This is a genomic window from Alteromonas sp. AO-Serp (genome assembly GCF_017849675.1).
Classification (GTDB): domain Bacteria; phylum Pseudomonadota; class Gammaproteobacteria; order Enterobacterales; family Alteromonadaceae; genus Alteromonas; species Alteromonas macleodii.
Window position 1 is genome coordinate 1 of the sequence record NZ_JAFLMX010000025.1, and the last position, 45,452, is coordinate 45,452.

General features: G+C 44.2%; 28 protein-coding genes. 6 read left to right on the top strand and 22 right to left on the bottom strand.

The features are described from left to right. Window positions 1-237: 237 nt before the first annotated feature. The 3 genes from QVA83_RS01965 to QVA83_RS01975 all read right to left on the bottom strand — a co-directional run bounded on the left by QVA83_RS01965 (window position 238) and on the right by QVA83_RS01975 (window position 3,567). Entirely contained in the window at window positions 238-1,086 is an 849-nt protein-coding gene (locus QVA83_RS01965) for a putative RNA methyltransferase (protein WP_156078355.1), read from the bottom strand. 136 nt (window positions 1,087-1,222) lie between these two features. Continuing rightward, entirely contained in the window at window positions 1,223-2,353 is a 1,131-nt protein-coding gene (locus QVA83_RS01970; RefSeq protein WP_156078354.1) for an enoyl-CoA hydratase/isomerase family protein, read from the bottom strand. Window positions 2,354-2,412: 59 nt separating this feature from the next. After that, entirely contained in the window at window positions 2,413-3,567 is a 1,155-nt protein-coding gene (locus QVA83_RS01975; RefSeq protein WP_014949476.1) for an acyl-CoA dehydrogenase family protein, read from the bottom strand. 259 nt (window positions 3,568-3,826) lie between these two features. Here QVA83_RS01975 and QVA83_RS01980 point away from each other — a divergent pair, with 259 nt between their 5' ends. Next, window positions 3,827-5,410, top strand: a complete 1,584-nt coding sequence (locus QVA83_RS01980; RefSeq protein ID WP_075176671.1) for a response regulator — start codon at window positions 3,827-3,829, stop codon at window positions 5,408-5,410. A 145-nt stretch (window positions 5,411-5,555) separates the two neighbouring features. Here the strand turns inward: QVA83_RS01980 and QVA83_RS01985 are convergent, their stop codons facing one another. Further along, window positions 5,556-6,431 carry an NAD(P)-dependent oxidoreductase gene (locus QVA83_RS01985; protein ID WP_039227754.1) on the bottom strand — a complete coding sequence of 292 codons (876 nt, stop codon included), beginning with the start codon at window positions 6,429-6,431 and terminating at the stop codon, window positions 5,556-5,558. A gap of 88 nt (window positions 6,432-6,519) precedes the next feature. Between QVA83_RS01985 and QVA83_RS01990 the strand changes: the two genes are divergently transcribed. Both QVA83_RS01990 and QVA83_RS01995 read left to right on the top strand, forming a co-directional pair. Then, entirely contained in the window at window positions 6,520-7,005 is a 486-nt protein-coding gene (locus tag QVA83_RS01990; RefSeq protein ID WP_014949473.1) for a glutathione peroxidase, read from the top strand. Window positions 7,006-7,179: 174 nt separating this feature from the next. Then, a complete protein-coding gene (locus QVA83_RS01995; RefSeq protein WP_014949472.1) occupies window positions 7,180-8,220 on the top strand; it encodes a 2-hydroxyacid dehydrogenase in 1,041 nt (346 codons plus the stop codon). Between the two features lie 94 nt (window positions 8,221-8,314). Here the strand turns inward: QVA83_RS01995 and QVA83_RS02000 are convergent, their stop codons facing one another. Together QVA83_RS02000 and QVA83_RS02005 are read right to left on the bottom strand one after the other, a co-directional pair. Next, complete coding sequence (locus tag QVA83_RS02000) at window positions 8,315-9,061, bottom strand: methyltransferase (RefSeq protein WP_156078353.1); 747 nt, start codon at window positions 9,059-9,061, stop codon at window positions 8,315-8,317. Between the two features lie 15 nt (window positions 9,062-9,076). Next, entirely contained in the window at window positions 9,077-9,838 is a 762-nt protein-coding gene (locus tag QVA83_RS02005) for a Nif3-like dinuclear metal center hexameric protein (RefSeq protein ID WP_014949470.1), read from the bottom strand. 230 nt (window positions 9,839-10,068) lie between these two features. On the opposite strand from QVA83_RS02005, the gene QVA83_RS02010 reads away from it, so the two are divergent. After that, the gene (locus tag QVA83_RS02010; RefSeq protein ID WP_014949469.1) at window positions 10,069-10,416 is read left to right on the top strand and encodes a hypothetical protein; all 348 of its coding nucleotides are present in this window, start codon (window positions 10,069-10,071) and stop codon (window positions 10,414-10,416) included. Window positions 10,417-10,591: 175 nt separating this feature from the next. Here the strand turns inward: QVA83_RS02010 and QVA83_RS02015 are convergent, their stop codons facing one another. The 4 genes from QVA83_RS02015 to QVA83_RS02030 all read right to left on the bottom strand — a co-directional run bounded on the left by QVA83_RS02015 (window position 10,592) and on the right by QVA83_RS02030 (window position 17,843). Beyond that, window positions 10,592-11,215: a TetR/AcrR family transcriptional regulator gene (locus tag QVA83_RS02015; protein ID WP_014949468.1), complete on the bottom strand. Its 624-nt coding sequence runs from the start codon at window positions 11,213-11,215 to the stop codon at window positions 10,592-10,594. Window positions 11,216-11,316: 101 nt separating this feature from the next. After that, entirely contained in the window at window positions 11,317-12,363 is a 1,047-nt protein-coding gene (sohB, locus tag QVA83_RS02020) for a protease SohB (RefSeq protein ID WP_156078352.1), read from the bottom strand. 119 nt (window positions 12,364-12,482) lie between these two features. Then, complete coding sequence (locus QVA83_RS02025) at window positions 12,483-15,005, bottom strand: acylase (RefSeq protein WP_156078351.1); 2,523 nt, start codon at window positions 15,003-15,005, stop codon at window positions 12,483-12,485. Between the two features lie 240 nt (window positions 15,006-15,245). Then, window positions 15,246-17,843 carry a VolA/Pla-1 family phospholipase gene (locus tag QVA83_RS02030; RefSeq protein ID WP_014949465.1) on the bottom strand — a complete coding sequence of 866 codons (2,598 nt, stop codon included), beginning with the start codon at window positions 17,841-17,843 and terminating at the stop codon, window positions 15,246-15,248. Between the two features lie 320 nt (window positions 17,844-18,163). Between QVA83_RS02030 and QVA83_RS02035 the strand changes: the two genes are divergently transcribed. Continuing rightward, the gene (locus QVA83_RS02035; RefSeq protein WP_014949464.1) at window positions 18,164-18,907 is read left to right on the top strand and encodes a YciK family oxidoreductase; all 744 of its coding nucleotides are present in this window, start codon (window positions 18,164-18,166) and stop codon (window positions 18,905-18,907) included. A gap of 95 nt (window positions 18,908-19,002) precedes the next feature. Here the strand turns inward: QVA83_RS02035 and glnS are convergent, their stop codons facing one another. Then, entirely contained in the window at window positions 19,003-20,670 is a 1,668-nt protein-coding gene (glnS, locus tag QVA83_RS02040; RefSeq protein WP_156078350.1) for a glutamine--tRNA ligase, read from the bottom strand. A gap of 296 nt (window positions 20,671-20,966) precedes the next feature. Here glnS and QVA83_RS02045 point away from each other — a divergent pair, with 296 nt between their 5' ends. Then, window positions 20,967-21,989: a LacI family DNA-binding transcriptional regulator gene (locus QVA83_RS02045; protein ID WP_014949462.1), complete on the top strand. Its 1,023-nt coding sequence runs from the start codon at window positions 20,967-20,969 to the stop codon at window positions 21,987-21,989. A gap of 102 nt (window positions 21,990-22,091) precedes the next feature. On the opposite strand, the gene QVA83_RS02050 is transcribed toward QVA83_RS02045, so the two are convergent. From QVA83_RS02050 to QVA83_RS02100, 11 genes are all read right to left on the bottom strand, one after another. Next, window positions 22,092-23,789, bottom strand: a complete 1,698-nt coding sequence (locus QVA83_RS02050; RefSeq protein WP_156078349.1) for an alpha-amylase family glycosyl hydrolase — start codon at window positions 23,787-23,789, stop codon at window positions 22,092-22,094. Between the two features lies 1 nt (window position 23,790). Continuing rightward, window positions 23,791-25,272 carry an MFS transporter gene (locus QVA83_RS02055; RefSeq protein WP_014976545.1) on the bottom strand — a complete coding sequence of 494 codons (1,482 nt, stop codon included), beginning with the start codon at window positions 25,270-25,272 and terminating at the stop codon, window positions 23,791-23,793. Window positions 25,273-25,310: 38 nt separating this feature from the next. After that, window positions 25,311-27,251: a glycoside hydrolase family 13 protein gene (locus tag QVA83_RS02060; protein WP_156078348.1), complete on the bottom strand. Its 1,941-nt coding sequence runs from the start codon at window positions 27,249-27,251 to the stop codon at window positions 25,311-25,313. A gap of 156 nt (window positions 27,252-27,407) precedes the next feature. After that, window positions 27,408-29,360, bottom strand: coding sequence for an alpha-amylase family protein (locus QVA83_RS02065; RefSeq protein WP_156078347.1), 1,953 nt, complete (start codon window positions 29,358-29,360; stop codon window positions 27,408-27,410). Window positions 29,361-29,482: 122 nt separating this feature from the next. Then, on the bottom strand, window positions 29,483-30,379 hold the full coding sequence (locus QVA83_RS02070; protein ID WP_014949457.1) for a PEP-CTERM/exosortase system-associated acyltransferase: 897 nt from the start codon (window positions 30,377-30,379) through the stop codon (window positions 29,483-29,485). A gap of 96 nt (window positions 30,380-30,475) precedes the next feature. Then, the gene (locus tag QVA83_RS02075; RefSeq protein WP_207198495.1) at window positions 30,476-30,964 is read right to left on the bottom strand and encodes an RNA methyltransferase; all 489 of its coding nucleotides are present in this window, start codon (window positions 30,962-30,964) and stop codon (window positions 30,476-30,478) included. A gap of 784 nt (window positions 30,965-31,748) precedes the next feature. Next, on the bottom strand, window positions 31,749-32,609 hold the full coding sequence (locus tag QVA83_RS02080; RefSeq protein ID WP_101564579.1) for a patatin-like phospholipase family protein: 861 nt from the start codon (window positions 32,607-32,609) through the stop codon (window positions 31,749-31,751). Window positions 32,610-32,775: 166 nt separating this feature from the next. Continuing rightward, the gene (locus QVA83_RS02085; RefSeq protein ID WP_287498080.1) at window positions 32,776-37,107 is read right to left on the bottom strand and encodes an alpha-1,6-glucosidase domain-containing protein; all 4,332 of its coding nucleotides are present in this window, start codon (window positions 37,105-37,107) and stop codon (window positions 32,776-32,778) included. 83 nt (window positions 37,108-37,190) lie between these two features. Continuing rightward, window positions 37,191-40,241, bottom strand: a complete 3,051-nt coding sequence (locus QVA83_RS02090; protein WP_156078345.1) for a TonB-dependent receptor — start codon at window positions 40,239-40,241, stop codon at window positions 37,191-37,193. A 290-nt stretch (window positions 40,242-40,531) separates the two neighbouring features. Further along, window positions 40,532-42,052 (bottom strand): tryptophan halogenase family protein, encoded by a 1,521-nt coding sequence (locus QVA83_RS02095; protein ID WP_156078344.1) that lies wholly within the window; start codon window positions 42,050-42,052, stop codon window positions 40,532-40,534. Window positions 42,053-42,182: 130 nt separating this feature from the next. Next, a complete protein-coding gene (locus QVA83_RS02100; protein WP_014949451.1) occupies window positions 42,183-45,044 on the bottom strand; it encodes a TonB-dependent receptor in 2,862 nt (953 codons plus the stop codon). Between the last annotated feature and the right edge of the window lie 408 nt (window positions 45,045-45,452).

The following is a 45,452-nucleotide window of genomic DNA, read 5'->3' on the forward strand; positions in this document are numbered from 1 at the left end:
GGTGCTGGCAAGTTTCCTAGCGAAGCGTGGGAATGCAGGAATGGCTGTTCCCTTTCAAATTCCCAGAATGAAGTTAGGAAGCTTGCCAGACCTTCCCGAAGGGCGAGTTTAAAATGTCCGTACTCTTTGTTGTGTCACCTTAATGTAGAACCACTATACCTGCGGTAACACGACGCGATTACGAACATTTTAACTCTCGCTGAGTGGGTAATGATCTATGCGGACTGGTATTAGATATTACTGTGGTGTTTTTTGCCATAGCTGAATATGGAAGTCTGCAGTTACGCTTTTCAACGTTTCAACAATCTCATCGATTTTGCCGTTTGGCAGTTTCCAGTAAAACGGCGTCATTCTGATAAGTGCCAGCGCATGTTCTTCGCTTTCGAAATGGATAGGAAAGGAAAAACATTCATTGTAAACCCGTGTAAGCCCATCTCGTTCTTGGTTGTCGATTTCATGCTGTCTTGGATTGTCGTACACCTGCTGTTTAAGCTCAAACAGGTGTTCAGGCGCAGGATCGACCGTCACTAAAAGGCCATTATTTTTAAGAGCCCTCACATATTCTTCATTACTCCCAGGTGCGAAAACCTGAATCATCACGTCTTGCGAGTTACCGCTTAGGGGTAAATCGAAACTGCTAGCAACAACGAACTGTGCTTGTTTGTACGCTTTAGCTGCCAGCTCTACTGCAATTTTGGCGATATCGCTACCTGCTCCTTCAACCTTTAAACCACTCGCTGAAAGTCCTTGTACCATCGCATCCAAGTAACTCCCCTCACCACAACCCGCGTCATAAACCTTTATGGCATTCTTTGATACTTCTTCATTGGCTGCCGTTTCATTTAGTACCTTTTCCACCAGCGTCACTAATTTATCTTTCAACGGCTTATAGGCATTTAATTGGTGGAATTCCCTTCTGGCTCTCACCATTGCTTTGTCGTCACCCGGAAGTTTCGACTTTTTAAATTGAACGGGCAAAAGGTTAACGTAACCAGATTTCGCTTTATCGAAGGTATGGTTGTTTTCGCAGCGAATAGGCGTTGTATGTAATGAGATAGGGAGTTTACAAAGTGGGCAGTGCCACATGACAGGTTCTTTTTACTGAGAATTTGCCGTAAAGGATATCAAACCCGACACCTTTACGGCAATAAGCGTAACAACATCACACGCCGAGTTAACACTAATACCGGGCGCTTTCGTACTTATTTGGAGAACTTTTACACTACAGCTTTGCCAATGGATGTTGCTCTTCAGCCCATGGAGAAGTGAAGAAATGTGCTATTGCGCTTTGCGGCACTTCATCTACTGTTTTGTATTTCCACTGTGGTGACATGTCTTTATCAATCAAAAGCGCTCTTACACCCTCTTGGAACTCACCACTTTCTCCACATCGACAGGACATATCAGCTTCCATTCTAAAACAGTCAGCCAACGTCATATTCGCACCTTTCTTACATTGCTCGAACACCAAATGCATAGTGATAGGAGAACCTTTGGCTAGAGTGCTTTGCGCTCTTTGTAACCACTTATTCTCACTCATGTCTGCGTTAAGAATGGCATGAACTACGTCGGTAACATTGTCAGCCGAACACAAGTCATTAATAAGTGCCATATTCGGCTCAACGTTGCCATTGGGAAGTTCTTCAGGCGTTTTCATTGTGTCGATAATGTGCGAAACACTAGAAGCCAAACTTTCGCTGTCGGTCTTTTCCCACGTGTATTCTACAAGGGTATTAAGCAAAGTGTCTTTTTCGGTACTCGCCAGCAAACTGTCTGCAAGCCCTACAAAGCAAGCATCGGAGCCATTCATTTGGCCGCCTGTTAGACCTAGGAAGAGACCTGCTTTACCTGGTAAGCGAGGTAGAAAATAGCTTCCGCCTACGTCCGGGTACAAACCTATCGTAATTTCCGGCATAGCAAGACGAGAGGTTTCGGTTACTATTCGATGGCTTGCACCGCATAGAAGCCCCATGCCACCGCCCATAACAATACCACTGCCCCATACAACAATAGGCTTACTGTAATTGTGAATAGTATAATCTAGCGTGTACTCAGTTTCGAAAAATGTTTCTAAGAAAGCTGGAATTTGCCCATTAGCTTCCACCATCGATTTGTACATAGACACTATGTCACCACCGGCGCAAAATGCCTTCTCGCCAGCAGCATCGATCACAACAGCTACGATATCGTTGCGAGACTGCCATCGCTGAAGCGCGTCAAGCATGATGCCAGCCATTTCCAAATCCAATGCATTTAATGCCTTTGGCTTGTTAAGCGTTAAACGGCCTATTGTGTAGTCGTTGCTAGACGTCTTGATTTCATCAACAATGACTACCGATTCCACATCTGTCATTTTCACTCCTTCCCATAGTCCATTAAATCGTGCCCGAATTAGTTCGATAGCGAAGTGTACTACAGTACACTTCTCTCATCTGACAGCAAACGTCTACCAATGATAACGCGCATAATTTCATTGGTGCCTTCCAATATTTGATGTACGCGAACATCTCTGAAGTGACGCTCCAACGGATATTCTTTGATATAACCGTACCCGCCGTGTAGCTGAAGGGCATCGTTACATACATTGAAGCCAACATCTGTCGCGAACCTTTTCGCCATAGCGCAATAGGTGGTTTTGTCTGGGTCGTTATTATCCAGCTTACAAGCCGCCATACGTACCATTTGTCTCGCTGCAACAAGTTCAGTAGCCATATCAGCTAATTTAAACTGTAATGCCTGGAAACCTGCAATAGGTTTACCAAACTGCTCACGTTCATTCATGTAGTCACGCGCAACGTTTAGCGCCTGCTGTGCAGTTCCTACCGAGCAAGTTGCAATATTAATTCGGCCGCCATCAAGCCCTTGCATGGCCATTTTAAAGCCTTGTCCTTCCTCGCCAAGTAACCAACTAGCATCTAATTTCACGTTATCGAACGTGATCATACGAGTGGGCTGTGCATTCCACCCCATTTTTTCTTCGGCTTTACCGTACTCAATCCCGTCGGTATTAGCCGGAACCGCGAATGCAGATACGCCCTTAGGACCATCTTCCCCTGTACGCGCCATTACAACAAGAACATCCGTACTGCCAGCACCAGAGATAAACACCTTAGACCCGTTAAGGACATACCCACCGTCAGCTTTCGTCGCCTTTGTTTTTAGCGACGCTGCATCAGAACCAGCGCCAGGCTCGGTTAGGCAATATGATGCAAGTTTGTCACCGGTTACCAGTTGGTCACACCACATATCTTTAACTTCACTGGTGCCCCAAGTGGCAATCATCCACGTTGCCATGTTATGTATGGTTAACATAGCTGTAGTCGTGGTACATCCCATTGAAAGCTGCTCGAAGATTATGGAGGAATCGAGCCTAGATAAACCCAGCCCACCTGCGCTTTCAGGCGCATACAATCCACAGAAGCCTAATTCACCCGCTTTCTTTATTGTTTCTACTGGGAAGTGATGTTCTCTATCCCACATAGCGGCGTTAGGTGCTAGCTCTTGCTGAGCGAATTGACGGGCGGTGTCTTCAAAGGCTAACTGGTCATCGGTTAATTCAAAATTCATTAGGCATACCCTCAATTGATTTGCTTTTGGACTACAATAACCAATACTTACCCCTTACGTAAACGTAAAGGTAAATTATTATTTAAAAACATTGAGGGTTAACGTAAATATTTTGTGACGAGCAATGCTATTTCTCTATAGATTCCAGCACGAAGCAAAAAAAAGTTATCCTTTTTAATAATGCACTTTTATCTCGCCGCTGATAAGCTAGGTTGATGTAAGTAAACCTTGTTTGGTCGCCGTGGAATTCAGAATAGCTATAGTAGAAGACAATGCTACTGCTCGGACTGCGCTTCGAGGACATTTAATGTCAATTGCTAACTTATCGGTAAGTAGCTTTGCGTCTGGTGTAGAACTGAAAGCGGCACTTAAAAAGCAAAACTTTGAACTCCTGTTAATGGACTATCACCTAGGTCAAGGCAAAACAGGCGTCGAATGGATCCAGAGTTTAAGAGAGGCAGGCTTCATAAGACCTAGCACAGGCATTATTTTCTTAACGTCTGATCGCTCACCGCAAATTATTGGCCGTATAATGGATTTACAGCCTGACGTTTTGCTTATTAAGCCATACACCATTGCTTCACTAACCCGCCAAATTAACCATTACTTAAGTTATCGAGACTTTGTTAAAAACGTATTGCACGCGCTGGATAACAAACAACTTGACCGAGCAATTAGTGTCGTTAGAGCTAAGATCACCGAAGGCATTCCTCCTCGGCTTGTTGCTGAAATTAGAAAGCTTTATGCACGTCTTCTTTTCGAGAATGGTGATTTACAACGAGCGTTGAGTATTTATGACGACGTGTTAACCCGCTCTGACAAAGTCCTTTGGGCACAATGGGGAAAAGTAAAGTGCCAGTACGCTTCGGGTCAATGGCCACATTGCAAAAGCCATTTGAGCCAAATGGTTAACTCTAGCTTGGCTCGCGACAAGGCATTTGAATGGCTTGCATCCATATCATTTGAACAAGACTCCTACGATCAAGTAGAAAAATACTTAAATGAAATTAAGTTTAGTGAATTAAGCCTACCGGCTGCAAAGTTAAAAACCATTGCGTATCAAAAGCAGGACAAGGTTGTAGAAGCCATCGATCTCTTACAGAAGAAACGGGCTATGCATCGCAGTGCAAAAGATAGGTTCAATGACTTTACGTTTGAGCTCGCTGAGTTCTATTTGTTTCTTGCAGAAGAGTCGCCTGAAACCAATAGAAAAGAAAGCTTGTCTCAGGCTAGAAAATTAGTAGGCATTGCCGGAAGAAGTCAGGGCGACCCGCAGACTTTACAAAAAAGAGACTACCTTCTGGCTTTCTCGGCTGTGCTGGACGGCGACTTAGAAAAAGCGGCACATTTGCTTGAAAGCGACTACGTCGACAACTACCTTCGCACTGAGCCGTCTATCCTCGTTATTGCTGCAAAAGTACATCACGGTCTTGGAGACGAACGCAAAGCTGGTGAGTTACTCTTGATGGCTAAGCGCAAAAACGCGGAGTTACAAGCTATTTCAGAACAGGTTATGAATGACGAACTGATTTTTTCGGGTGGAGAAAGGTTAGGTTTAAATCACGAACAGGCCATTTCTATAAACGAGGCCGGCACACAACTCTTTATCGAAGGCTTATTCAACAAGGCAATGAGGCATTTTTATGATGCTTTCCAACTCTCCCCCGATACCGCAGCGTTTGGCTTAAACCTTCTTCAGTGCATGATTGAGTCAGACACAGGTGTTTACCGAAAATTTAACGTCAGACAGCTACTCGACAAGATAATGTCACTCCCCTTGAATGACGTTAACAAGGCCCGTTTGGAACAGCTTACGCTATCTGCTCAAGAACAGGCGCTGTAATGTTTAATTAGCAAATGACTAAAGCAACATCCATAACCTGCGTTATGGATAACAACGCACCGCTTCCAGAACGCCACTGTTTTTCGCTGTTTAGTACATCTTATTGTAAACCAGCGGGCCTTTTATTCTTGTTAGTCTGTTAGCGTTATTTTAGTCGGGTAAGCAAACTCGATGTATCCCAACGGCCGCCACCAAGCTTTTGAACATCTGCATAATATTGATCAACAAGTGCCGTAAGCGCCAAAGTCGAACCGTTCTTACGCGCTTCATCCAATGCAATGCTTAAGTCTTTACGCATCCAATCAACAGCAAAACCAAAATCAAAGCTGTTATTTAGCATAGTGCTGGCTCTGTTTTCCATCTGCCACGACTGAGCTGCGCCTTTGCTAATAACATCGACAACCGCATTACAATCAAGCCCAGCACGCTGGCCAAAATGTAGTGCTTCAGCCAAGCCTTGTACGATGCCGGCAATACAAATCTGATTCATCATTTTTGCTAGTTGACCGCTGCCACTCTTACCAAGTAGCTGACTATGCCGTGCATAATGTGCCATTACCGGCTCAACCGTGCTGTATACGTCTTCATCGCCGCCCACCATAATGGTCAGCTGCCCGTTCTCAGCCCCAGCCTGGCCACCAGAAACCGGTGCATCCAAGAAGCCAACTTGCTTATCTTGGCAGCTTTTATATAGTTCTCTGGCAATATCTGCTGATGCAGTCGTATGATCGACCAATACACTACCCGTCTTCATCACTGCTAACGCCTGTGTGCCCACATCTCTTACATCATTGTCGTTACCCACACACATAAATACGATGTCTGCGCCTTCACACGCCTGCGCAACGGTATTGCTAGCACTGACTTTAGCGTCGCCAGTGTTATAGGTTGTTAGCCAATCCTGCGCCTTTTGAGAGGTACGATTATAAACAGTGACCGAATAGCCAGCTTTGCTCAAGTGCCCAGCCATAGGATAGCCCATTACACCCAAGCCCAAAAAACTCACTTTCAAATTACTCATACAAAATATACTCTAGATACTTAACAAAGATGGTTGGATTACCTAAGAGTAACAGACTTAACAACAACAAAAATATAGGAAAATAATTTTGGCGCTCTATGAACACGCTATTACGTTGAACAACGGTGAACAAACTACCCTTGAACAATACAAGGGTAAGGTATTACTTATTGTTAATACGGCAAGCAAATGTGGCTTTACTCCTCAATACGAAGGACTAGAGTCGCTCTATAAAAAGTACAACGATAAGGGCTTTGAAATTTTAGGGTTTCCCTGCGATCAGTTCGGACATCAAGAGCCAGGTAGCGACGAAGATATTGCGCAATTTTGTAGCCTTAATTTTGGCGTTTCATTCCCATTATTTAAGAAAACAAATGTAAATGGTCCAGATGCCAATCCGCTCTTTGATGAATTGAAAAACGAAGCCCCCGGTCTTCTTGGCACAAAACGTATAAAATGGAACTTCACTAAGTTCTTAGTTAATGCTCAAGGCAAGGTGCTAAAACGTTATGCGCCTACTGTAAAACCAGAAGCCATTGAAAAAGACATCGCTAAGCTTTTATCAGCGAATTAGTACGCTTTGCAGTTTAGATAGCCGCCGACATGGCGGCAGTGAACGAGCGTTTTGAAATATACCTAATGCGTTAGTGCTCAATACATCCCGCTAGATTTATTGACCTACATCTATGTAGTTTGAATGTGAATGTGGTAATTTTTTGCCGTCAAAGTGACTTAACTGGGTACTAAAATGAATACCTCTGCACGTAAAAAAGCGCACGATAACCTCAGCGACCAACAACACAAAAACATCGCTTTTTTTAGTACTCGCTCTTATGAACACGCTCTGTTTTCTGAATTGCTGGAAACATTAAACGGTGCTAGTGACAAAACCATCAATGCCACATTTTTTGAACACCCACTGAACGCTTCAACCGCTGCGAGTTGCAGTGGATTCAGCGATGTTGTTGTGTTTGTAAATGACGACATTAATAGGAAAACCATTGAAGCTCTAAAACTCTGTGGCGTTAAACATATCGCGCTTCGCTGCGCTGGCTTCAACAATGTTGATGTGGATGCAGCAGCAAAGGCAGGTATCACTGTAAGCCGCGTACCCGCTTATAGCCCTGAAACCGTAGCTGAACATACAATTGCGCTAATCCTTACGTTGAACCGAAAAACACATAAAGCATACAACCGAGTACGCGAAGGCAACTTCAATCTTGGAGGATTGATGGGCTTTACGCTTCACGGTAAAACCGTAGGGGTAATTGGCACAGGAAAGATTGGACAAGCGGTTATACGCATACTATTGGGATTTGGATGCCATGTGCTTTGCTTCGATCCGCATCCAAACAATGATGTAACCACAATGGGAGCCCATTATGTAACGCTCAATGAACTACTTGAAAAAAGCGTTATTGTTACCCTGCACTGCCCGCTCAACGAACAGAGTCATCATATAATCAATGCGAAGAGTATTGATAAAATGCCTCAAGGCGTCATGCTAATTAATACGTCAAGAGGCGGGCTTGTCGATGACAATGCCATCATTAAAGGGCTTAAGTCGAAAAAAATTGGATATTTAGGGCTAGATGTCTACGAAAGAGAATCCGAACTGTTTTTTAACGATCATTCGCAAGACATAATTCAGGATGATATTTTTCAGCGCTTAACTACGTTTCCGAACGTTTTAATAACGGGCCACCAAGGGTTCTTCACGCTCGAAGCCTTAGAGGAAATCGCAAAAATCACGGTCAATAATATTATGACGGGTGAGAACGCGCTCTAAGGCGCCACTACAACTATCTACGTATTAGCGCGCTCATAACCCTATGTAGTCCGTCACGTAAATATCCCAACAAACTCTTTTTTACTGGCTTTTTCTATTTCTCTTTTTCTAGAATCAGCTGAAAATATTTTCCTAACCAAAGGTAAGGCGCTTGCCTATGATACTGCCGCTCTAGCGCAAGTAAGTCATCAAATTTGCTGCTTTGATGGGTTATATCTCGCATGTAATCATGGAAACAACGAATGCCTGCTTTTTCGATAATTTTGAAACCCAATGATTCACAATGTTCAACCACGCGGGTTGCACTTAACGGCTGTTTTGGATTCAGTCTAACTTGCTTTTTAACTTTCATCCCTTTCGCGATGTAATCAAAGTTTCCGTAGATAGCATTGGCAAACAAATTCGCATCTTGGTTGAAAAAGCTTAGGCTTAAACGGGACCCTGGCTTCATGTTCTTATACATAAAATCGATAGCATCAAAGGGCGCATCCAGCCACTCTAAAACCGCATGGCAAATCACTAAATCAAAACTGTCTAAATCCTCAATCTGCTGCAAATATTGATGCCTAATTGTAATACTTGGTGCATCTGCAAGCAGTGCCTCAGCTTGTTTAAGTACATCCTTCGACGCGTCAGTTAACACAACAGAATGCCCTTTAGAAGCAATATGCGCTGTCATTACACCTGTCCCCCCACCTATTTCAATAGCGCGAACAGGCGTGGTTAAATAAGGCTCGAGAACATCACATAATAAGGTGTGCCTGAGCTTTCCCTTAGTAGTGCCATATATATTGCTTGAGAATTTTTCTGCAATACCATCGAAGATACGATCGTTATTCATATACTACAGTCATCGCTAAGCAGGATTGTCAATATCAATAAACTCGACAGGCACGTCGAATTGCTGCCCAATGTGCTCTCCTAAGGATTTCACACCGTAGCGTTCAGTAGCATGATGACCAGCAGCAAAAAAAGTTATCCCCATTTCCCTTGCCGTGTGTACAGTTTGTTCAGACACTTCTCCGGTAATAAATGCATCGACGCCCAGTTCAACCGCTTGTTCGATGAACCCTTGTCCACCTCCCGTGCACCAAGCAAGCTTCGATATAGGTTTTGATACAGGCCCCTCAATCAGCACGTCTCTCCCCAGCAACTTCTGTAATTTAACCTGTAACGCTGACCCTTCAATTTCTTCTTCAAAATTTCCGTGCACAACAACGCCAACAGGCTTCACACCGCTCACCGCACTTATATTTTGAATGCCTAATAGCGATGCAAGTTGTCGGTTGTTGCCAAATTCAGGGTGTACATCCAGTGGAAGGTGATAAGCAAACAAATTGATATCATTTGACAGTAGCGCTTGAAGGCGGCGCTTTTTCATGCCCGCAATCACTTGTGACTCACCTTTCCAAAAATAACCATGGTGAACAATTAGCGCATCTGCCTTAGCTTCTATGGCGGCATCAACGAGTGCTTGTGACGCAGTTACACCGGTAACTATCTTCTCAATTTTACTTGCGCCCTCTACCTGTAATCCATTGGGGCAATAATCACTGATCTCGCTAACCCTTAACATTCCATCAAGATAATTTTGTAGTTCTAGGCGGGTAATAGACACAAGTCCTCCGGTTGAAAGTTAGACAAATTGTTCAAAAAACGTTATAAAAAGACGCGAACGTTTAGCATTATACCTGTAATTAGACAATTATGAGTGGTGAGTAGATCCAATTTTAGTTTTGCGACACTTGCTGGCTTGGTCGTTACGCTGGGCGAGTTTTTCTCAGCGTTATAGCAATTACATACGTCGCATAGCGTTCGTCATCTTAACAAAATAAAGAGCAAAAAAGCATGGCAAACTTAGACAAAGACGAAGTGGTAGCAGCATTTACCGAGGCTTATAAAAAGGCGAACGGCAAAGCACCATCTATTGAAAGCAAAAGTGGTTGGTACAGTGTAGATGGCGGTAAGAACGTCCGTTTAGCACAGCTTCAAGAGATGACAGCGTCGTTAGCTTCTGGCTCTTCTGACGCCACGAGTGAAAGCGAAGAGAAAAAAGCGCCAAAGAACGAGGCAAAAGCCGCAGCGAAACCAGCGAAGAAAAAGGCACCTTCATCCAAAAAGTCAGGATTTTCGGTAAAGGATTTCTGGGCAGAAAAGCTCAATGCAGAGGCGCCTGGCGCAACCCTTCCTCGATAATTTTGCATAACCTGATTTAATATCTAGTTTAGCTACTGGTGTAAAAACGCAATAAATGTCGCATACCGTAAGTGTCGTTGAGGCACTTATGTTATGTGACCCCTTCACTATTTATTATGAAATGATAATAGCTTACCACTCTTTCTCAACTGAGTATTTAACGAGCGCGCTTGGATTATTTGCCTGCTAGCCCTTGAGCTACGAATGGAACTAGGTGCTGGATAACTTCTTTAATATCGACATGCTTGTGAAAGTCAGACTCAGCTATTTCTGTTAGCGCTTGGCTCGACGCCATTGAAAATACAAAACTTCCCATCGCAAAATGCAAGCGCCAGAATAGTTCTTCCTCAGGTAGATCAGGAAGACAGCGCCTTATAGCGTCGACAAGTGCACGGATACAATCACCGTAATCATTCATTAAGAACTTACGCAAATGCCCCTGAGTTTCGTTGTAGCCACGTCCTAGCAACTTAACAAACGTGGAAGTACCCTGCTCTGAAATGGTGTTGAGGTTAAGCATAGGAGGGATCAACGAATACAAGAGTTGCTCAACGCCCTTCGCACCTTCCATAGGTGTCAAAGACGCCAAGCAAGACTCTACCTGCGGCATTAGGTGATCAAAGTACCTTTTAAACACGGCTTGAATTAAATTCTTCTTACTGCCGAAGTGATAGTTCACCGACGCCAAATTCACTTCTGCTCTGGCAGTAATCTCGCGCATGGATGTTTGAGTAAACCCGCTTTGAGAAAATAAGTACTCTGCCGCATCTAATATATCGGTTTTAGTATGCCGTGCCATATTCTTTTTATTATCTTTTTGTAGGTTAAAAATTTAACGTACGTCTGTGTTAACAATCGTTTTATCGGTCCTGAATTATCAACACAGACAAATTGTCGCTATTAAAACCAGTGACGCGCTTTGCTCATTGATTTCATAAACACGCGCTCAACAACATTTGCTGCAGACATCCCCAGTTTCTCTGCTACATTTTTCTTCACAGCATACTTAACACTAAATATTTCGCGTGCGGGATAATGAGAAAGAATATAGTCATCTGAGGTTGTGATGTCGTCAATTAAGCCAAGCGACTTAGCTTTAATACCTGGCCAATACTCGCCTGTGGCGACTTTATCGATGTCCATATCTGGACGCTGGCTTTGAACGAAGTCTTTGAACAGTACATGAATCTCTTCAATTTCTTCTTTAAATTTCGCGCGGCCTTCATCGTTGTTCTCACCAAATACGGTTAGAGTACGCTTGAATTCACCAGCTGTGTGTTGTTCAAACTCAATATCATTTTTCTTCAATAGTTTATTGAAGTTAGGCAACTGAGCTAAAACGCCTATGCTGCCAATGTAAGCAAATTGAGACGCCAGTAATTTGTCTGCAACACAAGCCATCATGTAACCACCGCTTGCCGCCACTTTATCTACCGCAATCGTTAGTTTAAGACCCTTTTCCTTGATACGCTGAAGTTGAGACGCTGCAAGTCCATAGCCGTGTACAACACCCCCACCACTTTCAAGTCGAACCAAGACTTCGTCTTCTTTATTTGCTACACATAAGATAGCGGTAATTTCTTCTCGTAAGTGTTCCACTTCATTGGCGTCCATCGAACCTTTAAAGTCGATGACATAAAGACGGGACTTCTCAGACTCTTCGCCCTGTTCTGTGATTTTGGCTTTGTTTTTTGATTTATTTTTAGCTTTCGCTTCTTTTTTCTGTTCCTTGGCTAATTTCTTTAACGCATTTTTATCTAACAGAACCTGTTTCGCGTAATTTGTAATGTCTTTCAACTGCTCAGAAATAGACACGATTTCAAGTTGCCCTTTCCCATGCTTTTGCTTACTCGCTAAGCCAACAATGGTAGATACAACCACAATAAAAGCGATAACTAGCGTTACTGCCTTGGCAACAAACAAACCGTACTCGTACAAAAACTCCAAACTTTACTCCTAGTAAAATAAACGGGTAAGCGTCGTTGTTTACCCACAACGTAAATAGCGGCCTTGCTTTGTGAAAAGCAACGCCGCTTTGCTAATTACGTTATAATACCAGTCTCATCTTATTCTGACGATAGGGTAACTTGCTCTATCTTGTTAGCCTCTATCTCCTCGTCAGTAAAGAAGATATCTCTTAGCGTAGGCTGCGTAGAATAAAGCTGAGTTTGGTCTAAGAAATGTTCACTGCCATACTTGCGAGATTGTGAGTAGGTCAGAATACCCCGTCCCTTGGGGCCTTCATCAGTGAAGTTAATAACCATAGCCCAACTGGTGCCATAGTTAATATGGTAGCCTTCAGCTTCTGCACTCATTATGGTGTTACTATTCACAGGCTCGTAGTTATGACGTGGAAGCAACGTACCGTTCCTGTTGCTTATAACGTCAAACACGTTAAAGCCACCTTCAATATTGTGTGCACCAGCCCATGGTAGTTTGATACCAGACGCCGTGCCATCTGGCAGGCTTCGCTCAACAAACTGAACGTCCCCTAGCGGCGCGTCAAATGCGACACCAGCTTGCTCAATCACTTGAGTTGCTCTTGCCAATTGTTCAAGAGTAACGTCATTTTGCATCAAGCCAGAAGGCGTAGTGACTGGTGATTCTAGTGAAAACGGCGTCTCCCACTGTGGCGCTTGGTTAAACTGGAATGCAAACTCTCTAAACACGTGTGCACCAGTACTTGTAAGGTTCATGGTGCCATCCCAATCCTCCAACGCAGCACAGGCTTGTGAAACATCAACGCTAGTTCCGTCTACATCTACAGGTGTTGAACCTTGCGCGGCGCATAGCGAAAGCAATGAAGGCAAAATATTCTCTGCTAAATAACTTCTGTTATTAAACAGTAAGCCTTCCACTTCGTCTGGCCTAAAGGTTCCGTCACTTCCCGCTTCGTTTTCAATAAACTGTTGACCCATTCTTGAGCGTAGTGTTTGTTGATATTCCACGCTACCAAATAGCGGATTGCTTACAACAATTGGTGAGTTTAAATTCGTTAACCAATAGCTGTCGTTCGAGTTTTGAACTGAATCCGTGCCCTCGTACTTAGGCGCTTCTTCGTATGGAACGGGTCCTTCGAAATCAAACTGCGAAATGTTACCCGGTAATACGGTAAAGCCAGCAGCTGCTTTAGTTTGAATAAGTAACGGGTTAGTCGTTAGTTGCTCAATTGCGGTTTCGGTTAGATTCGGCACGGTTGAATCGTCAATGTAGAAGACTTGACCATCATCAGAGGCAGCCATTGTATTATTGAAAATAACACCGTCGTAATCTTTAAACGCCTGCTTAAACTCGTCCATGGATGTCGCCATATTCATGGCAAGCCAATGGTCTACAATATCGAAATTAGGCAGATTTGCGTCTTTTATGGCAAAGGCATTATTACCATTCCAATCAAAGTTACCAGGCACTTCAATCATTGGACCGTAGTTGGTGTAATACGCGGTCTTATTAAGCTTAATGGTTTGCCCTCCACCCACTGCGACATCAATTTGAAGTGGCTTTTCATAGATGGTGCGTCTGTTGCCATCAACCATATGGGTAAGGCCAGATTCATCATTTTCGTCGAGGGTCAGCTGATACACAACAAAATGTTCAGCCGTCGAGAAGGTGTGTGTCCATGCAACGTTTTCGTTAAATCCGATATTTACTGCACCAGGCAATCCCATCAACGAGCCACCTGTTACATTCAAGTGTCCGGGTACTTGAGCATGAAAATTCCAAAAGCGTAGATTTCCTGTGTGAGGAAAATGCGGATTGCCTAAAACCATACCTTTGCCATTGGTCGTTTTATCGCTGCCTAACCCCCAACCATTAGAGCCCATTTCTTGAGGATTTTTTTCAGGCAGACCTACCGTTGGTGAAATCTTAAACGTAGAAGCAACGTCACTTGAGGACGCAGCTGGAGTAGGTAGATAACTCTCACCTTCAGGCGCTGCAATAAACATAGGTCCTAAGAAATTAGCGGCCCCAGGTAATAGCGCCACGCCTAATGAGTACGTTAATAGATCCACACTATCAATTTCAGTGACCCATGGTTGGCCAGCACAGCTTTGATCTTGTTCTTCTACAGGAGTTTCAGCTAAGTACCGGTTGTATCCAGCAGTGTAGCCTTGAAACATTGCACGTGAATTAGCAGACAACCGAGGTAAGTTCTCTTCTGCTAACTCTCTAATACCTAGAGTAAGAAAACCGAAATCGTTAATAAGATGCTCTGAATCACCGCTACCAGGTACAGTATCTGGACCAAAATACTTAGCTCTCTCAGAGTTATACTTAACAATCTGGTCGGCCAATACACAAAGGTTATCGCGTGCAAACGCATAACCCACACCGTAAGCCATACTTTCTAGGTTATCGGCTTTCACATGCGGAACGCCATAGGTGGTCCAGGTAACATCCGCGGACAGTGTACCGTCAGGAGAAAATGCTGGAATTGGTGCTGGTGTTGGTTCGGGTGTCGTAGGCGTTGTGGGCGCTGGTTGTTCTACGTTAGAAAAGTCGTTATCGTTATCGCCGCACGCACCGAGAAGTGCAGTGAGTGATAACGCAATAAGCGTCCGTTTAGCGTTAAAGGTGTTGTCAATCATCTCAAATGTTCCCTAATGATAAATGAAAAAGGTCAACCACTCTTACCGCACGCGTCTTCAAAGCGGTGTTAATTACAGCATAAGTAAAACTGATCCGACCTGAATTCACACTACATTAACAAATAAAAACATTCAAACAACATTGTAATTTTTCTACAAAAAAGCCGGCAATAACGCCGGCTTTCTTTCTGTAAAATGTAAGCAGTTGTAACGCTGCCCATTGGAGCAAACTACCCTTGGCTAGTTCGCTACAACACTTTCATCAGAAATTGGCAGTACAAGTGCGTCAGACGCAATATAACCCGCCACTTCTTTTTGCATTTCCGTTGTTACCGCTGCGCTCGCCGCAGGGCTTAAGCTAGAAGCATGAGCACCACTATTGAACTGTACAATTCCGCTAATTGGATCTGTACCAGGACCTTGCGTGGTTGTCACTTGCTCTAAACCAATGGTCGCTGCCAGAGGAAGCTGACCTGACAATGGTAACGCTGTTGAAATTGGAATAACTTGATCCGGAAGGTTCGCGTCGCTGCCATCACCCACTACGGTCATCATATGAACTGGCGTATTGCTACCCAGTGTTTGAGCGTAGTTAGTAGGGTCACCTGCATCCATTACCGTTTGCGCAGCAAAAGCAAACTCTGCAAATACTGCATTTACTTGGGCAGCCTGCTCAGCAGTAAGATTTTCTTCAAAAATCGCTACCGCTGCGCGAAGTTGTTCTTCGCTCACATCAGTGGTTTCATACAGTTGATTTAGCAAGGCAACAAACTCTTCAGAAGCCTGAGACAGCAACAAACCTTTGATAAGTGGACCAAACGCGGCTGACTCAATTAGGAACTGAGCAACACCGCCCCCTGGAGACTCAAGAGAAGCTTGCTTGACAGCAAACATGCCATCAAGTGCTGCTAAATCGCCGCCCATCGACGTGTTTGCCACTGAAGCAAAATTACCACCAGTGATAGCGCCTAGAGACACACCCATAATCGATACACGTGACATATCAAACTTAACATTTTGCGCTGCTGTGGTATCGACAACTGCGTTTAGTCCTAAACGTAGACCAAGTAAATCTGACACGCTTTGGCGTAGATTGTCGCGAGCCGTAGGCAAGCTGGCAAGGTTCATATAGTGAGTTGCGCTAACCGTAGTCGCGTTCAGTTCATCTGTACCGTCGCCATTAAGGTCAAAACCGCGGCTACCGTGTAATGGTTGGTCGATTGCTACTGACGCAATACCTGCTAGAGACAGAGTACCAGTGATGGCAAGCATATCTTCTTTTTGGCTGGTAATGCCGTGCGCTAGAATAACCACTGGCCAACCGGCTTCAGGCATGCTGATAGGAAAACCTAAAGCACCTGCAATTGCTGGGTCAGGAATAGTAACTTGAACGTCTAACGTTTCTGTACCCATGTTTCCGCCAGTAGGCTGTGGATATGGGTTGAATTTAGTAATGTTTCTTGCGCTATCTAACATTTCGCCGTTAATACGAACGTCAGCAAGGCCTAGTGAAGAACACATTGCTGCATTAGGACCTGGCTCTGCGTCTGCAAGTAATTCTTGAGGAGCACCAGCTAAAACAATTCCGCTGTCACAAGCTGCCTTCCAGAAATCATTTACTGGAGCAAGTGGGTTCTCTGCACTTGGAACACCCAAGAAATAAGGCAACGCAATATTACCTTCATAACGTTGAGCTGCACAGAAAGGACCGGCTTGCGCTAAAATGCCCGTAGAAACACCAACAGCAAATTCGTTCAGCGCACCCCATTGAGCAGAAAGTTGACCAGACGCCGTACCCGCAAGTCCTGCACAAGTTTCTAACAAGCTGAAATCAGTAGCGTCAATCGCTGCTTGAATGTTATCTGGTAGACCTTGTTTACCCTGCTCTACTGCGCCAGCTACAACAGTAGCGTTTACAAGACCAAGTGCTTCCATGGCATTAGGCGCTGCAGATACATCGCTTACCGTGATTGCAGGTAGTGCAGTTGGAGCGGACGGGTCACCGCCAGCGGCCAGTTGTGCAAAACGGCTAATCATGACCTTCTTGATGGTATCAAGCGAGTTGGCAATAGACTGTGTGGTGAAAGCTGACACGTAAGTAATGTCTTCACGGTCGAAACCCGCACCAAGCACTGGATTAACTAACGAATTAACTAAGCCTTGTAATTGAAGCTGTGCTGCACTTGATAGAGGATTAGTGTCGATGTCTTGTCTTACTGAGTCCCACGTAGTTGAGCCCTGAACCGATTTGCCAGAAGAGTCTTTCAAATCAGTGGTCATTACTAACATGTAGCCCTGAGCTGCTTTTAGCGGCTTAAGAGGAACAAAAGTGATTGTGTTGCTATCAGCAAGGCTGAGTACGTAATCAACACCAAAGGTAAGTTGATCGCCAAGCTTACAACCCGCAGAAGGTGTTGTAACCTGCGCACAGTCAGGATCACTTTGGTCAAGACCTAACGTTGCTTCAAAAAGCAACACGCCAGAAGATAATGTACTTGCATCAAGCGATGCGCCAGCAGGTGTTTCTACATTAATTACAAACGGGTGTTGAGTTGACCAACCGTCTAACACGTTAAGTGCATTTTGCGGGTCAGCAAAATCTGTAGGGTCATCGACCGGAATATTCAGTGTGTAATCAAAGAAACCATCATCGCCTGGAAGCATCAGAAGGTCGTTTGGAATGTTCAAGTTCCCATTAGCTGGGTCAAAAACGATTCGTGAAAATGGTGTTTGGACTTCTGTTTCGGCCTGAATGTCGGAAAGGGTTTCATCGGAGCCACCACAGCCTGCTAGACCCAGCGCAAGGGCCACACTGGAACTTAATACGAGTTTTCTCATCTCTACTCCCTACAAGCATTGTTGTTATTCTGTGTCTAAAACTTAACTCTATTAAAAGTAGCTTGGTCTACCCTGTCTTTACAGGCGTAGATGATAGTTTTAAACATGTTAGACCAGTTGTATCTTCCTCAATCTTATTGACTTTGTTGCAACTTTGCAAAGTTTTGTTAACTACTTTTGTTAACTTTTTTTACGTTTGAAGAAATTTTCATTCATTGTTTTACTTGTGAGTCAGGCTGAGTATGATCTGGGGTTTGATTCTCAATTGGGTCTACAGGCCCCAATCATTGCGATATAAATGAACCTTTTGAAGGAAAATGATGAACGATTACAACGCACCAGCGGATTTATTGCGCGATAAAGTTATTCTTATCACCGGGGCTGGCGATGGAATTGGTGCACAAGCCGCAAAAACGTATGCTGCACATGGCGCTATTTGTATTTTATTAGGCCGCACCGTGTCTAAACTTGAAGCTGTGTACGACGATATTGTCGCAGCAGGTGGTCAAGAACCCGCCATTGTTCCTCTAGATATCAAAGGCGCAACGCCCTCTCATTATCAGCAAATGACGCAAACCATTATTGACCAGTTTGGCCGATTAGATGGTGTTCTTCACAATGCGAGTATTTTAGGCCACCTTAGTGCATTTAAAGATATTGATGCGCAAGAATGGCAAGACGTGATGCAAATTAACCTAAATGGCATGGTTTTCATGACACAAGCGCTTATTCCCGCTCTAGAGAAGGCAGAAAGTGCATCGGTAATTTTCACCACCTCTAGCGTAGGCAGAAAAGGTCGCGCATTTTGGGGAACGTACGCCGTATCAAAATTCGCAACAGAAGGCGTTATGCAAACCCTTGCTGATGAATATCGAAATAAGTCACTGCGCTTTAACTGTATTAATCCAGGTGGTACCCGCACACAAATGCGCGCTCAAGCGTTTCCAGCAGAAAACCCTGATACACTAAAAACACCTGAAGATATTATGCCTACGTATCTTTATCTTATGGGCGAAGACAGTAAGGAAACAACCGGACAGTCACTTGATTGCCAACCAAAGTAATTAACGAAAGCAATGTTCCGTTAAACGAAAAAACCGCTTAAGCAGCACTTAAGCGGTTTTTTGTTTACAGCGCATAAATGGCTAAAGGCCAGTGCCTACTCGCCCATTTTGGCCCATGTATCTCTTAGACCTACAGTGCGGTTAAAGACCGGCTTGTCGTCTGTGCTGTCTTTATCTACACAGAAGTAGCCAGTGCGTTCAAACTGCCATGCTCCTACTTCAGGAACATTGTCTGCCAATCCGGCTTCTACCCAACCGTGTTTTACTTCCAACGAGTCAGGGTTAATCGCATCGGTAAAGTTTTCTTCCGCTGCTGGGTTAGGCACGTTAAACAAGCGGTCGTAAAGCCTAAACTCTGCTGCCTGTGCTGTTGCTGCATCCACCCAATGAATAACACCTTTAACTTTGCGGCCATCAGCCGGATCTTTACCTAGAGTATCTGCGTCATAAGTACAAAAAACGGTTGTTACATTACCATTTTCATCTTTTTCAACGCGATTAGCTTTAACCACGTAGGCGTTACGAAGACGAACTTCTTTATCAAGCACTAAGCGCTTAAACTTCTTGTTCGCTGACTCTCGGAAGTCTTCTGCTTCTATATACACTTCGCGACTGAAGCCGATGTTACGCGTACCCATACTTTCATCGTTAGGATGATTTGGCGCAACCAGCGTTTCTGTCTGGCCTTCCTCATAATTTTCGATAACGAGCTTTATTGGCTCTAGTACGGCCATTGCGCGAGGAGCATTTGCATTTAGGTCGTCGCGTATGCACGCTTCTAGCATGGACATTTCAACCATGTTGTCCATCTTAGTCACACCGATGCGTTTACAAAACTCAACGATTGAACCCGGTGTGTAGCCGCGACGGCGTAAACCTGCAATGGTAGGCATGCGTGGGTCGTCCCAGCCATGTACATGGTTTTCGTCGACTAACTGAATCAGACGACGCTTGCTTAATACCGTATATTCTAGATTAAGACGTGAGAATTCATACTGTCTTGGCGTGCAGTCGATAGAAATGTTTTCGATAACCCAATCATAAAGACGACGGTTATCCTGGAACTCTAGTGTACATAGGGAGTGCGTTATTCCCTCAATGGCGTCTGAGATACAATGTGTAAAATCGTACATTGGATACACGCACCACTTATCACCAGTTTGATGATGGTGAGCATGCTTAACGCGATAAATTACCGGGTCACGCATGCACATAAATGGCGATGCCATATCAATTTTCGCACGCAGACTACACTCACCTTCTTTATATTCGCCTGCCGTCATTTTGGCAAACTCACTGAGGTTAGTTTCAACGTCTGTATCGCGATAAGGGCTATTTTGACCAGGCTCTTTAAGTGTGCCACGCATTTCGCGCATAACGTCTTGCGCTGAAAAATCTACATAGGCTAAGCCTTTTTCAATAAGTTCAACGGCGTATGCGTGTAGTTGGTCAAAGTAATTCGATGAATAGCGCGCTTCTCCGTCCCACGTAAATCCAAGCCATTGCACATCTTCCTTAATTGAATTAACGAAGGTAATGTCTTCTTTTGCAGGGTTGGTATCGTCAAAGCGTAAATTGCACGTACCTGTGTAGTCTTGAGCAATACCAAAATTCAAGCAGATAGACTTGGCGTGGCCAATGTGTAAGAAGCCATTCGGCTCTGGTGGAAACCGTGTTTTAATTGCGTCATGTAGACCACTAGACAGGTCTTTATCAATAATCTGACGGATAAAATTGGTCGGACGGTGTTCAGTCTCGGCCATTCGCTTGTTCCCCTTATGCACGTAATATTTCAAAATCTCGCTGAGTATAACACTCTCGCAATTACTTCAACCATGTTTTATTCAAAGAAGCCTGACAAGTGATTGAATTAAGAGCGATCTGCAAATACCTTCTAAAACTAAATGCCGTTATGACTTCCAAAATATAAATAAGCACTAACGAAATCGTAACTTTGCGTGGCATTTGAGCGACTGCGTCTCAAAATGCGCGCGTCATTATAAAAATATGGTAATCTAAATTCGCGACAACAAGGTCGTAGCAGCAAATCATGGTGTTTATGAAAGAAAAAGCAACCTCTTTTGACATTGCCCACTTGGCAGGTGTTTCGCAGTCGACGGTTTCGCGAGCGTTAAATAATAGCCCGCTAGTTAATCAAGAAACTAGAGATCGCGTTCAGCGTATTGCCCGGGAACTCAATTACAAAGTGGATAAAAACGCAAGTAACTTGAGAAAGCAAAAGAGCAGCACAATTGCCCTACTCTTGTTTGAAGATCCTACGTCCGATGATTCGATGATTAATCCGTTCTTCCTAGCGATGCTCGGCAGTATTACCCGCGCGTGTGCGCAAGCAAACTATGATCTGCTTGTGTCCTTCCAAAATTTAGATGATGACTGGCACGCAGAATATGAAGACTCAAATAAGGCTGACGGCATTATTCTATTAGGATATGGCGACTATACTGATTACCAAAACAAAGTCGCGCAACTTGAATCACAGGGCACGCACTTTGTTCGTTGGGGTGCGCCAGATGAAGCCCACCCAGGGGTTAGTATCGGTTGTGATAACTATCAAGGTGGCCAAAGCATAACGTCACATTTAATTGGCTTGGGTAAAACTTCCTTTGCGTTTATTGGCGACAACGGCGATCACGCCCCTGAATTCAAAGCGCGTTTTAACGGTTATTTTGAAACACTTCAATCCCATGGGCTTGATCAGTCAAGTGTTCAACGCAATGCTATTTCGACTGAGGATGCGGGGTCAGAAGCGGTGAAATCATTGCTGCAAAGTGGCGAACTTCCCCAAGCAATTGTCTGCGCATCGGACCTTATTGCAATGGGCGTGCTTAGAGCGCTGCGCCAGGCAAAAGTGAATGTGCCTGATGATGTAGCCGTGGTTGGCTATGACAATATTGCGGTTTCAGCCTACACCACGCCTTCGCTCACCACTGTTCAGCAAAATACCAAACTGGCGGGCGAGTTATTGGTAAACACCTTATTAAAAGCCATTAACAACGAAGACGTTCAGGATTATTTAATGCCTGCGGATATTATTATTAGGCAGTCATGTGGCAGTGAGTAAGCGTGCGCAAATTACACGCTAGAAATTAAGCAATCACTGATTAACAAAAAGCCCCGGGCGTTAAACAACCACGGGGCTTTTTTATTGTGCGCTAAACACGTTTTATTGGCGGGCCAACTGATGCTTAATTTGAGCAAGTAATGCACTGTTACTTACTTGACCCTCGCGCACCCATACCTGAACGCCATTGGGCTTAACCGTTGCGGTTAACGCATCACCTAGTTTTACCGTTTGCGTTTCTCCAGATAATTGTTCCGTCCAGTCGCCCGATTGCATAAAGTCACTAACCTCAAAAGATTGTGCGGCATTACCCTTATTAAGTAATACAAGTGCAGTCTGCTGTGTTTCTGCAGTATCAACAACGCGATAAAACGCCGCTTGATGCCCGTCAAGTTCAACGTTGACTTGAACACCGCGCTGCAGTGCTACCGTGTTTTTACGCACATTGGCAATCTTTGTTAGCGCCTGTTGAATAGGATGTGTCTTGGCTTGGTCTAGGCGCTCTTGGCCAACATAGTTACGATTGCCGGCATGTTCCGCCGTACCGCGCATGAAGCCAATTTCAGATCCCATGTATACAACCGGAATGCCTCTTACTGTAAACAACCAATTATGCGCATTAATAAAGCCTTCATCAGTGGCATTAATGCGCGCCATATCGTGGTTATCGTAGAACGTAGTTAATTCATATGGATTGTTATATGGCCCGTGCGTAAGATGAAGCACCGTTTCTAAGTCAGCAAAATCACTCTCTAGCGGCTTTTCAAATACACTCACCATGGCCTTTTGCATAGGAAAGTCTAATACACTGACGCCCCCATTTTTCGGTAACGTATGTTGGGCAATGTTGTTCGCCTCATAGTCAAATGCTTCGCCAAACATAAAAAAGTCAGGGTTTTGCTCGCGAATACGATCTGACGCTTCACGCCAAAACGCATGAGGCACATGCCTGATTGTATCTATTCTAAATGCATCAGCACCTTGAGAAATCCAATGCAAATAGCTGTTGATGAGATAATCGCGTACGGCGGGGTTTTCGTCATCTAGATTAGAAAGCTTTACTAAATCTGGATAGTTGTGAAAAAAGCTATGAAGCGGGTTGTTTTCAGGGTCAAGCTCTTCAGGCGCCAAGTTTTGATGATCAGCAACCAGATTTCCATCACTGTCATATATTTCTCCGTAGCCGGGTAAGTCCTTTTCCATGGTGAAGCTTGGTGTGCCGTGATTTGCCACAATATCAAACACGGACTTAAGGCCATGTTGACGCATTTTCGCCGTATAGTCACTAACGCTTAAATTGGCGCTAACCAAATGCTCGTCAGCTTTATAGAAATTCGTTGCCCAATAGCCGTGATAACCCGTTTTACCACCGTCTTTAAAGGCACCGCCATAAGTAATGGGTTCATCGCCATTAAACGCATAGTCCGGGTTATCGTGGACAGGCGTCATCCATACTGCCGTGAACCCCATTTCTTTAATATATTCGGCGTTGTTTAAGATACCCTGTAAATCACCGCCCATGTAACCCACATAGGCTTTCTTACCATCAGGACCTTCTAGGGGCAGTTGCCACGTAGGGTGATCGCCTCCCTGCTCTTCATGATTGTTCGAAGGGTCGCCGTCTACAAAGCGATCTGTCACAACAAAGTACACCGCTTCGCTAGCAAATGGCGTAGCGGTACCCACGATAGCGTGGCTGTTTTCTTGTATATCGTTAGATGAAGGAACAGATGTACTCGAGCAGGCTGAGCAAAATAAACCAGCTAACGTTAATGCGATTGTTGTACGATTAAATGACATATTAAGCTCCCTGCGCTTCTTCAATTTCTTGCTTATCGGCCTCGTTCACGAAGAAAACTGAAACCGCACCAATTAACATAGAAACTCCGGCAACAACGATAATGTACTTTGCGTCGTTGTCGAAAACAGAACTTAGAATCCAGCCAGCAGTTAGGCCCGATACAATTTGAGGGGCGGCTACGGTAAAGTTAAAGATACCCATATAAACCCCCGTTTTATTTGCAGGTAACGCACCAGCTAACATAGCGTAAGGCATAGCAAGAATAGCAGCCCACGCAATACCTACGCCTACCATAGGGATTAACAGCTTCACTGCGCCCAAAGGTACTGTTACTTCAGTAATCAGTAAGTTTACGTTGATCATCGTTAGGTCTTGGAATAACAAGAAGCTTACGTAGCTCAGGCCACCTAGCGCTAAAGACGAAGCGTAAACCGTTTTGCGACCAAACTTGTCAGCAAGTTTTGCTAAGAAAATAGAAAAAATAGCAGCAAATACCGAATACGCAGCAAATAGAATCCCTACCCAATCACCAGCGGCTCCCTTGGCCATGATGATGGTTTCAGGCACCATCGGGGCTGCAGCAATATAAGCTGGGTCAAACCACTGCTTATCTACATTCCATATATGTTGCGTAATAGCAGGTGTGGTATATACCCACATAATAAAGAGCGCAAACCACGAGAAAAACTGCACGACAGCAAGTTGTTTCATCGTCTTTGGCATATCTTTTACTAACGTGAAAAACTCACTTAAGCGCTGTCCTAGCGGTGCTTTAGGCGCTTTTTCAGTTGCAGGCTTCTCTTCGGTAAGCCCTTTATAGCGGTTGTATTCATCTGGTGCGTATTCTTTGGTACGAACTACCGTCCAAATGACCGTACCAAGCAGTACTGTAGCGCCAATGTAGAAAGCCCAAACAACAGAAGGTGCAACCTCACCCATTTGTGCCGTATTTTCAAGGCCAATAACATTGGTAAGTACAAATGGCAGTATTGAGCCGATAACTGCGCCTATATTAATCAGTAATGACTGAATCGAATAGCCAACATTACGTTGTGACGGCGGTACCATGTCTGACACCAATGAGCGAAACGGCTGAAAACACACGTTAAACGACGCGTCCATAAGTGCAACCATTAACGCGCCCATTACCATAGGTGCCAAGAAGGCAACAAATATCGGCGCATTAGGCAGTAAAATCATACCCAATACTGCGGCGATTGCACCAGCAAGGATGAACGGGCGGCGTCGACCTAATCGATTCCACGTTCTATCAGATGCTGAGCCAACAATTGGTTGAACGATTAACCCCATGATTGGCGCGACGAGCCAAAATAGAGATAGCGAGTGAAGGTCTGCCCCTAAGTCTGAAAGGATCCGACTTACGTTTGCGTTTTGCAGTGCAAAACCGAATTGAACACCTAGAAAGCCAAAGCTGACGTTCCATATTTGCCAGAAAGAAAGGCGTGGTTGAGTTGCTTGCATACTTTGCTCTATTTATTGTTTTACTATAGTTAATACGATTACTGCACAATGAAAACACTAGCAGACATTGCTGGTAAGCTTAAGGTATCCGTCGTCTTAAAAGATATCCCATCGCTAACTCGTGTTAACGTCTGGTGTGTGCTTAGCACCTCTGCATACTTATTTAGAGGCAGGTCCACTGGCTTTTTATTTAAGATGACCAATATTTTATCAGACTGATTAGTATTTGATTTATCTGCACCACTGGCTGAATCGACATTTACCTCTCGAATATAGGTATAAACCCCATTCTCCGGTGCAAAATGCTTCAACAGGCCTTTAAACTGCAAAGGGTGTGATTTACGCAGTTGAAGTAAGCCCTTCACACGCTGCTGTGCCCAACGCTCATCATCCGTTAAACCGTGCCCGGTAAAAGCGTTTTTGTCATTGTCCGAAGGCCACCCGCCTGGAAAGTCAGAACGAATAATACCGTGGTCTTCACTGCTTTCGTTCCCCATTAAAATTTCTGTACCGTAAAAAACTTGTGGAATACCGCGCGTAGTGAGCAATAGCGTCATCGCCATATTCCATTTGTCTTTATCATGACCGAGCTGAGTAAAAATGCGGCTCATATCGTGGTTATCAGGAAAGATGACCAAATTATTCGGGTCGCCATACAAAAAGTCAGTAGCTAAGGTTTCGTATACAGAGATGAAGCCAGAATTCCAGCTTTCGTCATTGCTCAACGCTTCAACGACTGCTGCTTGAAGCGGGAAATCCATAACCGATGGTAGAGCGCTATCGTAATCATCGTGGCGGTGGCTACCCGCCTGCCAATATGCCGTGATTGCGGGGTTAACTGACCACTCTTCCCCTACTATATTGAAATTCGGGTACTCGTCCATTATGCGGTTTGTCCATTGGCTCAAAAACGCCTTATCAGGATAGGAGTACGTATCCACACGTATTCCACTTAGCCCAGCGCTTTCAACCCACCAAATCGCGTTTTGAATAAGGTAGTTCGCTAAATGCGGATTGCGCTGATTTAAGTCCGGCATGGTTGGCACAAACCAACCATCGCTAAACCCTTTTATATCGCTTGCTATGGCGTGAGGGTCGTGAAGAGCTTCACGCTTGTGGGTTGTCCCTACAAATTTACCGTTGTTATTGATCCAGTCGTGTGACGGCGTATCTTTCATCCATAAATGATTACTGCCTATATGGTTAAGTACCATATCCATTATAATGCCAAGACCCTTTGATTTAGCTTCAGTACTTAACGCAATAAAATCGTCATTGGAACCAAATCTAGGGTCTATTTTGTAGTAATCCGTGGTGGAATAGCCATGATAACTGTATTTATCCATGGCATTTTCGAGCATGGGCATTGTCCATATTTGAGTAAAGCCCATATCCTGAATGTAGTTGAGGTTATCAACAATACCTTGAATGTCACCACCGTGGCGACCACCTTTGAATGAACGGTCTGCGGGATCGCCATAACTCTTAACATTATCATTTTCCACATTACCATTGGCATATCTGTCGGGGGCAATAAGATAAATAGCATCTTGAGGCCCAAAGCCTTCGCGCGACGCTGAGCCTTGTGCTCTTTTTTCTAACGTGTAAGTGAAATCACGGGTCGTACCATCGCTGTCAGTAAGCCTGATAACCAGTTCTTGGGCACTAACATTCGACGTGTCTAGCGTTACGAATAGATAGTTTTCACTATCAAGGGCTTGGCTATGCTTAACTCTTACATCGCCTATCGCTATTGAAACAGTGTCATCGGCAACATCATCACCATAAAGCATCAACTCTACATTGCTGTTTTGCATACCAACCCACCAATTCGGCGGGTAAACATCAATGCCACTGTTTGCAGATGATTGAACTGAGAACAAAGGAAATGTAGTGATAGAGCTGAGTAGAAGCGGAATTGCGCGCTTTTGGATTTTTTTATGACCACTGTCATTAGTTACACGGTTACGTTTTGGCACATCAACCCCATGTTAAAAATACGTTAAGTACAAGATGGTGATGAGATACTACCTTGCCCGTCCGAACTGACCAATGCTCTGCATACGTATTCACGAAACACCATGTAAAAAAACATGGTATTTCGCGTTAACTCAACAGCATGTGATAAAACCTAATTAGAAGGCGAATACTTTAGTCTCAAGCCCTTCCAATGAGAACGAAGCGTTGTAGTTAATGCCCTCTTTTTCTAGTGTTATGCCTTCATGAGAAAGCATAGGCGCTAGCGTAATCCGATCGCTATCTTTACCTAAAACATTTGAAGGAACAACAAGCTTCATTGCACCTGTAGGCTTATCGTTAAAATTAGCCACAACCACAAATCCGTGCTCACCTTGCGCGCGCACAAAAGCAAATTGCTGCTCAGTATAGGCTGAATCTTTCACATCAAGATTGAGCGCGTGTAGGCTTTGATATTCACCTGTAACAGCAGGGTTTGTGGCAGCAATAGCCATCACGTCTTGGTAAAATTGGTGAAGTGCTTTTTCATCTTCGGTAGATTTCCCTGCATCAAACTTACCGTCGTTCATAAAACGCTGATGGGCAGGAACACCTACATAATCGAAAATTGACGTACGTGTTGGATCTCCAAAACCAGTCTCCTCGCTACCGTCTTCACCCACATCTTGACCAAAGTACAACAGCGTAGGCGAACTGCTAATAAGCGCACTCACTGCAAGCGCGGGTTTACCTTTCTGGGCACTACCGGCAAAGTCGGGGCTGGCTATACGTTGTTCGTCGTGATTTTCTAAAAAATGAAGCATATGCGGGGCGATATCATTGATTTCATCATGAATAGTAACCAGTTTGCTTACTTCTCCACTCCCCTGCATAATCGTTTTTAATGTGTCGTAGAAACCCACCTTGTCGTAAAGGTAGTCCATTTTGCCTTGGTGGATATACTCGCGATACTTATCTGGTTGATAAACTTCCGCTAGCAAGAACGCATTAGGTGTCTTTTGTTTAATACTGCTATTTAGAAACGACCAAAACTCGACAGGCACCATTTCGGCCATATCGTAGCGGAAACCGTCGACACCTTTATCTATCCAATAATGTGCAATATCTCTGAATTTATACCACGAATCTGGTACGTCTTTTCCTTGCCAAAATGCGGCATGTTCTTCAAAAGACTTATCACTGTACTCTTCAGGTAAAACTGGAAAGTCGTAGGTGCCGTCAGGCTTCACGCCATAGTTCACTTTTACGGTCTCATACCAGTCGTTTATATCCGGTTTCGAAGCTCTAGCACCGTTGCCTGTCCATTTTGCTGGAAACTCTTCGAACTTACCGTCAGATAGTGGATGCTTTTCACCACCTAGAGGTTGATAGTTATCAGCTGTGGGCACTTGAAACGCTTCACCTACTACATAGTAAAAGTTGTTATCACGGGCGTATTCAACAGACGTGTCGTCGTGCGCGCCGAAATCACTTACACCTTCAGGTGCAGAAAGTGAATGGTAATCACGGGCGACATGATTAGGCACAATATCGATAATAACCTTCATTCCCGCTGCGTGAGTCCTGGCAATTAGCGCTTCAAATTCTTCTAAACGCTTGGCTGGATCATCGGCTAGGTCTGGATTAACGTTGTAGTAATCTTTAACTGCGTAGGGAGAGCCCGCTCTGCCTTTCACTACATCTGGGTCGTCGTTTGAAATACCAAAATCAGTGTAGTCATTAATCACCGCATGGTGCGGCACACCGGTATACCAGATGTGACTGGTTCCCAAAGATTTTATGGCCTTAAGCGCTTCGGGAGTAAAATCACTAAACTTACCTACCCCATTGTGCTCTATTGTGCCCCAAGGCTGGTTATTTGTATTCGTGTTTCCAAACAAGCGAGTAAAAACTTGATAAACAACAGGTTTACCTTGCCTTTCAGCCGAATCGTTTAGCGTCGAACTTTCGCCGCTTTGACCAAATGGTTTCAGACTAGCGTCTTTGATCACCGGTTTTTGATTATTCACTGGAGAGGTCGGCCCTGTACACGCTGTTAATCCAATTGACAGCATAGCAATTGACAAGGGTTTAAGACAAAAACGAAATTGGAAATTTGGCATGGTAATCATTGTGATAAACGTAAATTATGCCAACAGGATACGCGTTAACTGGATGTTAAAAAACATGCATACGTATTCAAACATAAAAAAACCGCCTGACGAGGCGGCTTAGTATTCCAGATAGCATGGTGTCATGCTGCATGAGCTATGCGAAGCGGCTTTCGAGTGTGCTCAATGGTGGGAACGGCCACATCGCCAATAGCTTGTAACGCACTATTTAGTTCTGAATGAATCTTTCTGTGAAAACCTTTTAGTGGTTTTGCTAAATCATCAAGCAGTACATGCGGTGACAATCTATATGGCATACGTTTGCCATTGAATTCAATAGCTTCACCAACTGGATTAAAATGAATACCGAATGCCTTCATTCTTCTTGCTAACTTAGGCTCCATTAGCACATAGGCATGCTTAACGTTTAAATGAAGGCACACACTCGTTGCCATTAAGTACAGCGCAATTGAAAGATAAGGAAAATGCTCAACGTTAAATGGAACATTTTTCTTTTGTTTAACTTTTTCAATTTTTTCAGAGGGTAGGATTTTAGAGCGTAACTGTCGCACTCTAAATTCTCTCGGTATTGCAAGGCGAGAGATTTCACAGACGCTTTGTGGAGACAAGTTTGAAGGTAGCAATGCACCATCGCCGATTACTTCCGCACACTTTTCTTCTAATGGAAGTGCCAAGCCAGCTTCAGTTGGCAAGACCAACCTTATCGTGCCTGCACACTCTCCTGTTGGCAAATGCTTGATGTAGCAATTGATCGCGCGATCATCAAACTTGTCTTTTTCTAATGCAGTGGCATTTTTCTGCTCGAAGTTCATTTCTTCACAATACACTTTGTGTCGCGTTTTATAACTCACCTGCTTTTCACTTTCTTCGTTAGCAATCACAAGTTCGTAACGGCTAAAGAAGAAATTAGAAATACTCTCTTCGAGTGAGAAACGACTAGGGAGTACCCTAGAAAATGTTTGTGGTAGTCGACTCAGTTTGTTAGACACGGCGCCATTAAACGCTCGAACTGCGCTCATTGTTCTCATCTTCAACGCAAAGCTCCCCTGATTTAATTTATTATTAGGCTTGTGGGTAACTTCCTGTTCGCAACGACAGCCTTAGTTATTTAATTACTATTTAATCTTAGATTTGTTATTCGTATCTCTACTTTGTCTGATAAGTGCATCCCCACTTACGTAATCAGACTTTGACAGACGGTCATACAGCAACACATTTGCTGTGGCCGCTAAATTCATGCATGAAAAAGTAGGAACGTAGACAACATGATCGCACCAAGACAAAACGTCTTCGCCAATACTGCCATCTTCAGGACCTAGCAAGTAAAACGCATTGCTCGGGTGCTCAAACAAAGGTAGTGGTGTAGCACCCTCTACCAGTTCAACCGCTACGACTGACGCACCTTCAGGCACTACTTCTTTTAAGTCGTCGACCCCAATGGTCGGAATGACTTTATGAAACGCTTTCGTATCCGCATTAAAATCTTTAGCAAATCGATAGCGCTGACCAGTATAAAAAACGCTGGCCACACCATAACAACCTGCAGCTCGCAGTATAGAAGCAACATTTACGGGATTTTTCGGGTTTATTAACCCAATTGACATTTTCTGATTCGCAATTTGCACGTTTGTATTTATTTTATTTTTTATTCAGCATTTGATATTGCCACGTTCTTTATCACGCTTCTAGACAGGTTAGCGTAAACTAACCTTAAGTATGATTAAATTTATCTAAAAAGCGGTAGACACAAAACTCGCGATTCAACTATGCCAATAAGCATTTCTGCCAATGAGCATTGGTCTCCTCTTGTTATCGAGAAGCACGTGATATTGCAAAGCGTGGTCGATTATAATTTCTATATTTTAATAACGTGTGACAGTTTGGTCTATTTACTCAATCCCTTTTTTAAGAAGGATTTAATGTTGAGATAAATGAACCATCTGACATCTTCGCATCGTTAAAAAAACAGCGTTTATTGCCACCTGTTCAGCAAGATGCAGACCAGTTTAATGAAAATATTGCACATTGCCTGCAAAGTTTACATAAGAATGCTTCATAAACTCGATAAAATTCATTTTTTTCAAAATGTTACTAAAATAGGAAATATGGCAACTTATGTTCAAACGGGAAGTCAACAGCGCTAGTTATAAGCGGTGTAAGGGAAATAGCGTTGCTAAATTCAACAATTCACGCTGTGTAAGACTGGTACTAGAAGTAAGAACCAGTAACTTAAGCTTAAACTGTTGCCAAATTGAAACAGGGTAAGATACTGAAAATTAGAGTTTTATTGGAGATAAAAAAAAGCTTGGAAAAAAAACCAAGCTCTATAAGCCTTTTGTTGCGATTTGCATACAGGCTTTGTACAGAAAGAAGAAATCAGTCTGGTAGCTATGCGCTTTTGCGCTGTCTTTCCACTGAATTCTCATAGCAATGTTTAAGATAGCGTCTTGCCATGCGCCGCCCTTGACCGTAGCCTCGCAATAACTTCTTCTTATCCATAGTTAAACGCTTAACGCAAAAAGCTTCATCAGGCGCTATCACACGGATTGTGCAGTCGTCGGGTGGATTATTGAGAAAAGCTAACGTTTCGTTATAAATGGCGGCACGCTGCAACATCTTATCGAGTAGCGCGGGCTGGTTGCCATACATCTTTTGCATTAGCCATACAGACTTTACTTCTGGTTTTGTAAAACCTAACGGTTGAGAAAGAATAACCGTGATATCCCTCGCACCCATTTTGTATGCTTGAATAGCAGGTATTGCATCTGCCACTCCCCCGTCCAGGTATCGCGTACCGTTTATTGAAATTTCGTCTCGGTATGCAGTTGGCAACGCACAGGAAGCTACCATTAAATCATCAACATTATCTTTGGTGGCTTGTATATATTCACATTCACCTGACTCTGCATTAGTAATCCCAACATACAGTGGCATGCTGCTTTTTTCACCTGGTGCAGGAATATTCATGGACTGTTTAGAGTGATGCCATAGCCAATGAACATCTGTCATGTGCCCACCTTTTATGAAACGAAGCGGGCTAAAAAACTCCCTCTTTGTGGCATATTGCGTGATGATGGTTTTACTAAGCCCATGCATTTTCGACACGTAGGTTGAAAGATTAGTTGCGCCAGCTGAAACACCAATCGCGAAGTCGAACGAATGGTAGTCATGCTCCATGAATTTGTCTAACACGCCTGCTGCAAAAACTCCGCGCATAGCGCCACCTTCAACAACAAGTGCACGTTTCATTTTCATCTCCTTTTGAATAAATTCAACCACTCTGGTACGACCACTATCTTCTTGGTGATACTACTAGAGAATCAAGAGATATGCCAAAAACAAAAAACCGCGAACTACGTCGCGGTTTTTAAATCTTGGTTTATTAGAAATTTACCAAATTAGCGTTTATTCGGTCTTACTTTTTCGTAACCGTTAACGTAGGTGCATTTCCATCAGGGCCAGATACCTTAAACTCGTATAGACCAGACTCTGCAACTTCAATCATTAGATTATTGTTACTTGCGCCAAGTATTTTCGGCTCGCTAGGCGTTACTACGTTGATTGCTGCATCGTTCGGGTTGCCAAGGTTTACTGTCGACCAGTCTTCAGAAGCGACTTTGAATTCAATACTACCTGCGCTCAATTCAATGTCTGCGGTATAAACACCTTCTCCTTGATATTCAAACATATCGACAGCTCCCCAGCCATTCATACCACCACGGATATAAACTTGAGTGTCGCCCCAAAACGCTTCTTTAAATACACCAATGGTTGGCGCATTTAAATCAGTGACGTTGAATACGAACACATAGCGGTCGGCGGTTTCAATGTTCAAAATAAGATTGTCGTTAGTAGCGGCGAGCCCCAAAGTCTGACCAGGCGCAAGGTTGCGATCTGAATCATCTGCTGATATCGCACCGAAGTTCACGGTACTCCAATCTTCTGAAGCAACCTTAAACTCGTAAGTTCCTGGTTCAACATCACGAGAGAAAGTGTAAATACGTCCGCCTTGGTACGCAAACTCCTCAGCCGTACCCCAGTCGTTCATTGCACCACGAAGATACACTGGTGTGCCAACATAGGGCTCTTCGTTTTCAACCATTAGGATTGGTGCTTCGCTATCAGTCGCATCAATAGTAAATAGGTAGGTCGCGCTCGTCGCTGGTGTAAATGAAAGGTTGGTATTAGTACGTGCAAGAACCTTTTCTTCGCCCGCTATTACTGTACCTTCTTCACCATCCGCTGCGCCAAAGTTCACTGTACTCCAATCTTCAGATGCGAATTTGAATCCATATGTAACGCCACCTTCAAGTGTAGCTGTTACGGTGTACTTACCGTCACCCTGATAGGTAAATGCATCATCCGTTGACCAACCATTCATATCTCCACGCAGGTAAGCGATGGTGTCGCCGTAAGGAACAACATCAGGCGCACCAGACGTGGCATACGCTGATAGACCATAACCTTGAGCTCCAGACTGTGGTTTTACGAAAACAGCAATAGTTAGTGCAGGAACGGTAAAGGTTCCATTACCATCTTCACCTTCTACAAATGTGGCGCCGCGTACCGCTGCATCGACAGAATTCATTTGTGTGGCGTGAAGCGAAAAGCCTGTTGCTGTGTTTACCGTGATAGACTTCTCTTCATACCCTGTATTCACTAGCACCATAACCGCATCATTCATCATGTCTAAATCTAGGCGAGGTACTTCGCTGTTTTCAGATATGCCGTCATCAATGCTCATCGCTATAAGACCACGCTGCTGGCGTGCGCCAATATTGTGGAATCCTATACGGTCGATGATGTCTTCAGCGGTGGTTAATCTAAACAGCGGACTTGTCATTCGAATATTAAGCAATTCTGCAAACACATCAGAGGCAAACATTATATCTGCCATTGAGGCCGCGCGATTTGGATTGTAAATGAATTCACCCATTTCTTCCCAACGGGCTTCGTTGTCTTGTGCCAACGGTAAACCTACGTTCCAGTTGTTCGTTTCGTAGGTGAAATCGACGTAGTTAAACCAGTCGCCCGCATCATAGGTATTTCTATCCATTGATTTTGAGCGAAGCATGTCGCCGCCCATTTGTAAAAATGGAATACCTTGAGACACAAGATTAATACCCATTGCTACATTTTGGGCACGAACCCGCTGTTCTAGAGTAATATCGTGTGGAAGCGTGTAGTTTAACTGATCCCACAGTGTTTCATTATCGTGCTTCGACACGTAGTTAATGATATCCGCAGGATCTTCTGCATAGCCGCCTAAGTTACTGGTAGCGCCTGCACTTCCTGAAGACGTCTCCAAAACATAGTCTTTTAACGTTCCGATCATGCCCATTTTTACACGGTCTTGCGCGCTTAATAGCCCTTCATCTTCCGGTCTAAAGATAGCGCCCTGGCGAATAGCTTCGCGAATACGGTCGTTATAGGTACCAATCTCGGTACCAGCCATATTGAGCTGGCTCGCTTGCTCGTAACCGCGGTCTATTTTAGTCCAGCCTTCACCGTAGAAATAATTGTCAGCATCGATAGCTTGGACTGCATCACGCAAGCGTACCATAGTGTCTTTTGTAGCTTGGCTCATGATGTCGAAACGGAATGAGTCATACTTATAATGCTCAGTCCACATGAGCAGCGAATCTTCCATGAACTTTTCCATCATGACATTGCGAGGCTCTGTGTCATCACAGCACGTTTCACGAACAATCGCACCCGTATCCACTTCATATCGGTGATAGTAGCCCGGTACCGCTTTGTCTAATACTGACTTACTGAAAACACCCGACGCATTGGTATGGTTATAGACTACATCAAGTGCAACACGTAGCCCCATCTCGTGAAGTGCTTGGATCATGGCGCGCATTTCTACAATGCGTTCTACACCCTCTGCACTCGACGCATAGCTGCCTTCCGGTGCGTTAAAGTGATGAGGATCATAACCCCAGTTGAATGTATCTAGATTGCGTAAATCATTAGTAAGCTGCTGAGCTTTACCCGCTTGAGATAAAGGATCGTAACCGTTGTAAACGTCAATTAGCAATGCATCAGCGCTTTCTTCTTCACATACCGCAGCACTGCTATTTAAGCGACACAGTTTGCCTACCGAATCGTATAAATCTACCGTTTTTGTTGGATCTTCATCGATAGTTGCTATGTCATTTGCTGGAAGTATATGGAAGTAAGTAAGCCCTGCTTCAACTAGCTTTTTAAGGTGCTCAACCGGTGCTGTGCCCTCTTCAGTAAAAGCAAGGTATTTACCTCTATTTTCCTCAGACGTAGACATATCACGTACGCTAAAGTCACGAACGTGTCCTTGGTAAATGACTGCATCTTCATAATTTTCAACCGTCGGAATAGTATGAGTATCCCAGCCTTGTGGTTTTAAATCATCATCCGCTAGATTTACGAAGCGAGAGAAACGGCCGTTTGTGCTTAGTGACACAGAATATGGGTCTGTAACAAGCAGCGTTTCTACATTCCCCGTAATAGGGTGATAGACGGTAACTTCATAACGGTAAAGCTGACGGTCAAGGGACATATCGCCTTCATGACGCCAGACACCAGACGTATCATCTCGAACCATATCAATACGTTGGCTTAATGTCTTGTTGTCGTTATAAATCAGAAGATCAACATTTGAAGCAGTAGGCGCCCACAATGCGGCAGTAATACCTGTATCAGAGTAGATACCACCAAGTTGAGCTTCGTCGGCATCGTCTTCACCGAGCGTATATAGTGCGTCTATTCCGTTAGCCAGTTGGATCCCGGTCGCAACAACAAGCGCACCGTCAGCATCGTAACCCCCTACTACGGCTTGTGTCGTCAACACGGTTTTAGCATCTTCAACCGACCAGTCGCCTTCCCAAGCCTGCATAGCCGATAAGTGCGGCGCACGGGCAGTTTGCTCTTCGGTAAGTGTTGTACTCATTAACGTTACTTGAGTACCGTTAATACCCTCTTCCAGCGTGCTCTCTAAGTCAGCCTGTGCTGAATAGTGAAGTTTCACCTCTGAAACGGTTTCAGGTACGTCCCATAAAATAGTGTTGGCATCTAACCAATGCGCGCCAAAACCCTCGATATCAACAGGCTGAGGACCAAGAGACATGATAGGAAACTCGAATATGGTTGCCTCGCCAGAGAGGGTAAAATTCATGCGTACAAATGTTTCATCATCTTGTACTAAAGAACCCTGGAAGTCTCCGCCCCCCATTTCTTTTCCGGCATCGTCAGTGCCTTTGTGGATGATGAAATTGTGGCAGCTTCCATACCCGTCTTTAAGGTCTAGAATCCAATACGCACCATAGTTTGGATCGATACCGCTATGAATGCGACCGTTGGCCCAATCCGTGTCTGCGTCAGCATAAGCATCACACTCGTCATTGTTCCAAGTATGTAGTCTCCAGCCTTCATAAGCTGCATCGTTACTTGAGTTATCAGCGTCAACAGCAGCCCGATTATAATAAAGTACAGCTTGATTAGATGAAGGGGTAAATACAGGTGCAGGTAAACTTGGATCAGCACCGGCTTCACATGCATCGTTCGCTTCATTAGGTACGAGTGGCGCATCGCATTGAATAGGTGGTGGCGGTTCACAAGCCGTACCTGATGAATTAGGTACATTTGGAACCTCACAGGTAAGCAGATCGTTGGTGCCCGACTCTACGCCCGAGCCACCGCAACCTGCAAGTGTATATGCGCCTACTACGAGTAACGCAGCGCGCACTACTCTTTTTTTAGTAAACATAGAATTCTCCTGAATATTTTCGCTACTTTTGGCAACCGAATATTCCGTCGTGTTGCTAAATAAATTACCTAAGATGCTGTTTTTCATAGTTGATATGTCATCCCTAGGTAATATTGCGTACCAAAGTATTGGATAGTGCCGGTTTGCTCTTCTGATGAGAAATAGCTCTTCGTTGGCTCGTCTGTTAGGTTGTTAACTTGAAATAGTACGCTCCAATTGTCGTTAATCTCGTACGACGCTTGGTAATCAATAACCAATTCTTCGTCAAAGTTAACCACCTGGTCGTTTACCGCTACTTGCTGCGAAACAAATGCATCGCGATATCGGCTAGACAAGCGAGTTTCAAAACCTTCGTATTCCCAAAACACGGTTAGCGTAGCAACGTTTTCAGAAAGACCTGGTAAGTTAGCGGCATACACGTCATCACCTAGCGTGCGTTGAATTTCACTTTCGGTGTAAGAGTAACTTGCGCTAACGCCTAAGCCTGACCACATGCCAGGCAGCATGCTATAAATTTGCGTATAGGCGATTTCTAAACCGCGAATATAGCCACCTTCGGCATTGTTTACGGCTGTGCTGTAGCTACCATTTTCAGTAGGGACGGTAATAAAGATGGGGTCGCCATTTTCATCAAGCGCTAGTTCGGCTTCCTGTCCTGCAAACTCTGGCGTCAAGTAAACCGGCACACTTACGTTATCAGGAATTACAATGCCGTTTGCTTCAAAATCATAAGGCTCTATTTCGATGTCTTCTACGAACGATTCAATGTCTTTATAAAAGCCAGCAACAACTAATGCACCTTCCGTATCTGAGAAATAATACTCCCACGAAACGTCGTATTGAGTTGCATAGAATGGTTCTAAATAAGGGCTGTTACGGGCGCTACCACTAACCCTTGCCGTAGGGTTGGAAAGCGTAATTTCACCCGAATCTCTGTCTTGGAAAGCGGTAACCGTTTCAATAGTGGTTGACGCATTTGCGGCAAAACGGTTTATTGGCGCTCTGCCCATCACTTTTGCAGCAGCTACACGAAGTTGCGTGTCATCTGTAAGTTTAAAGTTCAGGTTAATTGAAGGCAAAACGTCAGAATATTCGTGACTTATCAACGCTGGGCGATAAAAGTTATTAATTAACCCTACGTCGTCGGTAATGTTTTGTGCACCAGCCGTAGGGTCACTAACTTCAACCGTTGTTCCGGTCTCAAGGTCTTCAATTAACTGAGTAGCACGCTGTAGCGTCGTTGAACTTTGTTTACTTTTAACGTAACGAACACCAACATTACCTGTAACAGGGATACTGCCAATTTCTGTATTAATGTTTGCCATCAAGTAGGCAGAATTCACAGTTTCAAATACATCGCCACTTTCTTGTAGCGTCCACGCAGTAGCAGGCCCGGTACCTGGACCATTGATAACGCCGGCAGCGCCTGGTCCCCACGTTTGAACAGGCTGTGGCCTACCGCTTGGAAACCAAGCATTAAGTGCACTGTCTAGATCAACGGAAAGATAACTTGGAAAATAACCAAAATCTCCGCTCCAATTTACCTCTTCGACCATATCAGAAGTTAACTGAAGTGGCGGTTCGCTTACTGAGAATGCACTATCGTTTCCGTATTCAAACACAGAGCGGTCATTGTTATATTCCCGGTCTGAGTAACGATAACCAAATTCAAAGCCAGAAATGATTGGCACATCGACATAATATTGGAAGTCTACGCGATAGGCGTCTAACTCATCTTTGTTTTCATACGGATAAATACCGTATTTACTTACCATTACACGGTCTAAGTCTGTAAAAGCATCACTTTGATTAAAACCGATATCAGGTAAGTTTAGTCCGTTGAGCAAATAAGATATTTGGACGTTTTCGTCGAACACGGGGTTTGCCGCTGTCGCATCTTCGCCAACAAGCGACCACAGTAAGCCGTTTCTAAAGTCGCTTTCTGCACTTGAGCGGGAGACGTCAAACTGAACCGCTAAATCTGGCGATATCTCCCAGCTAGCATTCACGCCTAAGTTGGTAACACTGTCGAAATCTTGATTGTCGTCGTTTACCAACTCAACACGGGTAAAGCTATTGTCTGTACGAGAAAATGTGCCGCCAATTACGCTATTATTTGCTACTACAGGATTAGTTATACCAGCGTTTATTCCACCTAGCTTAACGCGAAACCCGCGAGCAAAGGCTTCGGAGTCAAATTTCGAGATAAAAGCATCAGCTTTAAGTGTAAAGGTATCGATAGGTGCCCATTCAAACGCCGCAACGTAACCATCGCGAGTCTCTTCCCCGCCCTTGTGCTGCATTTCAAAGCCTTCTGAAATGAGTTCACAATTGGGGCAATCTGCTGGCCCGTCTATATCACCTTCAAGTCCGTCTACATCAACTTGACCGTTATAAGCTAAACCAATGAATTGAGTAGAAACGCTCGGTTGGAATAAACGAGCATAACCTAGTGATACACCTAGCGTATCATCAAGGAATTTACCTTGATATGAAAAACTCAGTCTATGTCCATACTCTGTAGCATCACTCACCTCTGACGCTCTATCGTTATACATGCCACGCATGTTGGCGCTGAATTTATGCTGCTCTTCAATGGCAAGTGGTGATGCAGTTTTAAGTTCTACCGTACCCGCTATACCCCCCTCAATAAGCGATGCCTTGGGAGATTTATAAACCGCCGCCTCACTAATAAGCTCTGAAGGATACTGATCAAACTCAATTGCCCGGCTTCCGCTGGTCGATACCTGCTCTCTACCGTTTAATGTAGAAAACACAAAGTCACCGGATAGACCACGAATGTTTATCTGCGCGGCTTGCCCCCCGGTTCTTACCGCAGAGATACCCGGCAAGCGGGTCAGTGCATCCGCCATCGAAACATCGGGAAGTCCGCCCAAATCGTCTGCAGATATTTGTTCAGAAACCGTATCGGAGAAGCGTTTCTGGTTTAGTGATTGGATCAAGCTGGTACTAAAACCACGTACTTCAATACGCTCTAGGGTATCTTCTTGTGGTCGTTCAACTTCGTCTATTGAGGTGTCTGGTGACTCTTGGGCATAAAGAGGAGCTGCGCTAAACGCGACCCCACTACTTATCAAGGCCGCCATGATAGTGCTGGGTTTGAATGTTTTCATTGGTGTCCCATTCCTTGTTTATTATCGACACTTTTAGGACTACCACCCCCAAAAATGCCTCTTATGGTTCAACACCAAATACTACTGTTTTGTATAAAAAGGGAGCAATGCTATGCATACGTATTCATTTACATCGGCGCAACATATTTTTAATTTGCCAGTAAAAAACCAGCATAATTGTAACAATTCATCCTTAAAAACGAATAAAGCAGCCTTTTGGCTGCTTTATCCTTTACCTGTTTAGTTAGCTGATGCGTTCGTTCGCAGCACTTCTAACCATATGAAATTATTCAACTCATTGCGCGTTTATACTTTGCAACCATCCCATTTATATACTCGTCATGTGTCGGCAGCTTAGCAATGGGCTCTTTTTTGATTTCCAATAACCTTTTTAACATTTGATTTAACTGAACTTCAGGCACACTGTCTACCAAACCGTGATAATCCTTAGGAGTGATCCCCTGACCGTACAATACCTGTAGCCATGAGCTTTCAAGGAATAGATCATTTTGTTCTCGTAGCAGATTTCCGCTTTCTTTAAACAACGCAATTTTATGTGCTAGGGAATCGGGCAAAGTAATATTTCGCATGTCATTGAAAAAGGCACTATCGGTTCGCTCATTTACGGTGTAATGCAAAACAAGAAAATCTCTGATTTGTTCGAACTCTAATTCAGACTGCTTGTTATATTCCGTTTCCAAGCTCGGTGCAAAGCCGTTGTGGGGAAACAGCTGAATTAAGCGAACAATTGCAGATTGAATGAGGTGAATACTAGTAGATTCAAGTGGCTCTAAGAATCCACTTGATAGACCTACTGCTACTACGTTTTTGTACCACTGCTTACGTCGTCTGCCCGTCGTAAACTTTATCAGTTTAGGGTCACCCAATGGTTTGGTATCTAAGTTTGACAACAAGGTGTCACAGGCCTGATCATCACTGATATAGCGTGAACTATATACGTGGCCATTACCATTTCTGTGTTGCAGTGGGATCCTCCATTGCCAACCCGCATCGTGGGCAATAGAGCGCGTGTAAGGCGCGGTTTTTTCATGTCGCTCAGACGGTACAGCAATGGCACTATCACAAGGAAGTAAGTGAGACCAATCGTCGTAACCAGCGCCCAGCGCTTCCTCTATCAATAGCCCCTTAAAGCCCGTGCAATCAACAAATAGGTCCCCTTCAACCACGTCCCCACTTTCTAAGTGAAGTGCTTGAATAAAACCGCTGTCGGTAAAACGTTGAACACGTGAAATTTTACCTTCTTTGCGTACAACCCCCATATTTTCGCTCAGCTTTCGTAAATACTGAGCGTATAAACTGGCGTCAAAATGATAGGCGAAAGGTAGCTCAACGACTGGGTCTTTGGCATTTATCTGCGCAAATCGTCCCGCTTCAGCGGCATGGTAATTTAGGTCAAAATCCCACAGGTCGTCTTTTAGGCCTTGCTGGCGCGCCTTTACCCAATAGTGATGAAAATGACAAAACGCCATGCTTTTTCCCGGCGCACCAAAGGTGTGATAGTAGCTTTCACCCTTCGTTTTCCAATTTTCGAACCGTATAGCAAGTTTTATCGTAGCTTTAGTATCATGAAGAAACTGTGCTTCGTCGATACCTAACACTTGGTTTACTAGGCGTATTGGCGGGATGGTAGCTTCACCAACACCGACCGTACCAATCGCTTCAGATTCTACCAGAGTAATATCAACTGCTTTACCCAACACCTTTTTCATTAATGAAGCAGCTAACCAACCTGCCGTTCCACCGCCGGCAATCACTACACGCTTTATCGGTTTATTATGAGGATCTTGCATAAACTTCTCGCAATTCGTACCAAAAATTTTGAAGGGTTCCTTTCATACAAAAAGAAAAGCCACCATTTGCTCTCTCTTTTAGCACAAGCTAAAACAAAAAGCAGCAGGTGGCTTTACACACACGAAGAAATTAGAACTTGTAGTTAAATCCTAGCAAGTAGTTCGTTCCATAAGTTTGGAACTGCGTGATTTGACGGCCGTCAGCCGCTGACGCTTGAATATCATCTTCATCGGTCAGGTTCTGTGCTTGTAAAGTAACACGCAGGCCTTCTAGATATTCGATACCAGACTCGCTAAAGTCATAGCCAATTTGCGCATCAACAAGCGTACCGCCTTGCTTCGTTGCATCAACTAACGCCAAACTAACACCACGTTCTTCAGTTAGGTACTGATCGCGTTTTGTTGCCGCAAGACGGAATTCGAAACCAGCATTCTCATAGAAGAAAGTCATACTGTAAGACTCTTCTGATAGTCCAGGAATACGTGTTTCAGTTTGCCCCGGAGCCGCGTCAACTTCACCATCCATAAAGGTTGCACTTGCGAACAAACCGAAGCCTTCAAGTGAATCATGGATCATGTCAAATGGAAGTGAACCTTGTAATTCGTAACCGCGAACAAAGCCTTCGAAACCATCAAGAACACTGCTTACTTGACCTGTGAACAATACAGGAGTTTGACCTTCAGAGCCCTGATGTAGCTCAGGAATATAAAACTCTGTGAAATCAGCCACAATTGACGTGCTGCGGTGCCAATTTTTAATGTCTTTATAGAAGAACGACACAGCTACATAACCTGTATCTGCAAAGTAGTTCTCATAAGCTAAGTCAAACTGGTTAGCTTCAAGCGGACGCAATTCAGGGTTACCAGCACTACCACCCCATGGACCATTTTCAATTTCAGTGCTAGTAATTTGGTTATCGTTGAACGAGAACGTAACCTGAGTATTTGGACGCATGTCATCCATACGCGGACGAGAAATAACTTTGCTCAAGCCCAAGCGCACAAACTGGCCCTCAGCCACTTCTGCTGAAAGGTTAAGTGTTGGAAGAACATCTGTGTAGTCTGCGCCACCTGTTACAGGGCTAGCAATGGTGTAACCTTCGCGGTCAGACGTTGCAGAGAAACCTGTTGATTCTTGATCTGCACTTACTACTTGAAGGCCTACGTTACCGCGCACCCAAATATCGCCAACTTCCATTTCCAAATCTAGTTTGGTGTAAAGGGTAAGTAGTTCTTCATCAACGGTGTAAGTATCACCTAAGCGATCGTTTTGAACGCGGCTTGCATCGCTTTCAATGTAATAACCACTTTCGAAAAGACCTAGCGAGTCGTACGCTAAAACACCGTCAATTCCAATAAAGTTAAGGTTCGTTACGCCTAGCACTTCAGGAATAGCAGCATTTCCAGGATATGAAGGCGCTGTTAGGTAAGCACCGTTATTGTCTTTAGATTTAGAGCGGTCAGAATATACAACACCAGCAGATAGGCCAGTTACCACACCCCAATCTACATAGCCTTTAACGTCGAAACGAAGGGTATCAAGCTCTTCTTCGAAAAGCGGCTGGTTTACGAAACCATCCTGTGCGTCAGACTCAAGTAACGGACGTGCGCCCCATGCTTGCGGACCAGCAAGGCTAATAAGTGTTGGGTCGGTAAGGTCAACTGGTGCAATAGTTGGGTGGTCAGAGAACATTACTCCAGAAGATGTCATTTCCCAGCTACGTGCAGTAATTGGACGGCCTTCAGTACCAGCACGACCTACACCTGAGTAGCTTTCTACATCGATAATTTCTTTTTCAACTTTACCGGTAGAGTAATCTAGTTCTAGTGTCCAAGAGTCGTTGATTTGGTATTCAGCATTAATGCCTACTGTGGTTAGGTCTGCTTCTTGACGACGCGCATCGTTACGAACAACGCTATAGAAACCATCAGAGTAACCACTAGTTACCAGACCGTTTTCAACACCAGTGATTGTGTAAGCGCTTGTACCCCACTCTGCACCGCCTTCTTCAAGACCACGGCGTACATCGTCTTCAACAAAATCGATATAAAGCGCATCAAGTTGAATATTGAGCTTATCGGTAGGTGCCCACTGGACTACAGCGGCAATTGAGTCACGTTCTAGCATTGCTGAACGCTGGAATGAATCGTGACCGCCCAATACAACAGTACCATCAGGAACGTCTACAGTGTCTTGACCATCATAACGACGAGGGTTCCAAAGAGGATTTCCGTTATCGTCAAACGTGTTTTCTGGTGTAGTGTTTACTGTGGCGTAACCCCAACCGCGGAAGTGTTGCTCCTGACGTGGAGACTCCATGCTCGCAACAGTTAGCGCTAAACCAATCGTATCGTCGGCAAATTGATCGACAAAGTTTAAAGAAATGCGATGACCGTCGTTGTCAAAATCTGGGTTTGGAGAGTCTTCAGCATTTTTCTCGAACGTGCCGTTTACGGTAAACGTGCTTTCTGCCGTTAGAGGCTTAACCGTTTGAAGGTCAATTGAACCACCGATATTTTGGGTAGTCATGCCCGCTTCTGGTGTTTTGTATACCAGAATGTTTGAAATGATTTCCGTTGGATAAAGGTCAAACTCAACCCCACGGTTATCACCCATACCTAGAAGCTCACGACCGTTCAGTGACGTACCAACGTAGTTCTCGTTAAAACCACGAACAGAGATACCACTTGTACGACCGTTACGACGTTCACCAGTTACACCAGGAAGACGTGCGATTGATTCTGCAATACTGGTATCTGGTAACTTACCAATATCTTCTGCTGATAACGCTTCAACAATTGAAGTGTTATCCATTTTGATTGCTTGAGCACGCTGTAAGCTGCCGCGAATACCGCTAACTTGAATTACTTCAAGATTTGCTTCATCAACAGCATCAGTGTTTGCATCTTGTGCAAATGCTGGTGCACTACCAAACGCCATACCGCCTGAAATAAGCGCAGCTTTAATTAGGTTGGGTTTAAATTGTTTCATAAAACGGGTGTCCCATACGGTTATAGTTGTTGTCTTTTTGTTGTTCTTATGACAATTAAATGACAATACATCTCGTCGGCATAATGCTATAGAGGACCTAGGGTTTGCACAATTGCCTGCATACGTATTCAATAAAATTTGTGCAACACGCCGTTAACAAAGGATATGCAGGCCTTTATGTAATTTAACAACACAATATGGATTATACGGGGCTTTTACGGCAGATAGTTGTAATTTTGTTACATGCATTTCTGCAGAGTTGTTAATAAGCGCGCACAAAAAAGCCCGCTTAAAGCGGGCTTTTATCACAAAATTGTTAAGCGTTAGCTTACCAACCTGTAGTCTCGCGAAGCGCCTTGCCGATTTCAGCAAGTGAACGTACAGTTTTAACGCCAGCGTCTTCTAGTG

Bases quoted from the DNA above. Each gene is read 5' to 3' on its own strand.
- QVA83_RS02095 (WP_156078344.1), bottom strand. From the start codon at position 42,052: ATGCAAGATCCTCATAATAAACCGATAAAGCGTGTAGTGATTGCCGGC.
- QVA83_RS02065 (WP_156078347.1), bottom strand. From the start codon at position 29,360: ATGATTACCATGCCAAATTTCCAATTTCGTTTTTGTCTTAAACCCTTG.
- QVA83_RS02075 (WP_207198495.1), bottom strand. From the start codon at position 30,964: ATGTCAATTGGGTTAATAAACCCGAAAAATCCCGTAAATGTTGCTTCT.
- QVA83_RS01985 (WP_039227754.1), bottom strand. From the start codon at position 6,431: ATGAGTAATTTGAAAGTGAGTTTTTTGGGCTTGGGTGTAATGGGCTAT.
- QVA83_RS02045 (WP_014949462.1), top strand. From the start codon at position 20,967: ATGAAAGAAAAAGCAACCTCTTTTGACATTGCCCACTTGGCAGGTGTT.
- glnS (WP_156078350.1), bottom strand. From the start codon at position 20,670: ATGGCCGAGACTGAACACCGTCCGACCAATTTTATCCGTCAGATTATT.
- QVA83_RS02050 (WP_156078349.1), bottom strand. From the start codon at position 23,789: ATGTCATTTAATCGTACAACAATCGCATTAACGTTAGCTGGTTTATTT.
- QVA83_RS02090 (WP_156078345.1), bottom strand. From the start codon at position 40,241: ATGAAAACATTCAAACCCAGCACTATCATGGCGGCCTTGATAAGTAGT.
- QVA83_RS02025 (WP_156078351.1), bottom strand. From the start codon at position 15,005: ATGATTGACAACACCTTTAACGCTAAACGGACGCTTATTGCGTTATCA.
- QVA83_RS02080 (WP_101564579.1), bottom strand. From the start codon at position 32,609: ATGAAACGTGCACTTGTTGTTGAAGGTGGCGCTATGCGCGGAGTTTTT.
- QVA83_RS02000 (WP_156078353.1), bottom strand. From the start codon at position 9,061: ATGAATAACGATCGTATCTTCGATGGTATTGCAGAAAAATTCTCAAGC.
- QVA83_RS01965 (WP_156078355.1), bottom strand. From the start codon at position 1,086: ATGTGGCACTGCCCACTTTGTAAACTCCCTATCTCATTACATACAACG.
- QVA83_RS02085 (WP_287498080.1), bottom strand. From the start codon at position 37,107: ATGTTTACTAAAAAAAGAGTAGTGCGCGCTGCGTTACTCGTAGTAGGC.
- QVA83_RS01975 (WP_014949476.1), bottom strand. From the start codon at position 3,567: ATGAATTTTGAATTAACCGATGACCAGTTAGCCTTTGAAGACACCGCC.
- QVA83_RS02010 (WP_014949469.1), top strand. From the start codon at position 10,069: ATGGCAAACTTAGACAAAGACGAAGTGGTAGCAGCATTTACCGAGGCT.
- QVA83_RS02055 (WP_014976545.1), bottom strand. From the start codon at position 25,272: ATGCAAGCAACTCAACCACGCCTTTCTTTCTGGCAAATATGGAACGTC.
- QVA83_RS02035 (WP_014949464.1), top strand. From the start codon at position 18,164: ATGAACGATTACAACGCACCAGCGGATTTATTGCGCGATAAAGTTATT.
- QVA83_RS02070 (WP_014949457.1), bottom strand. From the start codon at position 30,379: ATGAGCGCAGTTCGAGCGTTTAATGGCGCCGTGTCTAACAAACTGAGT.
- QVA83_RS01970 (WP_156078354.1), bottom strand. From the start codon at position 2,353: ATGACAGATGTGGAATCGGTAGTCATTGTTGATGAAATCAAGACGTCT.
- QVA83_RS01995 (WP_014949472.1), top strand. From the start codon at position 7,180: ATGAATACCTCTGCACGTAAAAAAGCGCACGATAACCTCAGCGACCAA.
- QVA83_RS02030 (WP_014949465.1), bottom strand. From the start codon at position 17,843: ATGAGAAAACTCGTATTAAGTTCCAGTGTGGCCCTTGCGCTGGGTCTA.
- QVA83_RS02015 (WP_014949468.1), bottom strand. From the start codon at position 11,215: ATGGCACGGCATACTAAAACCGATATATTAGATGCGGCAGAGTACTTA.
- QVA83_RS02100 (WP_014949451.1), bottom strand. From the start codon at position 45,044: ATGAAACAATTTAAACCCAACCTAATTAAAGCTGCGCTTATTTCAGGC.